Source organism: Amycolatopsis sp. NPDC054798 (assembly GCF_053611505.1).
On sequence record NZ_JBSHAM010000021.1, the window covers coordinates 64763 to 110006 of the forward strand.

41 protein-coding genes are annotated in these 45244 nt (G+C 68.7%); 14 read left to right on the plus strand and 27 right to left on the minus strand.

What is annotated here, in order from left to right:
- The first annotated feature begins 88 nt into the window (after positions 1-88).
- The 3 genes from ACWGIC_RS15910 to ACWGIC_RS15920 all read left to right on the plus strand — a co-directional run bounded on the left by ACWGIC_RS15910 (position 89) and on the right by ACWGIC_RS15920 (position 3916).
- Positions 89-1279, plus strand: a complete 1191-nt coding sequence (locus ACWGIC_RS15910; protein ID WP_452076662.1) for a low temperature requirement protein A — start codon at positions 89-91, stop codon at positions 1277-1279.
- Positions 1280-1380: 101 nt separating this feature from the next.
- Complete coding sequence (locus tag ACWGIC_RS15915; protein WP_452076702.1) at positions 1381-2676, plus strand: acyl-CoA dehydrogenase family protein; 1296 nt, start codon at positions 1381-1383, stop codon at positions 2674-2676.
- 28 nt (positions 2677-2704) lie between these two features.
- Entirely contained in the window at positions 2705-3916 is a 1212-nt protein-coding gene (locus tag ACWGIC_RS15920) for an acyl-CoA dehydrogenase family protein (RefSeq protein ID WP_409462718.1), read from the plus strand.
- A 332-nt stretch (positions 3917-4248) separates the two neighbouring features.
- Here ACWGIC_RS15920 and ACWGIC_RS15925 read toward each other — a convergent pair whose 3' ends face one another.
- Both ACWGIC_RS15925 and ACWGIC_RS15930 read right to left on the minus strand, forming a co-directional pair.
- Positions 4249-4914, minus strand: a complete 666-nt coding sequence (locus ACWGIC_RS15925) for a hypothetical protein (protein ID WP_452076663.1) — start codon at positions 4912-4914, stop codon at positions 4249-4251.
- A gap of 407 nt (positions 4915-5321) precedes the next feature.
- On the minus strand, positions 5322-5684 hold the full coding sequence (locus tag ACWGIC_RS15930; RefSeq protein WP_452076664.1) for a winged helix-turn-helix transcriptional regulator: 363 nt from the start codon (positions 5682-5684) through the stop codon (positions 5322-5324).
- 75 nt (positions 5685-5759) lie between these two features.
- On the opposite strand from ACWGIC_RS15930, the gene ACWGIC_RS15935 reads away from it, so the two are divergent.
- Positions 5760-6686, plus strand: coding sequence for an NADP-dependent oxidoreductase (locus ACWGIC_RS15935; RefSeq protein WP_452076665.1), 927 nt, complete (start codon positions 5760-5762; stop codon positions 6684-6686).
- Positions 6687-6869: 183 nt separating this feature from the next.
- Here the strand turns inward: ACWGIC_RS15935 and ACWGIC_RS15940 are convergent, their stop codons facing one another.
- Positions 6870-7817 carry an NADPH:quinone reductase gene (locus ACWGIC_RS15940; RefSeq protein ID WP_452076666.1) on the minus strand — a complete coding sequence of 316 codons (948 nt, stop codon included), beginning with the start codon at positions 7815-7817 and terminating at the stop codon, positions 6870-6872.
- Positions 7818-7914: 97 nt separating this feature from the next.
- Here ACWGIC_RS15940 and ACWGIC_RS15945 point away from each other — a divergent pair, with 97 nt between their 5' ends.
- On the plus strand, positions 7915-8319 hold the full coding sequence (locus tag ACWGIC_RS15945) for a hypothetical protein (RefSeq protein WP_452076667.1): 405 nt from the start codon (positions 7915-7917) through the stop codon (positions 8317-8319).
- Here the strand turns inward: ACWGIC_RS15945 and ACWGIC_RS15950 are convergent.
- The 8 genes from ACWGIC_RS15950 to ACWGIC_RS15985 all read right to left on the minus strand — a co-directional run bounded on the left by ACWGIC_RS15950 (position 8312) and on the right by ACWGIC_RS15985 (position 16997).
- Positions 8312-9367 (minus strand): alpha/beta hydrolase, encoded by a 1056-nt coding sequence (locus ACWGIC_RS15950; protein WP_452076668.1) that lies wholly within the window; start codon positions 9365-9367, stop codon positions 8312-8314. The two genes, ACWGIC_RS15945 and ACWGIC_RS15950, sit on opposite strands and share 8 nt — an antisense overlap.
- 103 nt (positions 9368-9470) lie before the next feature.
- Entirely contained in the window at positions 9471-10337 is an 867-nt protein-coding gene (locus tag ACWGIC_RS15955) for an SDR family oxidoreductase (RefSeq protein WP_452076669.1), read from the minus strand.
- Positions 10338-10398: 61 nt separating this feature from the next.
- Positions 10399-10908, minus strand: coding sequence for a GNAT family N-acetyltransferase (locus tag ACWGIC_RS15960; RefSeq protein ID WP_452076670.1), 510 nt, complete (start codon positions 10906-10908; stop codon positions 10399-10401).
- A gap of 69 nt (positions 10909-10977) precedes the next feature.
- Complete coding sequence (locus tag ACWGIC_RS15965) at positions 10978-12135, minus strand: acyl-CoA dehydrogenase family protein (RefSeq protein WP_452076671.1); 1158 nt, start codon at positions 12133-12135, stop codon at positions 10978-10980.
- Positions 12132-14117: an acetyl/propionyl/methylcrotonyl-CoA carboxylase subunit alpha gene (locus ACWGIC_RS15970; RefSeq protein ID WP_452076672.1), complete on the minus strand. Its 1986-nt coding sequence runs from the start codon at positions 14115-14117 to the stop codon at positions 12132-12134. Before ACWGIC_RS15970 ends, ACWGIC_RS15965 begins: the two co-directional genes overlap by 4 nt.
- Positions 14118-14122: 5 nt before the next feature.
- Complete coding sequence (locus tag ACWGIC_RS15975) at positions 14123-15736, minus strand: carboxyl transferase domain-containing protein (protein ID WP_452076673.1); 1614 nt, start codon at positions 15734-15736, stop codon at positions 14123-14125.
- 120 nt (positions 15737-15856) lie between these two features.
- On the minus strand, positions 15857-16354 hold the full coding sequence (locus tag ACWGIC_RS15980) for a hypothetical protein (protein WP_452076674.1): 498 nt from the start codon (positions 16352-16354) through the stop codon (positions 15857-15859).
- A gap of 52 nt (positions 16355-16406) precedes the next feature.
- On the minus strand, positions 16407-16997 hold the full coding sequence (locus ACWGIC_RS15985; RefSeq protein WP_452076675.1) for an SACE_7040 family transcriptional regulator: 591 nt from the start codon (positions 16995-16997) through the stop codon (positions 16407-16409).
- Between the two features lie 195 nt (positions 16998-17192).
- Between ACWGIC_RS15985 and ACWGIC_RS15990 the strand changes: the two genes are divergently transcribed.
- Entirely contained in the window at positions 17193-17963 is a 771-nt protein-coding gene (locus ACWGIC_RS15990) for an SGNH/GDSL hydrolase family protein (RefSeq protein WP_452076676.1), read from the plus strand.
- Between the two features lie 58 nt (positions 17964-18021).
- On the opposite strand, the gene metX is transcribed toward ACWGIC_RS15990, so the two are convergent.
- Positions 18022-19149, minus strand: coding sequence for a homoserine O-acetyltransferase MetX (metX, locus tag ACWGIC_RS15995; RefSeq protein ID WP_452076677.1), 1128 nt, complete (start codon positions 19147-19149; stop codon positions 18022-18024).
- On the minus strand, positions 19146-20453 hold the full coding sequence (locus ACWGIC_RS16000; RefSeq protein ID WP_452076678.1) for a bifunctional o-acetylhomoserine/o-acetylserine sulfhydrylase: 1308 nt from the start codon (positions 20451-20453) through the stop codon (positions 19146-19148). Before ACWGIC_RS16000 ends, metX begins: the two co-directional genes overlap by 4 nt.
- A 171-nt stretch (positions 20454-20624) precedes the next feature.
- On the opposite strand from ACWGIC_RS16000, the gene ACWGIC_RS16005 reads away from it, so the two are divergent.
- Together ACWGIC_RS16005 and ACWGIC_RS16010 are read left to right on the plus strand one after the other, a co-directional pair.
- Positions 20625-21113: a hypothetical protein gene (locus tag ACWGIC_RS16005; RefSeq protein WP_452076679.1), complete on the plus strand. Its 489-nt coding sequence runs from the start codon at positions 20625-20627 to the stop codon at positions 21111-21113.
- A gap of 71 nt (positions 21114-21184) precedes the next feature.
- Positions 21185-22753, plus strand: a complete 1569-nt coding sequence (locus ACWGIC_RS16010) for a PucR family transcriptional regulator (RefSeq protein WP_452076680.1) — start codon at positions 21185-21187, stop codon at positions 22751-22753.
- A gap of 303 nt (positions 22754-23056) precedes the next feature.
- On the opposite strand, the gene ACWGIC_RS16015 is transcribed toward ACWGIC_RS16010, so the two are convergent.
- Positions 23057-23998, minus strand: coding sequence for a zinc-binding dehydrogenase (locus tag ACWGIC_RS16015; RefSeq protein WP_452076681.1), 942 nt, complete (start codon positions 23996-23998; stop codon positions 23057-23059).
- 190 nt (positions 23999-24188) lie between these two features.
- Between ACWGIC_RS16015 and ald the strand changes: the two genes are divergently transcribed.
- Entirely contained in the window at positions 24189-25304 is a 1116-nt protein-coding gene (gene ald / locus ACWGIC_RS16020; RefSeq protein ID WP_452076682.1) for an alanine dehydrogenase, read from the plus strand.
- A gap of 83 nt (positions 25305-25387) precedes the next feature.
- Here ald and ACWGIC_RS16025 read toward each other — a convergent pair whose 3' ends face one another.
- Complete coding sequence (locus tag ACWGIC_RS16025; RefSeq protein WP_452076683.1) at positions 25388-26389, minus strand: amidohydrolase family protein; 1002 nt, start codon at positions 26387-26389, stop codon at positions 25388-25390.
- A gap of 63 nt (positions 26390-26452) precedes the next feature.
- Between ACWGIC_RS16025 and ACWGIC_RS16030 the strand changes: the two genes are divergently transcribed.
- Both ACWGIC_RS16030 and ACWGIC_RS16035 read left to right on the plus strand, forming a co-directional pair.
- On the plus strand, positions 26453-27058 hold the full coding sequence (locus ACWGIC_RS16030; protein ID WP_452076684.1) for a TetR/AcrR family transcriptional regulator: 606 nt from the start codon (positions 26453-26455) through the stop codon (positions 27056-27058).
- 568 nt (positions 27059-27626) lie between these two features.
- On the plus strand, positions 27627-31343 hold the full coding sequence (locus tag ACWGIC_RS16035; RefSeq protein WP_452076703.1) for an ABC transporter ATP-binding protein: 3717 nt from the start codon (positions 27627-27629) through the stop codon (positions 31341-31343).
- Positions 31344-31445: 102 nt separating this feature from the next.
- Here ACWGIC_RS16035 and ACWGIC_RS16040 read toward each other — a convergent pair whose 3' ends face one another.
- From ACWGIC_RS16040 to ACWGIC_RS16065, 6 genes are all read right to left on the minus strand, one after another.
- Positions 31446-32207 carry an ABC transporter permease gene (locus tag ACWGIC_RS16040; protein WP_452076685.1) on the minus strand — a complete coding sequence of 254 codons (762 nt, stop codon included), beginning with the start codon at positions 32205-32207 and terminating at the stop codon, positions 31446-31448.
- Positions 32204-32974 (minus strand): ABC transporter ATP-binding protein, encoded by a 771-nt coding sequence (locus ACWGIC_RS16045; protein ID WP_452076686.1) that lies wholly within the window; start codon positions 32972-32974, stop codon positions 32204-32206. The genes ACWGIC_RS16040 and ACWGIC_RS16045 overlap by 4 nt, the downstream gene beginning before the upstream one ends.
- Complete coding sequence (locus ACWGIC_RS16050) at positions 32971-33354, minus strand: DUF1048 domain-containing protein (protein ID WP_452076687.1); 384 nt, start codon at positions 33352-33354, stop codon at positions 32971-32973. Before ACWGIC_RS16050 ends, ACWGIC_RS16045 begins: the two co-directional genes overlap by 4 nt.
- Positions 33344-33685, minus strand: a complete 342-nt coding sequence (locus ACWGIC_RS16055) for a PadR family transcriptional regulator (RefSeq protein ID WP_452076688.1) — start codon at positions 33683-33685, stop codon at positions 33344-33346. Before ACWGIC_RS16055 ends, ACWGIC_RS16050 begins: the two co-directional genes overlap by 11 nt.
- Positions 33686-34096: 411 nt before the next feature.
- Positions 34097-34330, minus strand: coding sequence for a hypothetical protein (locus tag ACWGIC_RS16060; protein WP_452076689.1), 234 nt, complete (start codon positions 34328-34330; stop codon positions 34097-34099).
- A 946-nt stretch (positions 34331-35276) separates the two neighbouring features.
- Positions 35277-36263, minus strand: a complete 987-nt coding sequence (locus ACWGIC_RS16065; protein ID WP_452076690.1) for an acyltransferase domain-containing protein — start codon at positions 36261-36263, stop codon at positions 35277-35279.
- Positions 36264-36400: 137 nt separating this feature from the next.
- Here ACWGIC_RS16065 and ACWGIC_RS16070 point away from each other — a divergent pair, with 137 nt between their 5' ends.
- On the plus strand, positions 36401-37435 hold the full coding sequence (locus ACWGIC_RS16070) for a ketoacyl-ACP synthase III family protein (protein ID WP_452076691.1): 1035 nt from the start codon (positions 36401-36403) through the stop codon (positions 37433-37435).
- A gap of 57 nt (positions 37436-37492) precedes the next feature.
- On the opposite strand, the gene ACWGIC_RS16075 is transcribed toward ACWGIC_RS16070, so the two are convergent.
- The 6 genes from ACWGIC_RS16075 to ACWGIC_RS16100 are packed head-to-tail and all read right to left on the minus strand — an operon-like array spanning position 37493 to position 43865.
- Positions 37493-38266 (minus strand): cyclase family protein, encoded by a 774-nt coding sequence (locus ACWGIC_RS16075; protein WP_452076692.1) that lies wholly within the window; start codon positions 38264-38266, stop codon positions 37493-37495.
- 16 nt (positions 38267-38282) lie between these two features.
- Positions 38283-39032, minus strand: a complete 750-nt coding sequence (locus ACWGIC_RS16080) for an SDR family oxidoreductase (RefSeq protein WP_452076693.1) — start codon at positions 39030-39032, stop codon at positions 38283-38285.
- Positions 39029-40882, minus strand: a complete 1854-nt coding sequence (locus tag ACWGIC_RS16085; RefSeq protein ID WP_452076694.1) for an AMP-binding protein — start codon at positions 40880-40882, stop codon at positions 39029-39031. Before ACWGIC_RS16085 ends, ACWGIC_RS16080 begins: the two co-directional genes overlap by 4 nt.
- Entirely contained in the window at positions 40875-41834 is a 960-nt protein-coding gene (locus tag ACWGIC_RS16090) for an aromatase/cyclase (RefSeq protein WP_452076695.1), read from the minus strand. Before ACWGIC_RS16090 ends, ACWGIC_RS16085 begins: the two co-directional genes overlap by 8 nt.
- Before the next feature lie 13 nt (positions 41835-41847).
- Positions 41848-42633, minus strand: coding sequence for a 3-oxoacyl-ACP reductase FabG (fabG, locus tag ACWGIC_RS16095; RefSeq protein WP_452076696.1), 786 nt, complete (start codon positions 42631-42633; stop codon positions 41848-41850).
- Entirely contained in the window at positions 42630-43865 is a 1236-nt protein-coding gene (locus ACWGIC_RS16100) for an FAD-dependent monooxygenase (RefSeq protein ID WP_452076697.1), read from the minus strand. The genes fabG and ACWGIC_RS16100 overlap by 4 nt, the downstream gene beginning before the upstream one ends.
- A gap of 167 nt (positions 43866-44032) precedes the next feature.
- Between ACWGIC_RS16100 and ACWGIC_RS16105 the strand changes: the two genes are divergently transcribed.
- Both ACWGIC_RS16105 and ACWGIC_RS16110 read left to right on the plus strand, forming a co-directional pair.
- The gene (locus ACWGIC_RS16105; protein ID WP_452076698.1) at positions 44033-44488 is read left to right on the plus strand and encodes a nuclear transport factor 2 family protein; all 456 of its coding nucleotides are present in this window, start codon (positions 44033-44035) and stop codon (positions 44486-44488) included.
- Complete coding sequence (locus ACWGIC_RS16110; protein ID WP_452076699.1) at positions 44485-44907, plus strand: nuclear transport factor 2 family protein; 423 nt, start codon at positions 44485-44487, stop codon at positions 44905-44907. The genes ACWGIC_RS16105 and ACWGIC_RS16110 overlap by 4 nt, the downstream gene beginning before the upstream one ends.
- Positions 44908-45244 lie beyond the last annotated feature (337 nt).

A 45244-nucleotide genomic window follows, 5' to 3' on the forward strand; every position in this document is an offset into this window, starting at 1 on the left:
CCTTGAGGGAATCTGATTCCCTCAAGGAGTCCTTCACGGACCTCTGCGAAACCGCCCGGTCGAGCCTCCTGACGTGCAAGCATCTGCCGTGCCCACGAGACGGCTGCATCTGGTTCGCGCGGACGAAGGCCACCGCGTCACGACCCTTGAGCTTTTCTTCGACCTGGTCTTCGTCTACGCCATCACGCAGACGACCGAGCTGATGTCCGGGCATCTGAGCCTGCTCGGCGTAGCCGAGGGACTGCTGGTGCTGATGGTGCTGTGGTGGTGCTGGTGCAGTTACGCCTGGCTCGGCACCACGATCCACGTCGACCACGGCATCGCACGCCTGGCGATGTTCGGCGCGATGGCGGTGATGTTCCTCGTCGCGCTCGCGGTGCCGCAGGCATTCACCAATGAACCGGGCGGGCTCGACGGGCCATTGCTGTTCGTCGCCTGCTACGGCGTCGTGCGACTGCTGCAGATCGTCGCCTACCTCGGAGCCGCGCGGCACGACGCCGACTTGCGCCGGGTGCTGCTGAAGATGCTGCGCGGACTGCTCCCGAGCCTCGCGTTGCTGGCCGTCGCCGACGTGGTGGGCGGGCCGTGGCAACCGGTGTTGTGGGTGGCCGCGCTGGCGGTGGACTACCTCAACGTCTACCTGTCCGGCCCCGCGGGCTGGCGGCTGAACTCGCCCGCGCACTTCGCCGAGCGGTTCGGGCTGATCGTGATCATCGCGCTCGGCGAATCGGTCGTGGCGATCGGCATCGGGATCGGGCACGTGCCGGTCACCTGGCTCGTCGCCGGGTCGGCGATCTGCGGGATCGCGCTCGCCGCGGGGATGTGGTGGACGTACTTCGACCTGGTCGCGAACGTCGCCGAGCGGAGGCTCGCCAAGGCCGAGGGGATCGCGCGGACCAAGCTCGCCACCGACTCCTACACCTATCTCCACCTGCCGCTCATCGCCGGAATCGTCCTCGTCGCGCTCGGGTTGAAGAAGACATTCCTCACCCTGTCCGACTCCGTGCACCACAGCCCGGCGGACGCGCTGCACGGCGTCGCGCTGTGGGCGCTGACCGGCGGACTCGCGCTCTACCTGGTCGCGCTCAGCTCGCTGCGGCGGCGCAACCTCGGCAGCTGGAACCGGCAGCGGCTCGTGCTCGCGGCGGTGCTGCTCGCGCTCACCCCACTGCTCGGACACGTGCCCGCGTCGTTGCTGCTGCTGATCGTCACGGCCTCGGTCCTGCTGCTCATCGCGTTCGAACGCACGTCGCTGGCCCGGCGGCCGGTCGACGGGTGAGCCGGGCCGCACTGGCGGATTCCTCGTCGCCACGTTAACCTACTCGTGAGTAGGTAACGCGAGGGAGATGCTGCATGGCTGCGCCAAGGAAACGAGACGCGATGGGCCTCGGCCTGGCCGCGCTCACCCGGTTGGCCGGGAGCAAGGCGATCGACCGGGTCGGGCTGCGCGGACCGGTGCAGAACCTGGTCAAGACGGGGACCCGCAACGGTTTCCGCGCGGCGGGGGCGGCGACCCGGTCGTTCACCTCGGTCCAGCGGCTGGGCAAACCGGCCCGGCTGGCGAAACCGGACGACCGCGGTCTGTTCGACCTGACGCCGGACGAGGACCAGAAGCTCATCGTCGAAACGGTCAGCGAATTCGCCGCCGAACAGCTGCGTCCGGCCGCCGCGGACGCCGACGAGAAGCTCGCCGCGCCGGAGGGCCTGCTGAGCCGCGCGGCCGAGCTGGGCGTCAGCCTCGTCGGCATTCCGGAAGAGCTGGGCGGCGCGGGCACTGAGCGTTCGGTCGTCACGAACGCGCTGGTCGCGGAGGCGCTGGCGCACGGAGACCTCGGACTGGCGGTGGCTGTGCTGGCACCGTCGGCGGTGAGCACCGCGCTGGTCGCGTGGGGCGACGAGCAGCAGCAGGCCGACTACGTGCCCGCGTTCACCGGCGAGCAGGTGCCCGCCGCGGCGCTCGCGCTGCTGGAGCGGACGCCGCTGTTCGATCCGTTCAAACCCGCGACCAAGGCGAAGCGCACCCCGAAGGGCTACCAGCTCGACGGCGTGAAGTCGCTCGTCCCGCGCGCGGCGGAGGCCGAGCTGTTCATTGTCTCGGCCGATCTGGAGGGTCGTGGCCCGGCGCTGTTCCTGGTCGAGTCGTCCAACTCCGGCGTGACGATCGAGTCCGAACCCGCGATGGGCCTGCGCGGCGCGGCCACCGGAAAACTGCACCTGGAGAAGGTTTCGCTGCCCGCCGGCGCACTGCTCGGCGGCGGCAAGGCGGACGTTTTCACCGAGGTCGTCCGGCTTTCCCGGCTCGGCTGGGCGGCGCTCGCGGCCGGCGTCGGCAAGGCCGTGCTGGACTACGTCGTGCCTTACGTGAACGAGCGCACCGCGTTCGGCGAGCCGATCAGCCACCGGCAGGCGGTCGCGTTCTCGGTAGCGGACATCGCGATCGAACTGGAGGGTCTGCGCCTGGTCACGCTGCGCGCGGCGGCCCGGGCCGAGCAGGGCAAGGAGTACGCACGGGAAGCGGCGCTCGCCCGGAAGCTCGCGACGGACAAGGGCATGCAGATCGGCAACGCCGGGGTGCAGCTGCTGGGCGGGCACGGGTTCGTGAAGGAGCATGCGGTGGAGCGCTGGTACCGCGACCTGCGGGCGATCGGCGTGATGGAAGGCGCCGTCCTCCTCTGATCTTTTTCTTGCTGCGAAAGGCAATCCGATGATCAACCTGGAAGCTCCGAAGAAGGCCGGTGCGCTGATCAACCAGGCGTACCAGGCCGCGGCCGAGGTGTTCCGGCCGATCTCGCGCAAGTACGACCGCGCCGAGCACACCTATCCGTCCGAATTGGACATGTTCGCCGCGCTGCTGGACGGACTGAACTCGTCCGGCGAAGGCGGCGCTGGCGCGGCCGGCGTCCGCCGGTCCGAAAAGGACGACGGCCCCAAAGGAAACCGCAACGGCGCCAACCTGAACGTGGTGCTCGGCACGATCGAAATGTGCTGGGGCGACGTCGGCCTGCTGCTGTCCATGCCGCGCCAGGGCCTCGGCAACGCCGCGATCGGCTCGGTGGCGACCGACGAGCAGCTCGAGCGTTTCAAGGGCTTGTGGGCCGCGATGGCGATCACCGAACCCGGCTGCGGCTCGGACTCGGCCGCCATCACCACGACGGCCACCAAAGACGGCGACGACTACATCCTGAACGGCGAAAAGATCTTCGTGACGTCCGGCCAGCGCGCCGACGCCGTCGTGGTCTGGGCGACGCTGGACCGCACGAAGGGCCGCGCCGCGATCAAATCGTTCGTGGTGGAGAAGGGCACGCCCGGCTTCGAGGTCGTGCGCGTGGAGCACAAACTCGGCATCCGCGCGTCCGACACCGCCGTGCTGCGCTTCGAAAACTGCCGCGTGCCTGCCGAAAACCTCCTGGGCACGCCGGAAATCGACACGGCCAAGGGTTTCGCCGGGGTCATGCAGACCTTCGACAACACCCGCCCGCTGGTGGCCGCGATGGCGATCGGCGTCGCCCGGGCGGCACTGGACGAGACTCGCCGCATCCTGACCGAAGCCGGAGTGGTCATCGATTACGACCGCCCGGCGTTGACGCAGCACGCCGCGGCCGCGACTTTCCTGCAGCTGGAAGCGGATTACGAGGCGGCGTATCTGCTGACGCTGGAGTCGGCGTGGATGGCGGACAACCGCCAGCCGAACTCCCTGCAGGCGTCGATGGCGAAAGCCAAGGCGGGGCGGACGGTGGTCGACGTGACGTTGAAGTGCGTCGAACTCGCTGGGGCGTATGGGTATACGGAGGAATCGCTGCTGGAGAAGTGGTCCCGGGACGCCAAGATCCTGGACATCTTCGAGGGTACGCAGCAGATTCAGCAGCTGATCGTGGCTCGGCGGGTGCTGGGGAAGACCTCGGCTGAGCTGAAGTAGTTGTGACGTAACGGAAAGCCGCCTGGTCGCTTGCCCTTCTCAGGGGGCGTGAGACCGGGCGGCTTTCTCGTCGATGGGGACCGGTTTCGTGATCAGGTCGTCCGGTGCCGCCGGCCGCCTTTCCCGTCATCAGCAGCCGCGCCCCTCAGTGCTCCGCCAGGGCAGCGTGACGGCCGCGGAAGGGAACCGTCCTCGTGGTCGTCGATCTCGGCCAGCATGGCGGCCGACAGCGGGATAGTCCGTTTCAGCAGCTGACCGTGGCTCGGCGGGTGCTGGGGAAGACCTCGGCTGAGCTGAAGTAGTCCGCTTCGCCGCGGGCCGGGCGGCGTTGCTCATTCCATCTGCTTCTTCCCGGTGGATTGGCCGAAGAAGTATCCGAGCACCAGCAGGAAAGCGCTGGACAGCACCTGGTTGATCTCCACGCGAGCGAACATCGCGGCCACCACGGAAAGGCACATCACCAGCAGGATCGCCCCTCCGACATAGGTCGCGACGGATTCCTTGGCGAGGAAGTTCTGCCACACCTTGGCCTTCCGCTCGTACTTGTCGATTTCCGCGGCCATCGCGGCGGCCTCGACCTCGGCGATCTTCCGGCTGGTTTCTTTCAGCTCCCCGTCGATCTCCCCGGTCTTGCTTTCGAACTCGCCGAGCAGCTGGTGGAACTTCTCCTTGGTGCCAGCGTCGTCGACCCCGGACACCGCGTTTCTGAGTTTGTGGATCTCCTGCCCGACGGTCAACCCGTTGATCAGCTCAAGGATCTCCTCGCGGCGCTCCAGGGACAGCTTCAGCGCACTGCGGTTGGCATTCACCTTGCGCAGCGCGTCCGAACGCCCTTTCGCGCTGCTTTCCGTTGCCAGCGCCTCCTTGTTCAGCGCGAGCTTCTTCCGCTGCCGGGCGATGATGACGTCGACCTTGTCCAACGACGAGTGAAGTTGCTCAACGGACTGCGCCTTGAGCGAGAAACTGTCCAACCTGGCTTCGACGAACTCCAGTTCCATCCGCCGAATCGAACGGCTGTTCCGGTTGTCATGATCCTCGAACTTAACCACACCGCGATCTTCTGGAACGCTCATAGTATTTTCCGTTTGGTTGGGTGCGCGATTCAGGAACCAAGGGCGCGTCGTCAGCGACGCGCCGGTTTTCTGCGCTGCCGTCCCACGACGGACGGCAGCGGGACGCTTGCTCCTTGGTTCACCGTCGGCCCCCCTCCACCGCTTGCAGGGTCGCGCAGGGACCGGCCCCTGTTGCGCAACGTCGTCAGCCGTCGCCGTTCCGCATCCGAATCGTGACAACGTCAGCTATTTCACGTATTGCGATAAGAGCAGCATCAGCAATACTCAACGATTGAAATCGTAGAAAAATGAAAGTATCAGCGCGGATTGAACCGTCTCAGCTGGCGGACCGCTCAGCCGTGGTGGGCATCCAACGCCGCGAGGACCGCGTCCCCGTTCGTCCTAGCCCACTCCGTCAGCGTCTGGATCGGCTCGGTCAACGTCGCCCCCAGCGGAGTCAGCTCGTACTCCACCCGCGGCGGTGCCTCGGCATAAGCCTGGCGGCGGACGAGCCCGTGCGCTTCCAGCCGACGCAGGGTCTGGGTCAGCACCTTCCGCGAGATCCCGCCGATCAGCTCGACCAGATCGCCGTGCCGGACCGGCCCCCTGCTGAGACCGGCGAGCACAACCACGGTCCACTTGTCGGCGATCAGCTCGACGGCCAAGCGCGCCGGGCAGTCGGAGAGGAAGACCCCACCAGGACCGTAATCGCTCATGGAGTCAAAGGTACCCGCAGGTACCTATCGGAATCCTAGCCTGGTTTTTGTTCCCCTCCAGAAATCAGGAGAGTCATGCGAGTCATCACCCAGCAGAAGCTCGGCGGCCCCGAAGTGCTCACGATCGCGGACGCGCCCGAGCCCCGGGCTTTGCCGACCGAGGTCCTCGTCCGCGTCAAGGCGATCGGGTTGAATCCGTTGGAGGCGCGGCTGCGCGCAGGCGAATTCCCGTTGCTCGGCCAGCCGCCGTTCGTGCTCGGCTGGGATGTCAGCGGAGTGGTCGAAGAGGCCTTGACCTGGCGGTTCCGGCCGGGCGACGAAGTGTTCGGCATGCCGCTGTTTCCCCGCGCGGCCAACGCGTACGCCGAGGTCGTGGCGGCACCTGCATTGCATCTGGTGCGCAAGCCGAAGGAGCTTTCCCACGTCGAGGCCGCCGCGTTGCCGATCGTCGGGCTGACGGCGTGGCAGGGGCTGGTCGACCTCGGCGGCATCGCGGCGGGCGACCGCGTGCTGGTCCACGGCGGTGGCGGCGGGGTCGGGCACGTCGCGATCCAGATCGCGAAAGCCCTTGGCGCGCACGTCATCGCGACTGCCAGTGAGAGCAAGCGGGAGTTCGTCGAAGGGCTCGGCACCGACGAAGTCATCGACTACACGAAGGTCGATTTCGCCGAAGCAGTCCGCGATATCGACGTTGTGCTCGACACTCTCGGCGGCGACACCGTCGAACGGTCGCTTGGGGTGCTCCGTCCCGGAGGGCATCTGGTGACGGCGGTCGCTGACGAAGACACGGAGCTGATCGCGAAGTTCGAGGCGGCGGGCATGCGCTTCAGCGGCATCGCGGTCGATCCGGATCCGGTCGGCCTGCGCAGCCTCGTCGAACTGGTGGACCAGGGCAAACTCCGGGTCCACGTGCAGGAGACGTTCCCGTTCGAGCGCATCGCCGACGCGCATCGGCTGCTCGACGGCGGTCATCTTCAGGGCAAGGTCGTCCTCACCCTCTGAGTCCTGCTGAATTCGTAGATGTCCCCTAGCCCGCCGCACTTCGGGCAGATCTTCCGGTCCCGGTCCATTCCGGAGCCCAGGCATTCCGGGCAGGTTTTCGGTCGCATCGCACACCTCACGCATCGCGGCGGTGGATTGTCGCGGGCTCTTGTACCTGTTTCCAATTGCTTACGCCAGCGCGGCTTAAACCTCAAGCACGATCCGGCCGCGCGCCTCGCCGGATTCCAGCAAACGGTGCGCCTCGGCGGCGTCCGACAGCGGCAGCCGAGTGCCGATCCGGGGACGGAGAATTCCGGTCGACAGGGCCCGGTTGAGGACGCGGGCGGCGGAGCCCAAGGCGGAGACACCGGCGTTGCTGATAGCGAAACCGCGGATGCTGGCATCACGCGTGTACAGCTCGCCGATCGGCAGCGTCGGTGTCGACAGCATTCCGGCCATCGCCACGATGCGGCCGCCACGGGACAGCAACGGCACAGCCGACACCAGGTCGTGGCGGCCTCCGTTGTCCCACAACAGGTCCACCACGGGGAGTTTGCGGTAGAGGTCGGGATCGGAATAGTCGAAAACCTCTTCGGCACCGCATTCCCGGCACCATTCCGCGTCCTCGGCGCGGGCGGTCGCGATGACGCGCAGGCCAGCGGTGGAAGCAAGTTGGACGACCGCGCTGCCGACACCGCCGCCCGCGCCGAACACCGCGATCGTCTCGCCGTAACTGGCGTCAGCGTGCTCGAAGAGGCCCAGGTACGCGGTGGCGGCGGTGTGCAGAACGGCGACGGCGTCGTCGGAAACCCCTTCTGGCAAACGGTATAGCCGGTCCTCTGGCACCGCGCAGTACTCGGCGAAGGAGCCCTGCCGTCCGTCGTGGCCGAGGCTGTTGCACCACACGCGGTCGCCGGGGGCGAAACGGTCTACTGGCGAAGAGACAACGGTGCCCACCAAGTCCCGGCCGATGACGAACGGAAACGAAACATCAGTGGGATAAGCGCCGGAACGGATGAAGGTGTCGACGTGGTTCACCGCCACCGCGGAGACTTTCACCAGCACCTCGCGCGGGCCCGGCTCAGGATCCGGAAGCGGGCCGACCTTGATCTCGGAACTGTCGCCGAGAGACGTCACGTATGCAGCGATCACCGGCCCACGGTACCGCCGGTTTTTTACCGGCCTCGCGCGGATATCGGATTGATCTCCGCCCCGCGAAAACGCGCGGAAATGCCCTGATCTGCCCGGCATGACCGCTCCGGTGGCGCCGGCCGACCTGAAACAGGCCCGCATCTTCCTGTGGATCCAAGTCGCGCTGAGCGCGATCGGACCGCTGCTGCTGGCCGGGATGGCCGGCGTTTCGCTGCTCGAACTGATCAGCCTCACGCAGCTCTACATCGTGATCACCTACACGACCGCCATCGCGCTCGCGGTGTGCGCGGTCGTGTTGCCGAAGCGCCAGCAGTGGGCCTACGTGACCGCCGCGGTCATCGAAAGCCTCTTGGTGCTCAACAGCCTGATCACACTGCTCAGCCAGGGGCTGCCCGGCCTGCTGCCGCTGATTTTCGCCGGGCTCGCGCTGCGCGCGCTGCTCACCCGCGACGTGCGGACGTGGTTCTTCCCTCAGCAACCCGGCCAGAACCCGGTCAGCTGACCCGTTCGTCCAGGAACTCGTCGAGGTACCGCCAGGTCGTGCCCCGGGCGCGGCGGCCGGTCAGCACGCCGAGGTGCCCGCCGGGCGCGGTGCGGAACCGGACTTCCGGCGCGTTTTCCAGCAGCTGCACCACGCGTTCCACCGACGCCCTCGGCGCGATGGTGTCGGTTTCGCCCGCCACCACCAGCATCGGCGTGTTCACGTCGGACAGGCTGATCTTGCGCCCGTTCAGGTCGACGGTGCCCTCGGCGAGGTCGTTCGTGCGGAACAGCCGGTGGTACAGCTGGCCGAACGTCCGCCCGGGGTAGGCGTACATGTTGCTCATGAAGTGGTCCACCGCCTCGATCTGCGCGAGATAGTCGCGGTCGTCGAGGTTTTTCAGGATCGCCAGAGGTTTCGTGATTTCCTTGGAGATCCCGGTGGCCCGGAACACCCGGGTGACCAAATAGGACGGTGCGCCGCCGAACACCCGGTACACCGGGGTGAGCAGATGCCCGCCGGTGAGGTCCACGAGCGGGCGGAACGGCGCGACGATCGGGATCGCGGTGAAATCGACCGGCGAGCCGACCGCGGTGATCGATTCGATCGGCAGGCCCGGCTGGTCCGCGCTGACGAGCATGGAGAAGATGCCGCCGAGCGACCACGACACCAGGTGCACGCCCTGTCCGCCGGCGTCCTCGCTGACCTTCCGGATCGCCCTCGGCAGCACCTCGTCGATCCAGTGCTCGATGCCGAGGCGGCGGTCGGAGAACGCGACCATGCCGTAGTCCACGAGGTAGGTCGGCCGCCCGCCTTCCACCAGGTGCTCGATGAGGCTGCAGCCGCGGCGCAGGTCGAAGCACAGCGCGGGCGCGGCCAGCGGCGGCACCAGCAGCACCGGCGGACCCGAGGCTTCGCCGGCGCCGTGCGTCATCCGGTACACCGACCGGTTGGGTCCCTGGTCGATCAGCACCCTCGGCATCGGCCGCAGATCGGCGACCCCACCCTGGAACACCTTGCCCACGACGTTGGCCGCCGCTGCGGCCAACCGGGCCGGTGGGGAAACCATTCAGCGCCTCCTGGAACTCGTTGTCTGCGGGGCATCTTGCACTGCGCGCGGGCGCGGCATCAACACGCCACTCCCGCAAGCACCTGGCAAGCGCCCCTCCACCTCAGACGCTCCCACCAGGCGGGACGGCCGACGGCGCGCTCCGGGCCGCCCGTCCCTCGTACTCGGCGCGCTCGGGCGAATGCGCGGCGGACGCCAGCAGCTGGTCGCCGCCGAGCGCGCGCACCAGCCATTCGCCGAACGCGCGCGGGAACAGCCGGGTGATCCGGCCGGTCAGATCGAGCGATTTCGGCACGAAAACGTCGAACTTCGGGCGTTCCAACGCGTCGACGATCGCCGCCGCGACATCCTCCGGACCGACGGACTTGATGAACCGCGCTTCGCCCAGCCCAGACGCGAGTTCGGTGCGCACCACCGCGGGCATCACGCACGACACCTCGACGCCGGTGCCGCGCAGCTCCAGCCGCACCGCCTCGGACAGCCCGACCACCGCGTGTTTCGTGGCGCAGTACGTGGCCGCACCGGCGAATCCGGACTTTCCGGCCATCGACGCCACATTCACGATGTGCCCGCGGCCGCGCGGCTTCATCCGTTTGACGGCCTCGCGAGTGCCGTGCACGACCGCGTGCACGTTGATCTCCAACATCCGGCGCGTGGCCGCGTCGTCCTCTTCGTCCAGCGGCGAAAGCGGCATGATGCCGGCGTTGTTGATCAGCACGTCGATCGGCCCGACGGTGCGTTCGACGTCGTCCAGGAACGCGGTGAAGGCGGCCGTGTCGGTGACGTCCAGCGGCGACGCGACCACGTCCGGACCCAGCTCGCCAACGGTTTTCTCGGCACGGATCCGGTCGAGGTCGCCGAGCACGAGCTGGGCGCCCCGCCGGTGCAGCGCGGCGGCGGTGGCCGCCCCGATGCCCTGCGCGCCGCCCGTGACAACGACGACCTTCCCGGAGAGCGACTGCCTGGCCATGGCGGACTCCTCGGCTCTATTGACACTTAGCCAATATGGTCCTCCTGGTCAGGCCGCGCCGCTATCCCCCAACCCGTTGTTCCAGGACCTGGCCGAGCCAGCCGTCGACGGTGAACTGCTCGGTCGGCTTGAAGCCCTGGCTCTCGTAGTAACGCGGCAGATCGCCGTCGCCGCCCGCCCAGCAGTCGACGCGCACGAGGTCGACCCCGCGTCGTTTCGCCTCGGCCATCGCGTGCTCCAGCAGCCGGGAGCCGACCCGGTGCCCGGTGAACCGGCGGGAAGTGATCAACAGCCGGACGTACAGCTCAGGCTCGTCGACCTTCGGGGCGTACGGCATCGCCTGCCCGAGGATCAGCGCGCCCGCGGGTTTCCCGTCGATCTCCGCCATCCGGAATTCCGGATCGGCCGCGTACTCGCGCACCCGCTCGACCCGCTTCGGGATCTTGCTCCACGGCTCGGTGCCCCATTGGCCCGCGCTTCCCCGCGCGACCAGCCATTCGACGGCCTCGTCGAAAAACCCCAGCAGTACGTCTGCGTCTCCGGCAGCCCCAGGCCGGATGGTGAACTCCATGGCTCCACCATAGGGATCTTGAAGCAGCGCCGCCGGGACTCCGCCCGGACGTCCCGGCGGCGCCGGGTCTCAGGCGCCGACCCCGAGGTGGCGCGCGATGAGCATCCGCTGGACCTCGCTGGTGCCCTCGCCGATTTCCAGGATTTTCGCGTCGCGGTAGAAACGGCTGACCGGGAATTCGTTCATGAAGCCGTATCCGCCGAAGATCTGCGTCGCGTCCCTGGCGTTGTCCATCGCCGCGTTCGACGCCACCAGTTTCGCGATCGACGCTTCCTTCTTGAACGGTTCGCCGCGCAGCATCTTCGACGCCGCTTGGTAATACGCGAGACGCGCGGTGTGCGCGCGTACTTCCATGTCCGCGATTTTGAACTGGATCGCCTGGTACTCGCCGATCCGGTGGCCGAACGCGACGCGGTCCTTCGCATACTTCAGGCATTCGTCGACGCAGCCCTGCGCGAGGCCGACGCTCAGCGCGGCGATCGCCACCCGGCCCTCGTCCAGAATGGACAGGAACTGCGCGTAGCCGCGGCCCCGCTTGCCCACCAGGTTCTCCGCGGGCACCCGGACGTCCGAAAAGGACAGTTCGTGGGTGTCCGAGCAGTTCCAGCCGACCTTCGAGTACTTCGGCGCCACCGCGAAGCCCGGCGTGCCGGACGGGACGATGATCGCCGAGATCTCCTTGCGGCCGTTCTCCATCACGTCGGTGACCGCGGTGACGGTGACCAATTTCGTGATGTCGGTGCCGGAGTTGGTGATGAACGCCTTGCTGCCGTTGATGACCCACTCGTCGCCGTCGAGACGGGCGCGCGTGCGGGTGGCTCCCGCGTCGGAGCCGCCGCCGGGTTCGGTGAGGCCGAATCCGCCGAGCGCCTCGGCCGTGGTCAGCATCGGCAGCCAGGTTTCCTTCTGCTCCTGGGTGCCGAAGCGGTAGATGGGCATCGCGCCGAGCGAAACCCCCGCCTCCAGCGTGATCGCGACCGAGGAGTCGACCCGCGCCAGCTCCTCCAGCGCGAGGCACAGCGCGAAGTAATCCCCGCCCATGCCGCCGAATTCCTCCGGGAACGGCAGGCCGAACAGTCCCATCTCGCCCATTTTGGCGACCAGCTCGTACGGGAATTCTTCCTTCTCGTACAGCGGGCCGATCACCGGCGCGACCTCCGCCTGCGCGAAGTCCTCGACCGTCTTGCGAAGCGCTTCGTATTCCTCGTCCAGCCGGAAGTCGATCACTGCTTCTCCTCTGCTGCGCTCACCACGGCCAGCGTCTCGTCGAGGGCGACCTGCTGGCCGACCCGCACCGAAAGCTCAGTCACCACACCGTCGATCGGCGCGGTCACGGTGTGCTCCATCTTCATCGCCTCGACGACCAGCAGCGGCGTCCCCGCGCTCACCACGTCGCCTTCGGCGGCCTTCACCACCAGCACCGTTCCCGGCATCGGGCTCTTCACCGGACCAGCGCCCGCCGCCTCGCCGCGCGAGGACAGCGTCACTTCCTGGTCGGCGAACGCGAACGACCGGCCTTCGCGGGCCAGCCACACTGTCCGTTGTGGACCTTCGGCGCAGCGGTACCGCTCCACGCCGGTCGCCCGGCGGACTTCAAGCAGATCGCCTTCGCGGCGCGCGGAAACACGCACCGGCTCGGCGTCGTCCACGCGCACCGAAGCGTCCGACGGTGTGCCCTCGATGCGCACCACCGCCTGGTTTTCCCCAGTGCGCAAGCGGAAGGTGACCCCGCCGGGACCGCTGAGCCGCCATCCGCTCGGGACGTCCCACGGGTCCACGATCGCGCCGGTCGGCTGCAGCGAGAGCAGCCGATCCATTGCCGCGGCGACGAAAAACTCCGGCGGGACGTCCGAGGAGACCAGTTCGGACAGTCGCCGGTCCACCAGTTCGGTGTCCAGCTTTCCGGCGCGGACGTCCTCGTCGGCGAGCAGACCGCGCAGGAACGCGATGTTCGTGCCAAGACCGAGCAACGCGGTGTCGGCGAGCGCGCGGTCCAGTTTCTGCAGCGCCGAGGCCCGGTCCGGCCCGTGCGCGATGATCTTCGCCAGCATCGGGTCGTAGTTCGACCCGACCACCGCGCCGACCGACATCCACGAGTCCACCCGCACACCGGCACCGGAGGGCTCGTGCACGGCCAGCACCGTGCCACCGGTCGGGATGAACCCACGCGCCGGATCCTCGGCGTAGACGCGGGCTTCGACCGCGTGCCCGTCGAGGCGCACGTCGTCCTGCGTCAGGCCGAGTGGCTCCCCTGCCGCCACCCGCACCTGCCAGGACACCAGGTCGAGACCGGTCACCATTTCCGTGACCGGGTGCTCGACCTGCAACCGGGTGTTCATCTCCATGAAGAAGAACTCGTCCGGGTTGTGCGCGGACATGATGAACTCGACAGTGCCCGCGCCGACGTAACCCACCGACCGCGCGGCTTCCGCTGCCGCCGCGCCCATTTTCGCCCGCGTGGCCTCGTCGAGCAGCACCGACGGCGCTTCCTCGATGATCTTCTGGTGCCGCCGCTGCAGGCTGCACTCGCGTTCGCCGAGGTGCAGCACGGTGCCGTGAGTGTCGGCCAGCACCTGGATTTCGATGTGCCGCGGCGTGGTGACGAACCGCTCCATGAGCAGCGTGTCGTCGCCGAACGAACTCTTCGCCTCCCGGCGCGCGGACTCGATCGCAGCGTCCAGTTCGGACTCTTCGTGCACCAGGCGCATGCCCTTGCCGCCACCGCCGGCGGACGGCTTCAGCAGCAGCGGATAACCGACTTTCGCGGCTGCTTCGGCGAACCCGCCCTCCGGAATGTCCACATCGGACGAACCAGGAACCACCGGCACCCCGGCCGCGGACACCGTGGCCTTCGCCCGGATCTTGTCGCCCATCTTGTCGATCGCTTCCGGCGGCGGGCCGATGAACACCAGCCCGGCCTCCGCGCAAGCCCGCGCGAACGCGGTGTTCTCGGCGAGGAAGCCGTACCCCGGGTGCACCGCCTGCGCACCGGTTTCCTTTGCCGCAGCGACAATCGCCGGAATCGACAGGTAGCTCTTCGCCGCTTCGGCCGGGCCGAGGCGCACCGCGGTGTCGGCCTCGCGCACGTGCCGGGCGTCGGCGTCCGCGTCGCTGTACACCGCGACCGAACGGATCCCGAGCGCACGCAGCGACCGGATTACGCGAACCGCGATCTCCCCGCGGTTGGCGACCAAAACAGTCTCGAACACGCTCATCACATCCGGAAGACGCCGTAGTTGACCTCGGGCAAGGGCGCGTTGGCCGCGGCCGACAGCGCGAGACCGAGCACCGTGCGGGTGTCCGCCGGGTCGATCACGCCGTCGTCCCACAGCCGCGCGGTGGAGTAGTACGGGCTGCCCTGTTCCTCGTACTGCTCGCGGATCGGGTCCTTGAAGGTCTCTTCGTCCTCAGTGGACCATTCGCCGCCGCGGCCCTCGATGGCGTCGCGGCGCACTGTCGACAGCACCGACGCCGCCTGCTCGCCGCCCATCACGGAAATCCGCGCGTTCGGCCACATCCACAGGAACCGCGGCGAATACGCCCGGCCGCACATGGAGTAGTTGCCCGCACCGAACGAGCCGCCGATGATCACAGTGAACTTCGGCACCCGCGCACAAGCCACCGCGGTGACCATTTTCGCGCCGTGCTTGGCGATTCCGCCCGCCTCGTACGCGCGGCCGACCATGAAGCCGGTGATGTTCTGCAGGAACACCAACGGGATCGAACGCCGGTCGCACAGTTCGATGAAGTGCGCGCCCTTCATCGCGGACTCGGCGAACAGCACGCCGTTGTTCGCGATGATGCCGACCGGGTGGCCGTGGATGCGCGCGAAGCCGGTGACGAGCGTCGAGCCGTATTCCTTTTTGAACTCCGCGAACCGGCTGCCGTCGACGACGCGGGCGATGACTTCGCGCACGTCGTACGGGGTGCGCGAATCCGTCGGCACCACGCCGTACAGTTCGCGTTCGTCCACCGCGGGCGGCTCGATCGCCTTGACGTCCCACGGCCGCGGCGTGCGCGGGCCGAGGGTGGAGACGATGTCGCGGACAATGCGCAGCGCGTGCGCGTCGTCGTCCGCGAGATGGTCGGTGACGCCGGACTGGCGAGCGTGCACGTCGCCGCCGCCCAGTTCCTCAGCCGTGACGACCTCGCCGGTCGCGGCCTTCACCAGCGGCGGGCCGCCGAGGAAAATCGTGCCCTGATTGCGCACGATGACCGCTTCGTCGCTCATCGCCGGGACGTACGCGCCGCCCGCGGTGCACGAACCGAGCACGGCGGCGATCTGCGGAATGCCGCGCGCGGACATGGTGGCCTGGTTGTAGAAGATCCGGCCGAAGTGCTCGCGGTCCGGGAAGACCTCGTCCTGACGCGGCAGGAACGCGCCGCCCGAGTCGACCAGGTAGATGCACGGCAGATTGTTGTGCAGCGCGACTTCCTGCGCCCGGAGGTGCTTCTTCACCGTCATCGGGTAGTACGTGCCGCCCTTGACCGTGGCGTCGTTGGCCACGATCACGCATTCGCGGCCGGACACCCGCCCGATCCCGGTGATGATGCCCGCCGACGGGGCCTCGTCGTCGTACAGCCCGGTCGCGGCGAGCGGGGAAAGCTCGAGGAACGGGGATCCCGGGTCCAGCAGCGCGTCCACCCGGTCGCGCGGCAGCAGTTTGCCGCGTTCCACATGGCGGGCGCGCGACTTCTCCGGCCCGCCGAGCCGGGCGGCGGCGAGCCGCTTGTGCAGATCCTCGACCAGTTCTCCGTGCGAAGTGACGCTGCGGGTGAAGGTGTCGCTGTTCGGATCCGCGGAACTGCGCAGTACCGGCGTGTCCATGACTCTCCGTCGAGACGTTAGCGGTCGTTAACTCCGCCGGAGATGTTAGTGCTCGTTAACCGCCGTGTCCAGCCCAGCACAAGGCACCCGGCCACGCGGCCGGGTGAAATGGGGAACAGTTCAGCCCGCGACGGCGTCGGAGATCCAGCCGGCCACCGGCAGATCCCGTTCGAGGCATTCGACCGACAGCCGGATCGTCCAGCGCAGCGCCTGCAGCAGCAGGCTGTCGACCTCGTTCGGAGCGGCGCTCGCCAACGCGATCTCGACCTGTTCGCGTGCGGCGGCGGTGTTGCCGTGCACCTCGGCGAGCAGCGTGCGGACGGCGGTGCGGACCGGCGGATCGGCCTGGTCGATCGAAACCTCTTCGCCCGCCTCGTCGAAAACCTGCACCTTGACCGGGGCGGTGCCGCCGTCACCGAGCGTCGACACCATCGCGCTGCACTCGCCGAAGAGCAGCAGCATCAGCTCTTTGGTCTCCTCGTCGCGTTCGCGCGGCTCCTCGGACGAGGGCGTGACCTCTTCCAGCGCCTCCGTGTCCTCGCCAAGACTGATGGCGACGAGCGCGCGCTGTGCCTTCTCGACGAGCCGCTGCTCGCCTTCGCTCCGGTCCGCGGTCACGTGCCTATCAAACACCAGACCGGCGGTCGGCGGGATACCCCGGATCGCGGCCTCAGCCCGCGGCGGAAAGGGCGCCCAGCGCGAGCCGGCAGAGCAGTTCGGCGAGCGCGGCGTCACCGAGATGGCGGTTGTAGGGCGTCGAGTTGATCAAGCCGAACACGGCGTGTGCCGCCGACCGCGCCTGACGTTCGCCGAGTCCGGGCACAGCTTCGCGAATCGCCCGCACCCACACCTCGACGTACTGCCGCTGGAGCGCACGCACCTGCTTGCGGTCACCGTCGGTGAGATTCGCGAGATTGCGCTCCTGCACGGTGATGAGCGACGGATGTTCGAGCGCGAAGTCGACGTGGAACCGCACGAGCGCGGCCAGCAGTTCGTCCGGGGTGCCGCCCGCTTCGGCGCGCGCGGTGCCGCCTTCGAGCAGGTAGTGGCTGATCGAGTTCAGCATTTCCCCGAGAATGGCGTCCTTGCTGCGGAAGTGCCGGTACAGCGCGGGACCGGAGATGCCGACGGCCGCGCCGATGTCGTCGATGCCGACGCCGTGGAAACCGTGGTGGGCGAACAGCTCGGCGGCGGCGGAGAGGATCTGTTCCCGTCTGTTCGGCTTCGCGCCGTTCACCAGTGGGAGGGAATTCGCCGACATCCGCACATAGTAGGTCCCGCGGTTAGCGAACGCTAACTTCCGGTCCTACTTCCTGCTTGAGCCAAGTGGACGCACCCGGATTTCAGGGGTGTCTCGTGGGGATTGCACCTGGTAAAGCTTTACCGCGTCAAGCTGTCACGACAGGAGTGACCTATGGCTGCAAACACCCGTCAACCATCACGACGCGTCCTTCGGATGTGCGCGGCCCTGGGGGTCGCTCTCGCTGCCTCGCTCGGCTTCGCCAACACCGCGAGCGCTGCGTCGCAAAACTACGTCGCGCTCGGCGACTCCTACTCCTCCGGAGTGGGCGCCGGGAGCTACGGCGATTCCGGCGGCTGCAAACGCAGTGCCAACGCCTACGGCCAGCTGTGGGCCAACGCCCACTCCGGCACCAATTTCACCTTCCTCGCCTGCTCGGGCGCGAAGACCGGCGACGTGCTGAACCAGATCAGCTCGATGCCGTCCAACGCCACCCTGATCACGCTCACCGTCGGCGGCAACGACGCCGGGTTCACCGACGTGATCAAGACGTGCACGCTGGGCAGCGACCAGACCTGCGTGGACCGGGTCAACACCGCCAAGACCTACGTCCAGAACACCCTGCCCGGACTGCTGGACAAGGTGTACTCGGCGGCCAAGAGCAAGGCGCCCAGCGCTCAACTGGTCGTGCTGTCTTACCCGCGCTTCTACACCGTGCCCGGGTCGTGCAGCGTCGGGCTGAGCGACACGAAGCGGTCGGCGATCAACTCCGGGGCGGACACCCTGGCGTCGGTGCTGTCGTCGCGGGTTTCCGCGGCAGGCGGGAAGTTCGTGGACGTCCGGTCGGCGTTCGTCGGGCACAACATCTGCTCGTCGGCTAGCGACTATCTGCACAGCCTGACCTGGCCGGTGGACGAGTCGTACCACCCGACTGCCGCTGGGCAGCGGGGCGGTTACTACTCACCGCTGACCTCGGCGATCGGCTGACGTCCGGCAGGATTCGGGAAGGCCGCCTTGAGTTCGCTCAAGGCGGCCTTCCTGGCGTTCAGCCCAGCAAAGTCTTGACCAAAGCGGCGATCTGCTCGGTCTCGATGAGGAACGAGTCGTGGCCGTACGGCGACGACAGCACAGTCGCCTCGCCGCCGACCGCCGTCGCGATCTCGCGCGACTGATACGGCGGATAGAGCCGGTCGCTGTCCACCGCGGCGACCACCGTGCGCGCGGTGACCCGGCTCAAGGCCGCGGCTACCCCGCCGCGGTCGCGGCCGACGTCGTGGGTGTTCATGGATTCGGTGAGCACCACGTAGGAACCCGCGTCGAAACGGTGGACGAGTTTGTCCGCGTGATGGTCCAGATAGGACTCAACCGCGAAGCGACCGCCAGCCAGCGGATCTTCGCCCTCCTGCGGGCGGTTCCCGAAACGCGTTTCCAGTTCGGGTTCGCAGCGGTAGGTGATGTGCGCGATTCGCCGCGCCACGCCCAGTCCGCGGTGGGGTCCTTCGGCCGCGGTGTAGTAGTCGCCGCCGTGCCAGGCCAGGTCGCTTCGGATCGCGTGCAGTTGAGGGGCGGCCCAAGCGATCTGCTCGGCCGACGCGCGGGCGGTCGAGGCGAGGACGAGCGCCGAGGCGACCCGTTCGGGTTGAGTTACCGCCCATTCGAGGGCTCGCATTCCGCCCATCGATCCGCCCGCGACGGCTGCCCAGCGTTCGATGCCGAGTGCGTCCGCGAGTGCCGCTTCGGCGTTGACCTGGTCTCGGACGGTCAAGTTCGGGAATCGGCTGCCCCATGCCTGGCCGTCCGGTGCGAGCGAGGACGGGCCGGTCGACCCCTGACAACCGCCGAGCACGTTAGGGGCGACGACGAACAGTTCGCCGGTGTCGAAGGCCTTGCCGGGGCCGATCAGTCCGTCCCACCATCCGGGACTGGGATGGCCGGGACCGGCGGGACCGGCGGCGTGGCTGTCGCCGGTGAGGGCGTGCTCGACGAGGACGGCGTTGGACGCGTCGGAGTTGAGCGTTCCCCACGTTTCGTAGGCGAGGGTGTAGCTGGGCAGGGTCGCCCCGGCCTCCAGCGCGAGTGCGCCGGGGCCGGTGAACCATTGCCGGCTGCCGGGTGGGTCCCCCGCCCGCCACGCGCCGGTGACGGGCGGGAGACTCGCGCCGGGATCGGTCACAGCGCCGCCTTGGCGGCCCGGAAGCCCGCCTCGAGGTCGGCCTTCAGGTCCTCGATTCCTTCCAAGCCGACGGCGAGCCGCACGAGACCCGGCGTGACGCCTGCGGCGACCTGCTCTTCGGGGCCGAGCTGGCTGTGTGTGGTCGACGCCGGGTGCACGATCAGGCTTCGCACGTCGCCGAGGTTCACCAGCTGGCTGTGCAGCTCGGTGCCGTCGACGAACTTCCGGCCCGCCTCGACGCCGCCGCGCAGCTCGAACGACAGCACCGCGCCAACGCCGCGCGGCAGGTACTTCTGCGCAGCCGCGTGATACGGGCTCGACGGCAGACCGGCGTAGTACACCTTCTCGACCTCGTCGCGCTCTTCGAGCCATTCCGCGAGGGACTGCGCGTTGGCGGAGTGCCGCTCCACGCGCAGCGACAGCGTCTCGATGCCCTGCAGGATGAGGAAACTGTTCAGCGGGGCGATCGCCGCGCCGGTGTCGCGCAGGATCTGCACGCGCGCCTTGGCCGCGAACGCACCCGGGCCGAGCGCCTCCCAGTACTTGAGACCGTGGTAGCTCGGGTCGGGTTCGTTGAAGCCCGGGAAACGGCCCGGGTCCTTGCCGAAGTCGAACGTGCCGCCGTCGACCAGCACACCCGCGACCGTCGTGCCGTGGCCGCCGAGGTACTTCGTCGCCGAGTGCACGACGATGTCCGCGCCGTGCTCGATCGGGCGAACCAGGTACGGCGTCGGCACGGTGTTGTCCACGACCAGCGGGACGCCTGACTCGTGCGCCACGTCGGCGACCTTGCGGATGTCGAGGACGGCGCTGCTCGGGTTGGCCAGCGTCTCGGCGAAGAACAGCTTGGTGTTCGGCCGGATCGCGGCCCGCCACTGCTCCGCGTCGTCCTGGTCGTCGATGAAGGTGACCTCGATGCCGAGCTTCGGCAGCGTGTAGTGGAACAGGTTGTAGGTGCCGCCGTAGAGCGACGGGCTCGTGACGAAGTGGTCGCCCGCGCTGGCCAGGGTCAGGATCGCCGCGGTGACCGCCGCCGAACCGGAGGCGAAGGCGAGACCGGCGACGCCGCCTTCGAGGGTGGCGACGCGCTGCTCCAGAACGTCCTGGGTCGGGTTGTTGATCCGGGTGTAGATGTGGCCGGGCTCGGCGAGGCTGAACAGATCGGCCCCGTGCTGAGTGTCGCGGAAGACGTACGAGGTGGTCTGGTAGATCGGCGTGGCGCGGGCGCCGGTGGCCGGGTCGGGCGCCGCCCCCGCGTGGATCTGCTTGGTCTCGAAGGACCAGCTCGTGCTGTCTTCCGGCATGTGCTCGCTCCTAGCGGTCGGGATCGGGTCGGCTGGGCGCCGACGCTAACCAGGCCGGACGAAACGCCCAACCGCTCTCACGGGATGAGAGCCCTACGCACCCGGACGTAGGAACAAGTGCCGAGCGCTGACGGACGACGCGACCCTGCTTCGCGGCGCACGCTCAGGCGCATGGACTGGAGAATGCGGCCGTCGACCCGGAAGTGGTTCCTGTTCAGCCACGTCGTCACGTCGGTCGGCTGGATTGGAGCCGAACTCGCGGTGCTGGTGTGCAGCGTTCTCGCGGTGGCCGGCTTCGATCCGGTGACCACGCGCAGCGCGAACGTCATCGCCGGGGTGCTCGCCGGCGCGATCTATTTCCCGGCCAGCCTGCTCGCGCTGGCGACCGGGGTCGTGCTCGGTCTCGGCACGAAGTGGAAGCTGGTGCGCTACCACTGGGTGCTGTGGAAGCTGCTGGCGACGCTCGCTCTGTTCACCGGAGGAAACTTGCTGGTGGTCCCGTCTTTCGTCGCGCACGGCGAGCAGGCGGCGCGGGGCGAGATCGTCGGCGCGAACGCGGTGTCGGGCACGGGTGCGATGAGCGTCGGGCTGACCCTGCTTTTGCTGGCGACGCTGGTGTCGTACTTCAAGCCGTGGCCGAAGGTCGGACGCGCTAACTAGTGCCGCGGGTGGCGAAACCGGTGCAGTCTTCTACCGTTCCAGCAAGAACGTCAGAAGCGCTGGAGGTAGCTGTGGTTTCGGTGCGCAGCGTCGTGGACCGGGTCGGTCCGACGCTGCTCCACGCGCTTCTCGTGCCAGAAGACTGCCCGGCGGTCGGCGACGTGGTGATCGCCGAGCCGGGTGCGGAGTCCACCATCGCGGCGGGTGACTTGGTGCTGGGCGTCGCCACGATCGAGTCGGCCGAGGCCGCGGCACTCGTCCGGGTGAGCGCCGGGCAGGGTGCGGCAGCGGTGCTGCTGAAACCGCCGTTGGCCGCGAAACAGTCAGTGCGGCGCGCGGCGAAGACAGCGGGGATCGCGCTGATCCAGGTGCACGCGGCGACGTCGTGGGCGCAGCTGGTCTGGCTGTTGCGCACGGTTTTGGACGCTCTCGCCGACGAATCCGAAGCACTCGAGGAAGGCGGCGACCCCGGTTCCGGCGACCTTTTCCGGCTCGCCGACGCCGTGGCAGCGGTAGTCGACGCGTCGGTGACGATCGAGGACACCAACTCGCGCGTCCTCGCCTACTCCGCCCGCCAGGACCTCACCGACCCCGCACGCGTCGCGACGATCATGGGCCGCCGCATCCCGGACGACGTGCTGGCCCGGTTCCGCTCGCGCGGCGTCTTCCGCGAGCTTTCCCGCGGGCGGCAGACGATCTTCGTCCCGGCGCAGCGCGACGGCACCCTGCCGCGGCTGATCGTGCCGATCCGGATGGGCGGCGAACTGCTGGGTTCGATGTGGGCCGTGGTCCCGGGTCCGGTTTCCGACGAGCGCGCGGCGGCTTTCGCGGACGCCGCCCCGGTGGTCGCGCTGCACCTGCTGCGGCGGCGCGCCCACACGGACGCGCAGCGCCGGGCTTCCGCCGAACTGTTGCGCGCGGTCTTGGAAGGTCAGGTCCCGCCGCGCCGGGTGGTCGCCGAACTGGACCTGTCCGACGAACCGCACCGAGTCGTCGTCGTGGACGTCAGCGGCGGCGACAGCCGGGACGCCGAGGGGCTGTTGCTGGCTTTGCTGGAACGGATTTCGCAGGGTTTCGGACGCCGTCCGGTCGCGGCTGAGCTGGGCGGGTTGCTGTACGTCGTGGTGCCGGATCGTCCCGGCGAGGGCGGCTGGCCGGAACTGCGGGACGCGCTGCTCGCCCAGCCCGCTTCACGCCGAGGCGGGCTTCCGCGCGCGGCGGCCGGTGCGCCAGGTGATCCGACCGCGCTGGCCGCGTCGCGCGCCCAAGCGGACGAAGCGCTGGGTTTGCTGCGGGCGGGACTGGTCGAGGGTCGCGTCGTGGCGTACGACGAAGCGTGGACCGCGCTGGTCCTGCACCGCGCCGCCGCCGGAGCAGCGGCGGCGCAGGTGTCCGAACTCGGCCCGCTCGGCGTGCTGCGCGCACACGACGAGGCGAGCAACGCCGGGTACGTCGACACTCTCTACGAATGGCTCCGCCACCCCGGCGACCCCCGCGCCGCCGCCGAACGACTGCGGATCCACCCGAACACGTTGCGGTACCGGATGAAACGGCTGCTGGAACTGGTTCCGCTGAATCTTGACGACCCAGATGTCCGGCTGGCTCTGCTCACCCAGTTGATCGCACTCCGCTGGAGCTGACCTCGTAGCTGAGGTCGTTGGCCCGCAACGAATCCGGGACCATCCGGAGGTTTTTCTCAGCAGCCGGGGCCAGCCCTCACGGACCTCGCGACCCCGCGAACCGCAGCCAACGCACCTAACCCACAGCGCAGCCACACCCGGCCCTGCACCCCGATACGAAGCCTTCTCTGCGGTTCGAGGGGCTTGTCAAGGCATCTTTCCCGCCTTGACAAGCCCCTCGAACCGTCAGCACAATCGGCTTCGGGGTGCCCACCCACCAACGAGGCGCAATGTCGCCGCCAGGCGACGAGCAGCGAAACCGTTTCACGCGACCAGCAGCGTTTTCCCGATCGTGCCGCGCGATTCGATCGCCGCGTGCGCGTCGGCCGCGCGCTCCAGCGGGAACCGCTGCCCGATCACCGGCGTGAGCTGTCCGGCCGCGGCAGCCGCCAGAGCCGACTCGGTGTAGCCGCGCATCGCCGCCGCGTCGCCGATCGACCGGACCAGTTTGACGCCCCGCGCGGCAGCGTCCTCTTCGGACACTTCCGTCCACGAACCGCTTGCCAGACCGTAGATCGCCATCCGGCCGCCGGGCCGCACCAGGGTGAACGCCGCGGTGCCGACCGCGCCTCCCACGCCGTCGAACACCACGTCCACCTCGCCGGCTTCCGCGGTCCACTGCGGATCGGTGTAGTCGACCGCCAGGTCCGCACCCAATTCCCGGGCGCGGGCAAGCTTTTCCGGTCCGCCCGCGGCTGCCACGACCTCCGCGCCCGCGGCCTTCGCCAGCTGCACCAAGAGGCTCCCGACCCCGCCAGCGGCCGCCTCGACGAGCACCCGTTCCCCCGGTGCCACCTCGGTCGCGTGCACCAGCCCGGTGGCCGTACGGCCGTCGGCCAGCAACGCGACGGCCGCGTCGAGGCTCAGCGCGTGCGGCACCGGGAACACCAGCCCCGCGTCCACGACCACCCGCTGGGCGTAACCGCCGCTGCCGCCGGTCGACGTCACCACGCGTTTCCCGACCAGCGCCGGGTCCACGCCCTCCCCGGCACGGCTGATCACCCCGCCGACGCCGTTCCCTGGCACCATCGGCAGCGAACCGGCGAACGGCCCGGTCCCGCTCGCCCGGAACTGTGTTTCCACGAAGGTGACGTTGGCGAACGCCACCTCGATCAGCACCTGCCCCGGTCCGGGGGCCGGATCGGGGGCGTCCCCCGCCTCCAGCACCGCCGGCCCGCCGAACTCCCGCAGCCACACCGCTCGCATCTAAGCCCTTCCTCGAGTCTCCGCCGGTGGCCAGCCAACTACCTCAAGTGCGGTCGAGGTCAAGAGCGTTGTCCTCCCAGCACTACCGACCGGGCTCAAGACTGTGGCGGCGGAATGATGACACCGCCGTCCGGGTAGATCACCGTGAGTGGCAACACCTTCGACAGAACCGCCGCCAGGAGGCAGGACAGTGCGCATCGCCGTTCCCCGTGAGATCAAGAAGCACGAGTACCGGGTCGCGTTGACCCCGGCCGGCGTGCACGAGCTGGTCGGTCGCGGGCACGACGTCTTCGTCGAGACGGGTGCCGGGATCGGGTCGTCCATCACGGACGAGGAGTACGTCGCCGCGGGCGCCAAGGTGCTCGCCACCGCGGACGAGACGTGGTCCGAGGGCGAGCTGGTGCTGAAGGTGAAGGAGCCGATCGCCGAGGAGTATCCGCGCCTGCGCAAGGATCTGGTGCTGTTCACCTACCTGCACATCGCCGCGGACCGGCCGCTGACCGACGCGCTGCTGGCCGCCGGCACCACCGCGATCGCTTACGAAACCGTGCAGAAGCCGAACGGCGCGCTGCCGCTGCTGGCCCCGATGTCCGAGGTCGCGGGCCGGCTGGCCCCGCAGGTCGGCGCCTACGCCCTGATGAAGCCGAGCGGCGGCCGCGGCGTCCTGCCCGGCGGCATCCCCGGCGTGCACCCCGCGCGAGTCGTCGTCATCGGCGGCGGCGTCGCAGGCCTCAACGCCGCCCGCGTCGCCCTCGGCCTTGGCTCGGACGTGGAAATCCTGGACACCAACGTCGACCGTCTCCGCCAGATCGACAACGACTTCGGCGGCCGCATCCGCACCGTCACCTCGAACCGCCTCTCCGTGGAGCAGTCGGTCCTCGAGGCTGACATGGTCATCGGCGCAGTCCTGGTCCCCGGCGCGAAGGCTCCGAAGCTGGTCTCCAACGACCTGGTCTCCCGCATGAAGCCGGGCAGCGTCCTCGTCGACATCGCCATCGACCAGGGCGGCTGCTTCGCCGACTCGCGCCCGACCACCCACGACGACCCGACCTACACGGTCCACAACTCGGTCTTCTACTGCGTGGCCAACATGCCCGGTGCCGTCCCGCGCACCAGCACCTACGGCCTCACCAACGTCACCCTGCCCTACGCAGTCCAGTTGGCAGACAAGGGCTGGAAGCAGGCCCTCTCCGCCGACCCCTCCCTCGCCCTGGGCCTCAACACCCACTCGGGCGCCCTGACCAACGCCCCCGTCGCCACCGCCCACGGCCTCCCCCACACCCCCGTGGAAACCGCGCTGGCCTGACCAACCGCAGCGGAGAAGCGGCGAGGACCCGACAGGTTCCTCGCCGCTTTTCTTATGCCCCAAGCATTTTCTGGGCAAGCGGCTCACACGCCGAGCAGCTTTTCCGCGTTAACGTGCGCGATGCGGTGCCGGTCCTCCGCGGACAGTCCGGAATTGGCGAGGAACGCGGCCGCCCCGTCGTTGCCGACGAACGGGTAGTCGACCGAGTGGAGGATCCGGTCCGCGCCGATCTTCTCGAGGCAGAACCGCAGCTGTGCCTGGCTGAACATGCCGGACGGCGTGATGTGCGCGTTCTCCCGGAAGTACTCGGCGAAGGAGCGGTCCAGGCCGGTGATCCGCGCGGGCAGCTGGTCGTCGAGCCGGTCCAGGTAGAACGGGATCATCTCCCCCCAATGCCCGAGGATCACCTGCAGTTCCGGATGCCGGTCGAACACCCCGGACAGCACCAGGTGCACGAAATGCGTCGCGGTTTCCACGTGCCAGCCCCAGGCAGCGGCCTGGAACCGCGCGGTGACCACCGGATCGAGGCCGCCGTAGGAGGCGTCGGTGACCGCTCGCGGCGGCAGGCCGGGGTGGAGATAGATCGGCACTCGCAGCCGGGCCGCGGCGGCCAGCACCGGGGCGAACCGCGGGGCGTCGAGGAATTCGCCTTCGGTCCGCCCGGTGATCAGGGTGCCGACGAACCCCTGTTCGGACACGCACCGGGCCAGTTCCCGCGCCGCGGCTTCGGGCGCGGCGGTGCCCAGCGTGGCGAAAGCGGCGAACCGGCCGGGGTACGCGGCGACCGCTGCGGCTGCGGTGTCGTTGGCGCGGCGGGCCAATTCGGGCGCGACGTCGGCGGGCGCCTGCTGCCCCCACAGCCCGGAAAGGACCTGCGTGGTGATGCCGTGCCGGTCCATGTCCGCGATCCGGGCTTCGCCGAGTTCTTCGAGTCGTTCCGCCGGCGCCGCGGTGGCGGAGGTGGCATTGCCCTCGGCGGCCGAATAGGCACGCACGAAGCCGGGCCCGAGTTCGCGCATCACCGGGGCGCTCGCGGCGGTGAGGGCGGGATCGGAGAAGTGCTCTTCCAGCGTGATGATCCGCATCGGGGCTCCCTGGATAAATTAGTAGACAAGTTGTCCACTAATTCGATGTTAGGCTGCTGTCCCATGGCGCGCAACGACTCCGAACCGGCCAAACGCGGACGGGGCCGCCCGCCGTCGGCCGAGGTGCGCCGCCGCATCCTCGAAACCGCGGCGGCGGTGCTGCGCGAGAACGGCGTCTCCGAGGTCACCTTCGACAAGGTGGCGCGCCGCGCCGAGGTGAGCCGGATGACGCTGTACAAGTGGTTCCGCTCGCCCGCCTCGCTGGCGCTCGCCGCGTTCGAGGACACCTACGCGGATTCACTGCGCCCCGAGTCGACCGGCGACCTGTGGACCGACCTGCGCACCTATCTGCGGGAGTTCGTCGCCAACCTGTCCGAGCCCCGCCTCGGCGCGATGGTCGCCGGGCTGCTCGGCTCCGCCCAGCACGACCCGGCGCTGGCCAGCGAGATTTCCGACATCTACACCCGGCCCCGCCGCGAAGGAGCCACCGAACTGCTGCGCGCCGGCCAAGAACGCGGGCAACTGCCAGCGTCAGTAAATGTCGAGGTGCTGGTCGATCAACTGTGGGGCGCCTGCTACGCCCGCCTGCTGCTCCCCGAGGGCGCACTGAACGAAGCTTTCGCGGACACCCTCGTAGCAAACCTGCGCGCCCTGTCCGCCCCACACTGATTCAGTCCCGACCCGCAACCCCCGCCACACACCGCATTCGCCTACCCCGCAACAAAACCCACCCCGCCCCCACTGGCCCGCCGCGAACGCCCCACCCACAACCCAACCGCCACCATCAAGCACCGCGGGGGTCCGGGGGGCTCGGCCCCCCGGGCAATACGACGCCCCTTCCAAGCGAAGCGCGGCCACGCGCGAGCAGGGAGGGGCCAGAAGGGGCGACCCGCTCAACCAGCCTGGGGGTCACTGGGAGCGGGTCGCCGGGTACTAGCTTAAAGAACATTCGGCTGGCGCGCTCGTCCGGGGGTGGATTTCGCCGGGGTTCTCACCCGCGACCAGGTGAACGTTCAACCTTTCACCTTTGCTTCCGGGGGCAGGGTTTCCCTGCTCCGCGCGGGTTCCAGGGTCCTTCGAAACTCGCTGGCGTGCCGTTCGTCACCTCTGCGCCCGGCAGCGCCGGTTGTGCCCGTTTGATCCGGGGCGGCGGCTCGCTCGGGAATAAATTGTCGGTGCCGCTCCCTAACCTTGTGATGTGACCACCACTGCGACGCCTGCGCGTCAAGACCGTCCGATTGCTGAGACGGCGCCCCGACCGGTCGGCTGGGTGCGCCGGTTGTCCGCTGCCTGCTGGGAGCACCGCGGCGTTGTCGTGCTCGCGATGACGGCGGCGATTCTGAGCGTGGGCGTGCAGGCGGCGAGTCCGTTGCTGGTGCGGTCGGCGGTGGACGACGCGGTGGCCGGGCACACTTCGCAGCTGGCCGGGCTCGCGGCGGCGCTGGTGGCGTTGCAGGTCGTCGCGTTCGGGTCGGCGTTCCTGCGCCGGTATGTCGGCGGGCGGCTGGCGCTGGACGTGCAGCACGATCTGCGGAACCGGGTGTTCGGGGCGGTGTCGCGGCTGGATGGCGGGAAGCAGGACGCGTTGCGCACCGGGCAGGTCGTGTCGCGCGCGATTTCGGATCTGCAGCTGGTCACCGGGTTGCTGATGCAGGTTCCGTTGTCGGCGGGGTCGGTGATTTTCGCGGTGCTCGCGCTGGGCGCGATGCTGTGGATGTCGCCGCTGCTCACGCTCATCGCGCTGGTGGTCGCGCCCGCGGTCGGGATTGTCGTGGCCTTGAGCCGGCGGCGGTTGTTCCCGGCGACCTGGTCGGCGCAGCAGCGCGCGGCGGATGTCGCGCAGCAGGTCGAGGAAACTGTCACCGGCGTGCGCGTGGTGAAGGGTTTCGGGCAGGAGGCGCGAGAGGTCGCCCGGCTGGAGCGCACGGCACGGAAGCTTTTCGCGGAGCGGTTGCGCGCGGCGAAACTGTCCGCGTTGCCGACGGCGACCACGTCGGCACTGCCTGCCGCGGGTCAGGTCGCGGTGCTGGCGATCGGCGGCGTGCTGGCGTTGAACGGGCAGATCAGTCTCGGCACGTTCCTCGCGTTCGCCACCTATCTCGCGGCGTTGATCGGCCCGGCGCGGTTCCTGTCCGGTCTGGTGGTGCAGGCGCAGCTCACGCGTGCCGGCGCGGAGCGGGTGTACGAGCTGATCGACGCGCAGCCGGAGGTCGCCGACAGCCCGGACGCACGGCCGTTGCCTCCCGGCACGCTGGGCGTGGAACTGGACGACGTGAAGTTCGGCTACACCCGCAGCGATCCGGTCCTCGACGGGCTCACGCTGGAAGCGCGTCCCGGTGAAACGCTCGCGCTGGTGGGCACGGCGGGGTCCGGGAAGTCCACGATTTCCATGTTGCTGCCCCGGTTTTACGACGTGCACTCGGGCGCGGTGCGGGTCGGCGGGCTGGACGTACGGGACGTGCCGCTGAAGGAACTGCGGCAGGCGATCGGCGTGGTTTTCGAGGAAGCGTTCCTGTTCTCCACGTCGGTGCGGGACAACATCGCTTACGGCCGTCCGGACGCGAGCGACGAGGAGGTCTACGCGGCCGCTCGCGCGGCAGAGGCGGACGAGTTCATCCGCGCGCTGCCGGACGGGTACGACACCGAGGTCGGCGAACGCGGGCTCACGCTGTCCGGCGGGCAGCGGCAACGGCTCGGGCTCGCCCGCGCGCTGCTCACCGATCCGCGCGTGCTGATCCTGGACGACGCCACCTCGGCGATCGACACCGTCACCGAAGCCGCGATCCACGACACGCTGCGCGCGGTCACCGCCGAACGCACCACGCTGCTCATCGCGCACCGGCGGTCGACGCTGCAACTCGCCGACCGGATCGCGGTGATGGATCAGGGCCGGGTGGTCGACGTCGGCACCGAGGAGGAGCTGCTGGCGCGGTGCGCGCTGTTCCGCGAGTTGGTCGCTGGGCCGGGCGACGACGTCGAAAAGCCGCACCGTTGCGACAAGCTTGAGCCCGGCGCGGACGGCATCACGGAGGTGCTGTGGCCGCACGACGAACGCGACGAGGTCGACGCTCTCGCCGAGGCCGCGCAGTCCCGCGGCGGGGTGCCAGGCGGTGGGAGCGGCTTCGCCGGCAGCGGCGGCGCAGATGTGCCGCCGACCCCGGAGTTGCTGGAAGGCGTGCGCCGGTTGCCGCCGGCGACCGACCGGCCGCGACTGTCCGATGTGGACGTCACAGCCCCGGATCCCGGTTTCCGGCTGTCCCGGATCCTGCGCCCGGTGCGGTGGCCGCTCATCGGGGTGATCGGCCTGGTCGCGGCCGACGCGCTGGCCTCGCTCGCGCTGCCCGCGCTGTACCAGCGCGGGGTGGACCACGGCGTGCTGCCGGGAGTGGCGAGCGTGGTGTGGCTGCTGGCCGGGATCGGCGCACTGGTGGTGGCGGCCGACTGGTTCGTCGTGCGCTGGCAGACGCGGCTCACCGCGCGCGTCGGCGAGACGGTGCTGTACTCGCTGCGCGTGCGCAGTTACGCGCACCTGCAACGGCTCGGGCTGGACTACTACGAGCGCGAGCTGTCCGGGAAGATCATGACCCGGATGACCACGGACGTCGACGCTTTGTCCACGTTCCTGCAGACCGGCCTCGCCACCGCGGTGGTCAGTGCGCTCACCTTGGCGGGCATCACGGTCGCGCTGCTGGTCACCGATGCCGCCCTGGCCGTGTACGCACTGGCCATGCTGCCGATTCTGCTCGTCGCCACGTTGGTGTTCCGGCGGGTCGCCTCACGCGCGTACACCGAGGCGCGCGAGAAGGTGAGCGTCGTCAACGCGGACATGCAGGAAAACGTCAGCGGTCTGCGCGTCGCCCAGGCGTACACGCGCGAAGAGCGCTCGGCGGAGGTGTTCGCTTCGCGCAGCGACGACTACCGGCGGTCGCGGCTGCGCGCGCAGCGGTACATCGCGACGTACTTCCCGCTTGTCTCGCTGCTTTCGGATTTGGCGACCACCACCGTGCTGGTCGTCGGCGCACACCGCGTCGCGGGCGGCACGCTCGAAGCTGGCGTGCTGCTGGGATTCCTGTTGTACCTGCAGCAGTTCTTCTCTCCGATCCAGCAACTGTCGTCGGTGTTCGACGGCTACCAGCAGGCGCGCGTCGGCCTGAGCCGCATCGGCGACCTGCTGCGCACGCCGACGTCGGTGCCCCCGGCTGAGCAGCCGGTCGCGCTGCCCGCGCGGCTGTCCGGCGAAGTGCAGTTCAAGGACGTCGATTTCTCTTACACCGGCGCGGAAAAGCCCGCACTGGAGCACCTGACGCTCGACGTCGCGGCGGGCGAAACCGTCGCGCTGGTCGGCGCGACCGGCGCGGGCAAATCCACCGCGGTAAAGCTCGTCGCGCGCTACTACGACGCCACCGGCGGCTCGGTATTGATCGACGGGATCGACGTACGCGAGTACGACCTGCCCGCTTTGCGCGCTCGGATGGGCGTGGTGCCGCAGGAAGCACACCTGTTCTCCGGCACCGTCGCGGACAACGTGCGGTACGGCCGCCCCGAAGCCACCGACGCGGAGGTCGAGGCCGCCGTGCGCGCAGTCGGCGCGCTGGACGGAGTGGCCGCGCTGCCCGCCGGTTTCCGGCAACCAGTGGGCGAACGCGGCCGTTCGCTGTCCGCCGGGCAACGGCAGCTCGTCGCGCTGGCCCGGGCCGAACTGGTCGACCCGGACGTCCTCCTGCTCGACGAAGCCACCGCCGCCCTGGACCCGGCCACCGAAGCCACCGTCCTGCGCGCCACCGAACACCTCGCCCGGCGCCGCACCACCTTCGTAGTCGCACACCGGCTGGCGACCGCCGCGAAAGCGGACCGGATCGTGGTGCTCGACCACGGCCGCATCGTCGAACAGGGCACGCACGCCGAGCTGGTCGCGGCGGACGGGCATTACGCGCGGCTGTGGGCGCTGGGGTGAGTCAGGAGACGACGTTGGCGAAGACCGCACCGACGACCAAAGCACTCACCAAACCGGCCGCAGCAGACAAGCACCACACGCAACCGTGCGCGCTCGGGTGACTCAAGAGATCTTGCGACGATAAATCATGTTCGCGAACACATACGCCACCACCAGAATCCCGACACACCACGCCAACGCCGTCCAGACGCCACTGCCAACCGGACGCTCGGCGAACAGGTCGCGAATGGTGTTGACGATCGACGTCACCGGCTGGTGTTCGGCGAACGCACGCACCGGGCCGGGCATCGTGCCGGTGGGCACGAAGGCCGAGCTGACGAACGGCAGGAAGATGAGCGGGTAGGAGAACGCGCTCGCGCCGTCCGCGGTTTTGGCGGTGAGGCCGGGGATCACCGCGATCCAGGTCAGCGCCAGGGTGAACAGGACCAGCATGCCGAGCACCGCGAGCCACGCCAGCGGCCCCGCGCTGGTGCGGAAACCCATCGCGAACGCGACGAGCACAACCACGGCGACCGAGATCAAGTTCGCGATCACCGAGGTGAGCACGTGCGCCCACAGCACCGCCGAGCGCGCGATCGGCATGGACTGGAAGCGTTCGAAGATGCCGCCTTTCATGTCCAGGAAGAGCCGGAACGCGGTGTAGGCGATGCCGGAGGCGATGGTGATCAGGAGGATGCCGGGCAGCAGGTAGGTCACATACGACTCGGAGCCGGTGTTGATCGCGCCGCCGAAGACGTAGGTGAAGAGCAGCAGCATGATAATCGGCGTGATCGTCGTGGTGATGATCGTGTCCAGGCTGCGGGTGATGTGCCGCAGCGATCGTCCTAACAGGACCGAACTGTCCGCGACGAAATGGCTGCTCATTGTCCGTCCCCCTGGTTTCCGGTGCCGACAAGGGAAAAGAAGACGTCTTCCAGCGTCGGCTGCTTCTCGACGTACTCGACCTTCGCCGGCGGGAGGAGCTGCTTGAGCTCGTCCAGCGTGCCGTTCACGAGCACCCGGCCCTCGTGCAAAATCGCGATCCGGTCGGCGAGGTGTTCGGCCTCATCCAGGTACTGCGTGGTGAGCAGCACCGTCGCCCCCTGATCGGCGAGCTCTTCGACCGCCTTCCAGACGTCGTTGCGCGCCTGCGGGTCGAGCCCGGTGGTCGGCTCGTCGAGGAAAATGACCTGCGGGTCCCCGATCAGGCTCATCGCGATGTCGAGACGACGGCGCATGCCACCGGAGTACGTCGACACCTTCCGCGCCCCGGCGTCGGTCAAGGAGAACCTCTTCAGCAACTCGTCGGCGATCTCGCCCGAGTTCTTGAGATGCCGCAATTTGGCGACCAGCACCAGATTTTCGCGCCCGGTAAGGATTTCGTCGACCGCCGCGAACTGCCCGGTGAGGCTGATCGACTCGCGCACCTCCGCCGCCTGGCCAGCGACAGAGTACCCGTTGATCTCCGCCTCCCCCGCGTCCGCCTTGAGCAAGGTGGCCAAAATGCGCACGACCGTCGTCTTGCCCGCGCCATTCGATCCGAGCAGCGCGAAAATGCTTCCGCGCGCCACCTCGAAATCGACCCCGCGCAGAACTTCCAATTTCCCGTACGACTTCTGCAGCCCCCGTACTCGAATCGCCGGCTTCGTCATACCGCACCGCCTGCCGCGCGGTCGATCGATTCGGTCAGCCGCGTCCGTTCCCGGGAAATCCAGTTCCCCTCGGGGTAACTCCGGAGAAATTCCTCCGCGAACTCGACCGGTTCGTCACCGACGATGCCCCGCACGCTCGTCCCGTTGGCCACACTCTGCTCGAACAGGTCGATGAGGTCGTCCAGCATCCGCAGATGCCCCTCCGCCGTGCCCGGCCCGAAGTACTGCACGTACCGGTGCAACGCCTTGATCGCCGCCCGGTAATCCGGCGGCAGCTCCTCGACGCGCGCCTTGTACCGCCGGTACCGCTTCTTGTCCTCCAGCGGCCCGGTGACCACCTCCAGGTACTGGAGATATTTGCTCTTGCCTTCATTCCCCATGGTCCATTCCCTCCTTGCGCAGCTGTTCGAGCCGGTCCGAGAGAAACCGCCAGTTCCGCCAGAACTCGTCAAGACTCGCCCGCCCAGGAGCGTTCAACGAGTAAACCTTCCGCGGCGGCCCTTTCTCCGACGGCACTTTCTCGACGTCGACGAGCCCGCGCTGCTCGATCCGCACGAGCAACGCGTAAACGGTGCCCTCGGCGAGATCGGTGAACCCCCGTTCGCGCAACCAGGCGGTGATCTCGTATCCGTAGGCGGGCCGTCCAGCAAGAATCGCGAGAACGATGCCCTCCAAGGTCCCCTTGAGCATCTCCGTCGCCTGCTTGCCCATCGAACGCCCTTCAGCTAGTCAGTGTTGCTGAGTACCGGTAGATAGTAACACTGACTACTGGACGCGGCGAGGGGTGATTTCCAGAAGCGCGGCGGGGCAGGGAGGGGCGTGCCGGGCCCGGTCGAGACGGCGCGCGGGGAAGCCCACTCGGCAGCAGGTTCGAGACGACGTCGTTCTGCTGCGCAGCGTCGGCAGGGTCAGTGAGACTTCGGACTGCGGTTATCGGCTGCGAGCACGCGGGTTCAGACCACCGTCGGCAGCGTCAGGGAGACATCGTGCCGCAGACAATCGGCTCACGAACGCGCCGGTTCAGCCCGATGTCGGCAAGGTCAGGGGGCTTCGCGTTGCGGCCGTCCCGCCGGGAACGCACCGATTCCCGCGAGCGTTCAGGAACCGCTGTCGAGCCGAGGCTCAGGGAAGTTCGCGCCAGCTGAGGTCGCCCCAGCCCGCTGATGTGACGTCGGCGAGTTCGGCCCAGCGAGTCGTCCCGGGCCGGACGTGCGTGTCCGAGCCGATGGACCACTCGGGCGCTTCCGGCTCGACGTGGTCGAATTCGTCAATGCCGGACGGGGTTCGCCACACCGCGGTGCAGGAATCGCACATCAGCACGACTTTGCCGTGCTCGGTGACGAGCGGGCGAATCAATCCCTGATCCCAGAATGACGGACACTCGACCAGCCACATCGCGTCACCACCGCCTTGCGCCTCGGAAACCGCTGCGCCCGAGTGAGGCCGCAGCCTTTCGACAGCACAACACCGCTCAGTGAACGACCCGCTACGCCGATGCCAACTCAGCCGGAACAGGCGCGGACGACCCTGCGCCGCACTACCCGCATGGGTGACCTGACCGCGAAGGCCCGGATGGGGACGCCTCAAGACGCGCGTTCGCGGGCCGCCAGTCGCTGCCGCATCGCGTGGTGTCGGCTGCCGGGCCGCCATCGTGCACAGCGCTCTCCGGCCGCATTCGACGCGCCGGTGCGCGCTCAGCCCTCCTGCCGCTCCTCGCGACGGCAGAGGGCTGCTCGCCGCAGGTCCCGCTTCCGACAAGCCCGCCGCACGAGTCACAGCCAACGACACCTGCATCGCTCGTCTCAGCCGCACTCAACGCCTGCCAGGTCGCCGCCGCACGAGCCAGCCAGCATCGCCCGCCTCAGCCATACCCAACGCCAGCCAAGTCGCCACCACAACGAATCAGCCAGCGACACCCGCACCGCTCGCCCCAGCACCTGCCAGCCGGACCCCACGATTCAGGCAGCAACGCTCGCCTCGGCCGCACCCAGCGCCTGCCAGCCACGACCGCACGGTTCAGCCAGCAACACCCGCCTCAGCCGCACCCAGCATCTGCCAGCCAACCTGTCACCGCGCAAGGCCTAACCACCCGAGCCAGCATCGCCCGCCTCAGCACCTCGCCTGCCAAGCCGTCGCCGAACAAGGCCCTCGGAGCCAGCAACGCCCGCCCCAGTCGCACTCAACGCCTCGCGACGAGCCGTGGCCACACAAGGCCCGTCCACCCCAACCAGCAAAACCACACCACTCACCCCGGCTCACGACAAGCCGTCACCACACCAGGCCCCCAAACCAGCAACACCACTCACCCGGCCGCCCCAAGCTTCTCCCGACAAGCCGCCACCGCAGCAAGATCCGCCTCCGGACCGCCAGCCCGAGCGGGCAGCATCGCCAGCACCGAAGCCTCCCCCGCCCGCACCGTCGGATGGCTGCGCGCCGCCTTCGCCAGCAGCTGCGACGGCCCCGTCTCCACCAGCACCCGCTGCCCCTCGGCCGAAAGCGGCGAGTCCTCCCCCAGCAACGTCCCCAACGCAGGCCAGAACCGCACCGGCTCAACCGGATGCGAGGCCCAGTAAGAAGGATCAGTCGCCTCGGCGTCAGTAAGACGACGGCCGGTATAACCCGACACCATCGGGATCTTCGGCGGCGAAGGCTGAGCAGCAGCCACCGATGGAAGGCTCCGCGCGGCAGCCTCAGCCAACGCCGGGCTGTGGAAGGCCGACGTCGCGGGAACACGGAGACAGGTGCGTCCATCGGCACGCAACTTCGCCGCTGCCTCCGCCAAAGGCGCTTCCGGGCCAGAGAGAATCAACTGCCGAGGAGCATTGATCGCACCGATCACTACCTCATCAGTCAGAACCCCAGCGACATCGTCGACTGTCGCGGCCACGGCCAGCATTCCGCCAGCGGGAGCCAAAGCCAGCTCCTGCACCCGACGCCACATCAGCTCCGCAGCGGCGGGAACCTCGAAGACGCCAGCCAGCGTCGCCGCGGCCACCTCGCCGACGCTGTGGCCCAGCAGGGCAACCGGCTGCACGCCCCACGAAAGAACCATCCGGCCCAAGGCATGCCCCACCGTGAACAGCAGGATTTGCGAGCGGGTCACGTGGTCCAGCGGCACGACCGGCGAGTCGGTGAGCCAGTCGGCGCGGACGGCGGAGCCGTCGGGGCCCAAGGCGGCGAAAACCTCGTCCACCGCGGCGGTGAACACCTCGTCGTGACCGTACAGGCCGGCGGCCATTCGGACGTGCTGCGAGCCCTGGCCCGGGAACAGCAGTGCGACCTCGGTCATCAACGAACTCCTTCCGCCTGCGACAGCCGGAACCGGATCGTCGGGCACGGCGGTCGACGGCGGCTCGACCCCTGCTGGACTGCCAGGTCGAGTCCGTTCCCACACACTGTCGAGACCCGGCCGGAAGGGTGGCCACTATGAGATTCGACGGGCTGTACCTCGCCGGGCTCGGGAGTTGGCTGCCACCGGCGACGACGACCGCCGAAGCGGTGCGGAGCGGGCAATGCTCGGCCGAGACGGCGCGCAAAAGCGAGATGGAATCCGTCCTGGTCGCGCCCGAAGGGATCGCGCCGCCGGAGATGGCGGCTCGGGCCGCGCGGGTCGCCTTGGGGCGGTCCGGAGTGGCGCGCGGCGACATCGCGGTGTTGCTGCACGCGACGTTGTTCCATCAGGGCTACGACCTGTGGTCACCCGCCTCGTACGTCCAGCGGGCGGCGGTCGGCGGGACCTGTCCGGCGATCGAGGTGCGGCAGGTTTCCAACGGTGGGATGGCGGCGCTCGACCTGGCGGCCAGCTACCTCCTGGCAGACCCGGCGCGGCAGGCGGCGTTGATCACCGCGGCGGATCGCTTCGACGGGCCCGATTTCGACCGTTGGCACAGCGATCCGGGGACGGCGTATGCCGACGGCGGGACGGCGATGGTGTTGTCCAGTGTGGGCGGGTTCGCGCGGCTGCGCAGCCTGGCGGTGGTCGGCGGGCCGGAGCTGGAAGGCATGCACCGGGCGGGGGCGGCGTTCGGCGAAGTCGCGATGAGCGACCGGCAGCTGGTCGATCTGGACGCGCACAAAAGATCATACGTCGCCGAGGCTGGGATGTCACAGACTCTCGCTGCCATCCTCGACGGGCAGCGGGAGGCATTGAAGCGCGCGCTGAGCGACGCCGAGCTGGAACTGTCCGATGTGGACCGACTGGTGCTGCCGCATTTCGGAAGGCGGCGGCTGGTGTCGAATTACCTGCGGCACATGGACGTTCCGCTGGAGCGGACGACGTGGGACTTCGACAGCCACATCGGCCACCTCGGGGCGGGCGACCACATCGTCAGCCTGGAACACCTCGTGCGGACCGGCGGCCTTCGGCCGGGACAGACGTGTCTGCTGATGGGCGTCGGTGCGGGATTCTCATGGAGCAGCGCGGTAATCGAACTGCTTGAGAAGCCCGAGTGGGCCGACTAAACGCCATAAAAGAAAGGCCCCGCGAGAGAAGACTCGCGGGGCCTTTCTCGTGTGAAGCTATTCGACGATAGCGACCGCGCGAGCCCAACCGGCGCCGGCGCCAGCCAGCTTCACCGGGAAGCACGACAGCGTGAAACCGTGCGCCCGCGGCAGTTCTCCGAGGTTCGCCAGCCGCTCGATCTGGCAGTACTCCCGGTCGCGTCCGCGCATGTGCGCCGGCCACAGCACCGACTTGTCACCGGTCCGCTGGTAGGTCTCGATGATGTGCGTGAACGGCGCGTCGAGGCTGAACGCGTCCGTGCCGATCACCCGGACCCCGAAGTCCAGCAACAGGTCCAGTCCGGACTGGTCGAGGCCGACGAACTCGGTGAAGTACTTCGGCGTGCCGGCGTGCTGGTCGGCTCCGGTGTGAAGCAGGACGATGTCCAGCTCCTTCGGCTGATAGTCCACTCGGGACAGTTCGGCGCGCACGTCGTCCGCGGTGATGACGCCCGGCGCGCGGCCGGTGAAGTCCAGTACCACGGCGGGGCGGTGGAACCAGTCCACCGGCATCTGGTCGATCGTGCGCGGGGCCGAACCGTAAGACGTGGCGTCGCCGTAGTGCGCCGGCGCGTCGATGTGCGTGCCGGTGTGCGTGGTCAGCGAGACGGTGTCGTTAGTCAGGAACTCGGCGTCCCGCAACACCTCCGGGTCGAGTTCCATGCCGAAGTGCTCGCGCATTTCCGACACCAGGTGTTTCGCCCCGTCCTGCGCGGACATGGTGACCAGCGACAGCGGCTCCGGCTCCCACCCCTGCGGGTCGATCGGGGAGGACAAGTCAATCAGCTGCACGGATTTCTCCTTCTAGTCAGGACCGCAGGCTGAGCCCGCCGTCTGCGGTGATCACCTGGCCATGGATCCAGCCGGCTTCCGGTGCGCTCAGCAGCGCGACGACATCGGCGACATCGGCGGGAGTGCTGAGGCGACCGGCGGGGGTCCGTGCCGCCAGCACCTGCACCATTTCCGGCTGCGTGGTTTCCTCGCCCTTGTCGAGCTTCGCGGTCGTGACGGCGTTGACCGTGATCCCGCGCGGAGCCAGCTCGACCGCCAGGTAGCGCACCAGCGATTCGAGCGCAGCCTTCGCGACACCCAGCGCGACATAGCGCGGAATGACCCGCTGCGCGCCGGAACTGGAGACGGCGAGCACCCGGCTGCCCGGCTTCAGGTGTTCCAGAAGCGCGGGTACCAAGCGCAGCAACGGATCCAGCGCGGCGGAGACGTCGGTGTGCAAGTCGGCAACAACAGCGCCGGCGGCGGGCATCGGATGCCACGACGCGGCGTTGTGCACCAAGACGTCCAGACCGCGGCCAGCCGCCGCAACGGCTGCGACCAACTGCGCCGCACCGTCCTCAGTGGACGGATCGGCGCGGATCAGGGACGCCGAGCCGGGCAAACCTTCGAGGCTCGCGAGCGCGGCTTTGGCGGCTTCGTCGTCGTGCGCGTAGTCGAGCAGCACGTGCGCGCCGCTCGCGCAGAATTTGCGGGCGATGGCCAGCCCCAGCCCTTTGGTGGCGCCGACCACCAGCACGCTGCGGCCGGCCAGACCGAGATCGCTCACGCCGAGGCCTCGGACACCGTCGAGTACAGGTCCGCCTCGACGTCCACCAGCTCGACGAACTTCTTCACGTGCGCCTGGAATTCGGGGCTGGTCACGACTGCCTTGTGCGCGTTCGCGTCGACCCACTGGCCGATGTTCAGGTACACCTTGGGATCGCGCAGCGACCGCACCATCTGGTAGGCGACGAACCCGGGCTGCTCGGCCATGTACTGCGCGTGCTCGGTGAAGACCTTCTCGAACTCTTCCGGCTCGCCCTTGACGGTGAACTTGCTGATGAACGTGACCACGGTATCGGCTCCTAGCAGTGCGGTTCCGGGATTCTGGCTGCCGCGCACGGAGGACAGCGCCTCGCGCAACTCGCGGCGGACGAGCTTGCCGTTGGGCGAACGCGGGATCGCCCTGGTCAGCTCGACGTGTTCGATGTGCTTGTAGTACGGCTGGGCGGCGTTGATCTCCGCGGCGATCTCGCCCGCGCGCGGCACCCAGTCGTCGCCCGCCGGGACGATCAGCGCGGCCGCCACCGCGCCGGCGAACTCGTCCGGCTGGTCGACCACCGCGCAGTCCGCCACACCGGGGTGGCGCAGCAGCTCAGCCTCGATTTCGGTGGGCGAGATCAGCCAGTTGTCGCGTTTGAAGACGTCCTTGATGCGGTCGACCAGGAACAGGTACCCGTCCTCGTCCAGGCAGCCGACGTCCCCGGTGGGCAGCCAGCCGTCCGAGCCGATGCCGTCGCCGTCGGGACGGCCGAGGTAGCCGCGCATCACCTGCGGGCCGCGCACCTCGACCTCGCCGCGTTCGCCGGTCGGCAGCGGCTCCCTGGTCGTCAGATCGACAACGCGCACCTCGGTGTCGCGCACGACCTGGCCGACCGAACCTGGCCGGGGCGCGGCCGAGCCGTCGGACAGCACCAGCGGCGCGGTTTCGGCGAGGCCATAACCCTGCACGACCGGGATGCCGAACTGCTCGCGGAGGATTTCCGCGTGCACCGGGGACAGCGCCGAACCGCCGGACAGGATGACCTCGCAGCCGGGCAGCTTCAGCTCCGCCAGCCGCGAATCGGTGGCGAGCCGGGCCAGCCGGAACGGCATCGAGTAGTAGTGCGTCACCCCGGCGGCGAGCGGAATCGTGGCGACCGGGTCCGGCACCAGGCACAGCACCTGGGTGGCACCGGCGATCAACGCGGAGTTCAGGTGCATCGGGTGGTAGCTGGGCAGGTGGTTGAACGTCACCGACGTTCCGGTCACCCCGTGCGCTTCGGCGACCTGCACCGCGTTGACCGCGATGTTGCGGTGGGTGAGCCGCACACCCTTGGACTGCCCGGTGGTGCCGCTGGTGAAGTGGATGCACGCGACCGCGTCCGGCTCCAGCTCCATCGGCGAGCCGGCCGGGCCCGCTGCCAGCGCGGCGACCGACGTCGGGCGGTCCGGATTCCCGAAGCACAGCAGGTGGTCCGGCGTCGCGGAGGCACGGGCGACGGCCGCGGTCATCGAGTCGTTCAGCACCGCCGCGGCGGCGGACGACTCGGTCAGCACCCGGCCGAGATCGCCTTCCCGCAGCAGCGGGCTCAACGGCAGCACGACGTTTCCGCTGCGCAACGTGCCGTAGTAGGCGATCGCGAACTCCGGGTGCAGCACCGAGGACATCGCGACGACCGAACCCGCCGACCCGATCCGATCCGCCAGCCCGGCGGCGAAGCCGGACGCGGCACGGTCGAGTTCGGCGAACGTCAAGGCTGTCTCGCCGAGTCGCACCGCGACCTGATTCGGGCTGTTCTCCGCGAGGATGCGCAGCGCATCCGGCAGCAGCGGCGTGTCCAGCAGCGACTTGACCGGAAGGACACCGTCAGCCATCGGCGCGTTCCTCCGCCCAGGCCTTGGCGAGGTTCAGCGTCGCGGAGCTGTTGGTGCCCAGGGCATTGCGGACGAACGCCTTCGCGTCCTCGACGGTCTTTCCCTCGCCGAGAATCTGCTCAACCGCGTCGCGCTTGATCACCACGGTGTGCTCGGACGTCGCGCGCACGCTTCCGTCCGCGTTGGGCACGATCGTCCACAGTCCGTTGTGGACGGTCATCAGCGCGGGCAGCACCAGCTGCTTGTACGCGATGGCGTGCTCGTCGTCGAAGCACACGCGCACCGACTTCGTGGTGTGCACGGCACCGGTCGCGGTCTTGGTGTCCATCTCCATGACCTGCAGACCAGGGGTTTCCTCGGTCAGGTCGAGGCGCTGGACGTGCGGCAGCCGTTCCGGCCAGAGGTCTGAACGGTAGAGGAAGTCGTAGACAGACGCCGCGTCCGCGTTGATGTCGACGCTGTCGGCGAAAACCGTCGTGAGTTCTTCAGTCTCGGCAAGGCTTTCCGCGATAGTGCGGAGGTTCTCCAGCTCGTGCTCGCTGTTGCGGTCGACCGCCTTGCTCACCCACTCGACGTTCTCCGGCAGGTCGCGCACCGCGCTGAACGCGTGTTCCAGTACGACGGTGCACGAACCCGGGCCGCCGGGCTGGATGTTCCACGCCCCGGTCATCGACGCGACCGGATGCTGCGAAACCTCCTGGCGGAAGTCGATGCGCAGGGCGCCCTCGTCGAAGTCGCGGCGCGAGGTCCAGGTCTTGGGCTCGTCGTTCGCGGTGGCCCACAACCGGATTCGCTCGGTGGTGCCGTCTTGTTCGAGCTGGCGCGCGTAGACCGTCGGTCCGAAGTAGACGGGCCAGCGGGTCACGTCGGCGAGCAGCGCGTACACGGCCGAGGCGGGCGCGGCGACGTCGATCTTGTGTTCGGTCTCGTAGATCCGCAGTGGTGCAGCCACGTGCTCGGTCCTCTCAGTAGTTGCCAAGCCCGCCGCAGACGTTGATCGCCTGCCCGGTCATGGACGCCGCGGTGTCGGTGACGAGGTAGCCGACGAGGCCCGCCACCTCCTCCGGAGTGGAGTACCGGCCGAGCGGGATCTTCGCGGTGAACTTCTCCAGCACGGCTTCCTCGGTGGTGTCCCAGGCCTTCGCGTAACGGCCGCGGATCGCCTGTGCCATCGGGGTTTCCACGTAACCGGGGCACACCGCGTTGACCGTGACGCCGGTCTTGCCCAGCTCGAACCCGAGCGCCTTGGTGAAGCCGACGACGCCGTGCTTCGACGCCGAGTAAGGCGCGCCGAGCACCACGCCCTGTTTGCCCGCGGTGGACGCGATGTTGATGACCCGGCCCTTGTCCTTGGCCAGCATGCCGCCCTTGGTGAGCACCTCGCGGGTCATCAGGAAGACGCTGTTGAGGTTCGTGTTGATCACGTCGAACCACAGCTCGTCCGGGATCTCGGCGGTCTGCCCGCCGCCGCTGCGGCCGGCGTTGTTGACCAGGACGTCGATCGGGCCGTAACGGTCGACCGCGGCCGCGACCAGCGCCTGGATGTCGTCCTTCTCCCGGACGTCGCAGGTGCTGCCGTCCACGTCCAGTCCCTCGGCGCGCAGGTCCCGCACCGTCTCGTCGACGGATTCCTTGGTGCGGGCGCAGAAAAACACCTGGTAGCCCTGCTGCGCCAGCGATCGCGTCACCGCGAGCCCGATTCCGCTGGTGCCGCCGGTGACCAGCGCTACGCCCCGGCTCTGTTCGGTCATCGTGTCCCTCCTGGGTTGCTCGGCGCACGGAACAGGTCCACGCGCACGTCGCGCGGACGAGCGCCGAACGCGACGAGATTGAGGATCTTGCGGAAGATCGGGGTGTGCGGCAGCAGCTTCGCGACCACCGGCCGCACGGCGTCCACGATCCAGCCGGACGACAGCATTCCCTTGTTCTGCCTCGACTGGAGCGTGAAGACGGTGTCCACTGCCGCGCGTCGCTCGGCCTCGAAACCGGCTAGAGCGGCGGGCTGGTTGTCGCCCGCATTCACCGCGGCGACGAGTTCGGGGTGCAGCGCGACGGCGTCCGCGATGGCGAGGTTGATGCCCTGCGCGCCGATCGGGCTGTGCGTGTGCGCGGCGTCGCCGATGAGCACGAGACCCGGCCGGACCCACTCCTGCGCCCGGCCGGAGAACACGTCCAGCGGCGACAGTTCGGACAGCGCGGTCACCTGGTTGCGGATCAGGTCCGCGTGCTGCGGGACGGCGGCGATCAGCTGCTCCCGGACGTGCTCGATGCCCTCGGCGGCCACCGTTTTGTAGCTGCCCTTCGCCAGCGTCCAGCCGATCTGGACGCGGTCCGGATAGGAGTCGTGCACCAGCACCGGGTCAGCCGCGGTGCGGTGGATGCGGACCGCTCCGGTGCGCCGGTCCGGGGCGATCAGCTTGAACCACACGACGTCGTGCTCGAACTTCTCAAACTTGTCGTAGCCGATCCCGGCGAGCGACCGAGTCTTCGAGTACCGGCCGTCCGCGGCGACCACCCAGCGGGCGCGCACCTGCGTCTCGCCGTCGCCGGAACCGCAGCGGATCCCGGTCACCGCGCCGTTCTCCTCCAGCAGCGCGCGGGTCGAGCAGCCGCTGAGCAGACGGAAACCCGGCGTCGCTTTGCATTCGTCGAGCAGACGTTCCAGCAGGAGCCGCTGCGGCAGGCTGAGCAGGTGCTCGTACGGCGCGGGAAGCGTCGCGTAGTCGATGTCCAGCAGCGTGCGGTCCCCTTGCACCAGCTGGAAATGACGCATCGGGTAGCCGCCGATGCCCTCCAGGACGCCGAGCTGGTCCAGCGTGCGCAACGCACCGGGCTGGATGATCTCGCCCCGGTACTCGCGGTCCAGCGACGCGCTGCGCTCCGCGACGACGACGTCCACTCCGGACCGCGCGAGCAGCAGCGCCAGCACCAGGCCCGCCGGCCCGCCACCGGACACGCACACGTCCGCTTCGATCTCGCGCACTCGATTCCTCCCGCCCTTGCCCGCGGCACTGCCTCGGCACACCCTCCAGCGGCCCGGTCCAAAACGGCTCGACACCCAGTCGGCCGTCCCGCGCGAGTGGTCCACGAGGGGACTTTGAGCCGGCCGCGCGACGGTCGGACAACACGCGGCCGACGAGGAGGACACCGGTGGCGACAACCGTGGGAATGCAGCTGTACCAAGAGGTGCAGGCGTTCTACGCCAAGCAGATGCAGCTGATGGACGACGGCGATGTGGAGCCGTGGGCGCGAACGTTCACCGAAGACGCCACGATCGCGAACAACGCCAATCCGGCGCCGGCGTCAGGCCGGGAGCTGATTTTGAAGGTGGCCCGGAAACTCGCCGCCGACGTTGTCTCGCGCGGGGTCCAGCATCGGCATTGGACCGGGATGCTGGTGGTCACCGAGGACAGCGCGGACCAGGTGCGGACGCAGTTGTACGCGATGGTGGCCGAGATTCCCGCTGGCGGCGAGCCTCGGTTGTGGCGGTCGACGTTCTGCCGGGACACGCTCGTGCGCGGGGCGGACGGGTGGCAGGTCGCCGGGCGTGTGGTGACTCATGACGATATTCAGGATGTGGAAGCTCAGATGGAGGAGCGGGTATGACTGTGTCGGCTGAGTTGTATCAGGAGATTCAGCAGTATTACGCGTGGCAGATGCAGTTGCTTGACCAGGCTCGTACTGATGAGTGGGCGGCTACGTTTACTGAGGACGGGGTTTTCGAGGCTAATGCGGCGCCGGAGCCGGTTAAGGGGCGGGCGGCGATTGCGGCTGCTTCGGCGGCTACGCATCGGCAGTTGGCTGAGGTGCATGAGTTGCGGCGGCATTGGTTGGGGATGCTGACGGTGTCGCCGGGGGGTAGTGAGGATGAGTTGTTTACTCGGTGTTATGCGTTGATTATCGCTACCCGGAAGGGTGGGGAGCCGCGGATTCACTGCAGTACGTTGTGTGAGGATCAGTTGGTGCGGGTTGATGGGGAATGGCTGGTTAAGTACCGGACGGTTTCTCGGGACGATATTCGGTGAGGGTGGGTTTCGGCTCGGGGGAGAATGTTGCGGTGAGGCACCCCGAAGCTTGATTGTGACTACGGTCTGAGGGGGCTTGTCAAGGCGGGAAAGATGCCTTGACAAGCCCCCTCAGACCGTGTTTTGGCTTCGTATCGGGGTGCAGGGGCGGGTGTGGCTGCACTGGTGGGTTTGGGAGCGCGGGCTGCGGTTGGGCAGGTGGGCGCGCTGGGCTTGGATACGCTGGCGAGTTGAGTTCGCGAGTGGCGGTTAGGCAGGAGGGCGGGGCTTGCGCCCCAATGTGGCATTGGGTGCGTCAGACGCACCGAACGCCACATTGGGTGCGTCGCATGCACCC

Excerpts from the sequence above, each read along its gene's own strand:
- ACWGIC_RS16040 (WP_452076685.1), bottom strand. The coding sequence starts at position 32,207 with ATGAGCAGCCATTTCGTCGCGGACAGTTCGGTCCTGTTAGGACGATCG.
- ACWGIC_RS15950 (WP_452076668.1), bottom strand. The coding sequence starts at position 9,367 with ATGGTTTCCCCACCGGCCCGGTTGGCCGCAGCGGCGGCCAACGTCGTG.
- ACWGIC_RS16055 (WP_452076688.1), bottom strand. The coding sequence starts at position 33,685 with ATGGGCAAGCAGGCGACGGAGATGCTCAAGGGGACCTTGGAGGGCATC.
- ACWGIC_RS15935 (WP_452076665.1), top strand. The coding sequence starts at position 5,760 with ATGCGAGTCATCACCCAGCAGAAGCTCGGCGGCCCCGAAGTGCTCACG.
- ACWGIC_RS15945 (WP_452076667.1), top strand. The coding sequence starts at position 7,915 with ATGACCGCTCCGGTGGCGCCGGCCGACCTGAAACAGGCCCGCATCTTC.
- ACWGIC_RS16000 (WP_452076678.1), bottom strand. The coding sequence starts at position 20,453 with ATGCCGGAAGACAGCACGAGCTGGTCCTTCGAGACCAAGCAGATCCAC.
- ACWGIC_RS16025 (WP_452076683.1), bottom strand. The coding sequence starts at position 26,389 with ATGCGGATCATCACGCTGGAAGAGCACTTCTCCGATCCCGCCCTCACC.
- ACWGIC_RS15990 (WP_452076676.1), top strand. The coding sequence starts at position 17,193 with ATGTGCGCGGCCCTGGGGGTCGCTCTCGCTGCCTCGCTCGGCTTCGCC.
- ACWGIC_RS15915 (WP_452076702.1), top strand. The coding sequence starts at position 1,381 with ATGGGCCTCGGCCTGGCCGCGCTCACCCGGTTGGCCGGGAGCAAGGCG.
- ACWGIC_RS16015 (WP_452076681.1), bottom strand. The coding sequence starts at position 23,998 with ATGCGAGCGGTGTGGCTGCGGGAGTTCGGCGGGCCGGCGGTGCTGGAG.
- ACWGIC_RS16050 (WP_452076687.1), bottom strand. The coding sequence starts at position 33,354 with ATGGGGAATGAAGGCAAGAGCAAATATCTCCAGTACCTGGAGGTGGTC.
- ACWGIC_RS15985 (WP_452076675.1), bottom strand. The coding sequence starts at position 16,997 with ATGTCGGCGAATTCCCTCCCACTGGTGAACGGCGCGAAGCCGAACAGA.
- ACWGIC_RS16065 (WP_452076690.1), bottom strand. The coding sequence starts at position 36,263 with ATGACCGAGGTCGCACTGCTGTTCCCGGGCCAGGGCTCGCAGCACGTC.
- ACWGIC_RS15975 (WP_452076673.1), bottom strand. The coding sequence starts at position 15,736 with ATGGACACGCCGGTACTGCGCAGTTCCGCGGATCCGAACAGCGACACC.
- ACWGIC_RS15955 (WP_452076669.1), bottom strand. The coding sequence starts at position 10,337 with ATGGCCAGGCAGTCGCTCTCCGGGAAGGTCGTCGTTGTCACGGGCGGC.
- ACWGIC_RS15920 (WP_409462718.1), top strand. The coding sequence starts at position 2,705 with ATGATCAACCTGGAAGCTCCGAAGAAGGCCGGTGCGCTGATCAACCAG.
- ACWGIC_RS16110 (WP_452076699.1), top strand. The coding sequence starts at position 44,485 with ATGACTGTGTCGGCTGAGTTGTATCAGGAGATTCAGCAGTATTACGCG.
- ACWGIC_RS15925 (WP_452076663.1), bottom strand. The coding sequence starts at position 4,914 with ATGGAACTGGAGTTCGTCGAAGCCAGGTTGGACAGTTTCTCGCTCAAG.
- ACWGIC_RS15930 (WP_452076664.1), bottom strand. The coding sequence starts at position 5,684 with ATGAGCGATTACGGTCCTGGTGGGGTCTTCCTCTCCGACTGCCCGGCG.
- ACWGIC_RS16030 (WP_452076684.1), top strand. The coding sequence starts at position 26,453 with ATGGCGCGCAACGACTCCGAACCGGCCAAACGCGGACGGGGCCGCCCG.
- ACWGIC_RS16005 (WP_452076679.1), top strand. The coding sequence starts at position 20,625 with ATGGACTGGAGAATGCGGCCGTCGACCCGGAAGTGGTTCCTGTTCAGC.
- ACWGIC_RS16070 (WP_452076691.1), top strand. The coding sequence starts at position 36,401 with ATGAGATTCGACGGGCTGTACCTCGCCGGGCTCGGGAGTTGGCTGCCA.
- ACWGIC_RS16045 (WP_452076686.1), bottom strand. The coding sequence starts at position 32,974 with ATGACGAAGCCGGCGATTCGAGTACGGGGGCTGCAGAAGTCGTACGGG.
- ACWGIC_RS15960 (WP_452076670.1), bottom strand. The coding sequence starts at position 10,908 with ATGGAGTTCACCATCCGGCCTGGGGCTGCCGGAGACGCAGACGTACTG.
- ACWGIC_RS16085 (WP_452076694.1), bottom strand. The coding sequence starts at position 40,882 with ATGGCTGACGGTGTCCTTCCGGTCAAGTCGCTGCTGGACACGCCGCTG.
- fabG (WP_452076696.1), bottom strand. The coding sequence starts at position 42,633 with ATGACCGAACAGAGCCGGGGCGTAGCGCTGGTCACCGGCGGCACCAGC.